The sequence below is a fragment of the Asaia platycodi JCM 25414 genome, assembly GCF_000614545.1.
Classification (GTDB): Bacteria; Pseudomonadota; Alphaproteobacteria; order Acetobacterales; family Acetobacteraceae; genus Asaia; species Asaia platycodi.
Map to the genome: position 1 here is coordinate 1 of NZ_BAKW01000019.1, position 56,634 is coordinate 56,634.

52 protein-coding genes, 1 tRNA gene, 9 pseudogenes and 2 riboswitches (1 of these 64 only partly in view) are annotated in these 56,634 nt (G+C 59.8%); of the genes and pseudogenes, 31 read left to right on the forward strand and 31 right to left on the reverse strand.

What is annotated here, in order from left to right; translation table 11 throughout:
* Positions 1-284: 284 nt before the first annotated feature.
* On the reverse strand, positions 285-914 hold the full coding sequence (locus tag JCM25414_RS12865) for a DUF721 domain-containing protein (protein ID WP_051535880.1): 630 nt from the start codon (positions 912-914) through the stop codon (positions 285-287).
* Between the two features lie 9 nt (positions 915-923).
* Here JCM25414_RS12865 and JCM25414_RS12870 point away from each other — a divergent pair, with 9 nt between their 5' ends.
* Positions 924-1,985 carry an A/G-specific adenine glycosylase gene (locus JCM25414_RS12870; protein WP_025841903.1) on the forward strand — a complete coding sequence of 354 codons (1,062 nt, stop codon included), beginning with the start codon at positions 924-926 and terminating at the stop codon, positions 1,983-1,985.
* 18 nt (positions 1,986-2,003) lie between these two features.
* Complete coding sequence (locus JCM25414_RS21910; RefSeq protein ID WP_025841904.1) at positions 2,004-2,606, forward strand: hypothetical protein; 603 nt, start codon at positions 2,004-2,006, stop codon at positions 2,604-2,606.
* Here JCM25414_RS21910 and JCM25414_RS12880 read toward each other — a convergent pair.
* A complete protein-coding gene (locus JCM25414_RS12880) occupies positions 2,601-4,055 on the reverse strand; it encodes a cryptochrome/photolyase family protein (protein WP_025841905.1) in 1,455 nt (484 codons plus the stop codon). The genes JCM25414_RS21910 and JCM25414_RS12880 overlap by 6 nt on opposite strands.
* A 229-nt stretch (positions 4,056-4,284) precedes the next feature.
* Here JCM25414_RS12880 and JCM25414_RS12890 point away from each other — a divergent pair, with 229 nt between their 5' ends.
* The 9 genes and pseudogenes from JCM25414_RS12890 (at position 4,285) to JCM25414_RS26130 (ending at position 13,491) form a co-directional block, all read left to right on the forward strand.
* Positions 4,285-4,479 (forward strand): entericidin A/B family lipoprotein, encoded by a 195-nt coding sequence (locus JCM25414_RS12890; RefSeq protein WP_025841906.1) that lies wholly within the window; start codon positions 4,285-4,287, stop codon positions 4,477-4,479.
* A 185-nt stretch (positions 4,480-4,664) separates the two neighbouring features.
* Positions 4,665-4,813: riboswitch (FMN riboswitch) on the forward strand.
* Between the two features lie 63 nt (positions 4,814-4,876).
* Positions 4,877-5,976: pseudogene (gene ribD, locus JCM25414_RS27045) on the forward strand (bifunctional diaminohydroxyphosphoribosylaminopyrimidine deaminase/5-amino-6-(5-phosphoribosylamino)uracil reductase RibD).
* Positions 5,976-6,587, forward strand: a complete 612-nt coding sequence (locus tag JCM25414_RS12900) for a riboflavin synthase (RefSeq protein ID WP_025841907.1) — start codon at positions 5,976-5,978, stop codon at positions 6,585-6,587. The pseudogene ribD and the gene JCM25414_RS12900 overlap by 1 nt, the downstream one beginning before the upstream one ends.
* Positions 6,588-6,589: 2 nt before the next feature.
* A complete protein-coding gene (locus JCM25414_RS12905) occupies positions 6,590-7,873 on the forward strand; it encodes a bifunctional 3,4-dihydroxy-2-butanone-4-phosphate synthase/GTP cyclohydrolase II (RefSeq protein WP_025841908.1) in 1,284 nt (427 codons plus the stop codon).
* Between the two features lie 10 nt (positions 7,874-7,883).
* On the forward strand, positions 7,884-8,357 hold the full coding sequence (ribH, locus tag JCM25414_RS12910; RefSeq protein ID WP_025841909.1) for a 6,7-dimethyl-8-ribityllumazine synthase: 474 nt from the start codon (positions 7,884-7,886) through the stop codon (positions 8,355-8,357).
* 115 nt (positions 8,358-8,472) lie between these two features.
* Positions 8,473-11,065 (forward strand): annotated as a pseudogene (locus JCM25414_RS20235) (MMPL family transporter).
* 93 nt (positions 11,066-11,158) lie between these two features.
* Complete coding sequence (locus tag JCM25414_RS20240) at positions 11,159-12,628, forward strand: carbohydrate porin (RefSeq protein ID WP_051535881.1); 1,470 nt, start codon at positions 11,159-11,161, stop codon at positions 12,626-12,628.
* Between the two features lie 114 nt (positions 12,629-12,742).
* A complete protein-coding gene (locus JCM25414_RS20245) occupies positions 12,743-13,231 on the forward strand; it encodes an AIM24 family protein (RefSeq protein ID WP_277911329.1) in 489 nt (162 codons plus the stop codon).
* A gap of 2 nt (positions 13,232-13,233) precedes the next feature.
* Positions 13,234-13,491 carry an AIM24 family protein gene (locus tag JCM25414_RS26130; RefSeq protein ID WP_277911330.1) on the forward strand — a complete coding sequence of 86 codons (258 nt, stop codon included), beginning with the start codon at positions 13,234-13,236 and terminating at the stop codon, positions 13,489-13,491.
* Between the two features lie 135 nt (positions 13,492-13,626).
* Here JCM25414_RS26130 and JCM25414_RS12930 read toward each other — a convergent pair whose 3' ends face one another.
* The 8 genes and pseudogenes from JCM25414_RS12930 to JCM25414_RS12970 all read right to left on the reverse strand — a co-directional run bounded on the left by JCM25414_RS12930 (position 13,627) and on the right by JCM25414_RS12970 (position 19,419).
* The gene (locus tag JCM25414_RS12930; protein ID WP_148301085.1) at positions 13,627-14,502 is read right to left on the reverse strand and encodes a hypothetical protein; all 876 of its coding nucleotides are present in this window, start codon (positions 14,500-14,502) and stop codon (positions 13,627-13,629) included.
* Between the two features lie 92 nt (positions 14,503-14,594).
* The gene (locus JCM25414_RS12935) at positions 14,595-14,852 is read right to left on the reverse strand and encodes a Tox-REase-5 domain-containing protein (RefSeq protein ID WP_025841911.1); all 258 of its coding nucleotides are present in this window, start codon (positions 14,850-14,852) and stop codon (positions 14,595-14,597) included.
* Between the two features lie 187 nt (positions 14,853-15,039).
* A complete protein-coding gene (locus JCM25414_RS12945) occupies positions 15,040-15,513 on the reverse strand; it encodes a hypothetical protein (protein ID WP_025841913.1) in 474 nt (157 codons plus the stop codon).
* A gap of 58 nt (positions 15,514-15,571) precedes the next feature.
* Positions 15,572-15,934 carry a hypothetical protein gene (locus JCM25414_RS12950; RefSeq protein WP_025841914.1) on the reverse strand — a complete coding sequence of 121 codons (363 nt, stop codon included), beginning with the start codon at positions 15,932-15,934 and terminating at the stop codon, positions 15,572-15,574.
* Between the two features lie 149 nt (positions 15,935-16,083).
* Complete coding sequence (locus JCM25414_RS12955; protein WP_025841915.1) at positions 16,084-16,449, reverse strand: hypothetical protein; 366 nt, start codon at positions 16,447-16,449, stop codon at positions 16,084-16,086.
* Between the two features lie 273 nt (positions 16,450-16,722).
* Complete coding sequence (locus tag JCM25414_RS12960; RefSeq protein ID WP_025841916.1) at positions 16,723-16,941, reverse strand: hypothetical protein; 219 nt, start codon at positions 16,939-16,941, stop codon at positions 16,723-16,725.
* Between the two features lie 467 nt (positions 16,942-17,408).
* Positions 17,409-18,208 (reverse strand): annotated as a pseudogene (cysE, locus tag JCM25414_RS20250) (serine O-acetyltransferase).
* The gene (locus JCM25414_RS12970; protein ID WP_025841917.1) at positions 18,205-19,419 is read right to left on the reverse strand and encodes a UbiH/UbiF/VisC/COQ6 family ubiquinone biosynthesis hydroxylase; all 1,215 of its coding nucleotides are present in this window, start codon (positions 19,417-19,419) and stop codon (positions 18,205-18,207) included. The pseudogene cysE and the gene JCM25414_RS12970 overlap by 4 nt, the downstream one beginning before the upstream one ends.
* Before the next feature lie 179 nt (positions 19,420-19,598).
* Here JCM25414_RS12970 and glnK point away from each other — a divergent pair, with 179 nt between their 5' ends.
* From glnK to JCM25414_RS20255, 3 genes are read left to right on the forward strand one after another with little or no spacing between them, the layout of a single operon-like run.
* On the forward strand, positions 19,599-19,937 hold the full coding sequence (glnK, locus tag JCM25414_RS12975; RefSeq protein WP_025841918.1) for a P-II family nitrogen regulator: 339 nt from the start codon (positions 19,599-19,601) through the stop codon (positions 19,935-19,937).
* Positions 19,938-19,942: 5 nt separating this feature from the next.
* Positions 19,943-21,274 (forward strand): ammonium transporter, encoded by a 1,332-nt coding sequence (locus JCM25414_RS12980; protein ID WP_025841919.1) that lies wholly within the window; start codon positions 19,943-19,945, stop codon positions 21,272-21,274.
* A 27-nt stretch (positions 21,275-21,301) separates the two neighbouring features.
* Positions 21,302-21,805, forward strand: a complete 504-nt coding sequence (locus JCM25414_RS20255) for a hypothetical protein (RefSeq protein ID WP_035443465.1) — start codon at positions 21,302-21,304, stop codon at positions 21,803-21,805.
* 80 nt (positions 21,806-21,885) lie between these two features.
* Here the strand turns inward: JCM25414_RS20255 and JCM25414_RS12990 are convergent, their stop codons facing one another.
* Entirely contained in the window at positions 21,886-22,914 is a 1,029-nt protein-coding gene (locus JCM25414_RS12990; RefSeq protein WP_199897639.1) for a sugar-binding transcriptional regulator, read from the reverse strand.
* 89 nt (positions 22,915-23,003) lie between these two features.
* On the opposite strand from JCM25414_RS12990, the gene JCM25414_RS12995 reads away from it, so the two are divergent.
* Positions 23,004-23,693: a transaldolase family protein gene (locus JCM25414_RS12995; protein ID WP_051535882.1), complete on the forward strand. Its 690-nt coding sequence runs from the start codon at positions 23,004-23,006 to the stop codon at positions 23,691-23,693.
* Positions 23,694-23,753: 60 nt separating this feature from the next.
* Positions 23,754-24,698 (forward strand): carbohydrate kinase family protein, encoded by a 945-nt coding sequence (locus tag JCM25414_RS13000; RefSeq protein ID WP_035443453.1) that lies wholly within the window; start codon positions 23,754-23,756, stop codon positions 24,696-24,698.
* Between the two features lie 16 nt (positions 24,699-24,714).
* On the opposite strand, the gene JCM25414_RS23815 is transcribed toward JCM25414_RS13000, so the two are convergent.
* From JCM25414_RS23815 to JCM25414_RS13015, 5 genes are all read right to left on the reverse strand, one after another.
* Complete coding sequence (locus JCM25414_RS23815) at positions 24,715-25,038, reverse strand: DUF4357 domain-containing protein (protein WP_035443455.1); 324 nt, start codon at positions 25,036-25,038, stop codon at positions 24,715-24,717.
* 8 nt (positions 25,039-25,046) lie between these two features.
* Positions 25,047-25,559 carry a GIY-YIG nuclease family protein gene (locus JCM25414_RS23820; protein WP_199897640.1) on the reverse strand — a complete coding sequence of 171 codons (513 nt, stop codon included), beginning with the start codon at positions 25,557-25,559 and terminating at the stop codon, positions 25,047-25,049.
* 300 nt (positions 25,560-25,859) lie between these two features.
* Positions 25,860-26,156, reverse strand: coding sequence for a nucleoside hydrolase (locus tag JCM25414_RS25300; RefSeq protein WP_242403573.1), 297 nt, complete (start codon positions 26,154-26,156; stop codon positions 25,860-25,862).
* A complete protein-coding gene (locus JCM25414_RS20270) occupies positions 26,072-26,986 on the reverse strand; it encodes a nucleoside hydrolase (RefSeq protein ID WP_242403574.1) in 915 nt (304 codons plus the stop codon). Before JCM25414_RS20270 ends, JCM25414_RS25300 begins: the two co-directional genes overlap by 85 nt.
* Positions 26,987-27,350: 364 nt before the next feature.
* Positions 27,351-27,436 (reverse strand) — tRNA-Tyr (locus JCM25414_RS13015).
* A gap of 95 nt (positions 27,437-27,531) precedes the next feature.
* Here JCM25414_RS13015 and rlmB point away from each other — a divergent pair.
* The gene (gene rlmB / locus JCM25414_RS13020) at positions 27,532-28,323 is read left to right on the forward strand and encodes a 23S rRNA (guanosine(2251)-2'-O)-methyltransferase RlmB (protein ID WP_025841923.1); all 792 of its coding nucleotides are present in this window, start codon (positions 27,532-27,534) and stop codon (positions 28,321-28,323) included.
* A 101-nt stretch (positions 28,324-28,424) separates the two neighbouring features.
* A pseudogene (locus tag JCM25414_RS20275) lies at positions 28,425-29,422 on the forward strand (zinc-binding alcohol dehydrogenase family protein).
* A 12-nt stretch (positions 29,423-29,434) separates the two neighbouring features.
* Here the strand turns inward: JCM25414_RS20275 and JCM25414_RS13030 are convergent.
* The gene (locus JCM25414_RS13030; protein WP_025841924.1) at positions 29,435-30,262 is read right to left on the reverse strand and encodes a sulfotransferase family protein; all 828 of its coding nucleotides are present in this window, start codon (positions 30,260-30,262) and stop codon (positions 29,435-29,437) included.
* A gap of 257 nt (positions 30,263-30,519) precedes the next feature.
* On the opposite strand from JCM25414_RS13030, the pseudogene JCM25414_RS20280 reads away from it, so the two are divergent.
* A pseudogene (locus JCM25414_RS20280) lies at positions 30,520-30,914 on the forward strand (DUF3597 domain-containing protein).
* 163 nt (positions 30,915-31,077) lie between these two features.
* Here JCM25414_RS20280 and ptsP read toward each other — a convergent pair.
* From ptsP to JCM25414_RS26745, 6 genes are all read right to left on the reverse strand, one after another.
* A complete protein-coding gene (ptsP, locus tag JCM25414_RS13040; RefSeq protein WP_242403577.1) occupies positions 31,078-32,901 on the reverse strand; it encodes a phosphoenolpyruvate--protein phosphotransferase in 1,824 nt (607 codons plus the stop codon).
* Positions 32,894-33,178, reverse strand: a complete 285-nt coding sequence (locus JCM25414_RS13045; RefSeq protein ID WP_025841926.1) for an HPr family phosphocarrier protein — start codon at positions 33,176-33,178, stop codon at positions 32,894-32,896. Before JCM25414_RS13045 ends, ptsP begins: the two co-directional genes overlap by 8 nt.
* The gene (locus JCM25414_RS13050; protein ID WP_025841927.1) at positions 33,175-33,675 is read right to left on the reverse strand and encodes a PTS sugar transporter subunit IIA; all 501 of its coding nucleotides are present in this window, start codon (positions 33,673-33,675) and stop codon (positions 33,175-33,177) included. Before JCM25414_RS13050 ends, JCM25414_RS13045 begins: the two co-directional genes overlap by 4 nt.
* A 76-nt stretch (positions 33,676-33,751) precedes the next feature.
* Positions 33,752-34,723 (reverse strand): RNase adapter RapZ, encoded by a 972-nt coding sequence (rapZ, locus tag JCM25414_RS13055; protein WP_025841928.1) that lies wholly within the window; start codon positions 34,721-34,723, stop codon positions 33,752-33,754.
* Between the two features lie 44 nt (positions 34,724-34,767).
* Positions 34,768-35,064 (reverse strand): hypothetical protein, encoded by a 297-nt coding sequence (locus tag JCM25414_RS21915; protein WP_051535883.1) that lies wholly within the window; start codon positions 35,062-35,064, stop codon positions 34,768-34,770.
* Positions 34,985-35,305, reverse strand: a complete 321-nt coding sequence (locus JCM25414_RS26745) for an HPr kinase/phosphorylase (protein ID WP_081775935.1) — start codon at positions 35,303-35,305, stop codon at positions 34,985-34,987. Before JCM25414_RS26745 ends, JCM25414_RS21915 begins: the two co-directional genes overlap by 80 nt.
* Between JCM25414_RS26745 and JCM25414_RS13065 the strand changes: the two genes are divergently transcribed.
* On the forward strand, positions 35,304-35,648 hold the full coding sequence (locus JCM25414_RS13065) for a RidA family protein (protein ID WP_025841929.1): 345 nt from the start codon (positions 35,304-35,306) through the stop codon (positions 35,646-35,648). The two genes, JCM25414_RS26745 and JCM25414_RS13065, sit on opposite strands and share 2 nt — an antisense overlap.
* A 456-nt stretch (positions 35,649-36,104) precedes the next feature.
* On the opposite strand, the gene JCM25414_RS13070 is transcribed toward JCM25414_RS13065, so the two are convergent.
* The 4 genes from JCM25414_RS13070 to JCM25414_RS25310 form a co-directional block, all read right to left on the reverse strand.
* Complete coding sequence (locus JCM25414_RS13070; protein ID WP_025841930.1) at positions 36,105-38,066, reverse strand: M61 family metallopeptidase; 1,962 nt, start codon at positions 38,064-38,066, stop codon at positions 36,105-36,107.
* A gap of 128 nt (positions 38,067-38,194) precedes the next feature.
* On the reverse strand, positions 38,195-39,400 hold the full coding sequence (locus tag JCM25414_RS26135; RefSeq protein WP_277911332.1) for an aldehyde dehydrogenase family protein: 1,206 nt from the start codon (positions 39,398-39,400) through the stop codon (positions 38,195-38,197).
* On the reverse strand, positions 39,286-41,805 hold the full coding sequence (locus tag JCM25414_RS26140) for a proline dehydrogenase family protein (protein ID WP_081775937.1): 2,520 nt from the start codon (positions 41,803-41,805) through the stop codon (positions 39,286-39,288). Before JCM25414_RS26140 ends, JCM25414_RS26135 begins: the two co-directional genes overlap by 115 nt.
* A gap of 223 nt (positions 41,806-42,028) precedes the next feature.
* Positions 42,029-42,202, reverse strand: coding sequence for a putative quinol monooxygenase (locus tag JCM25414_RS25310; protein ID WP_242403578.1), 174 nt, complete (start codon positions 42,200-42,202; stop codon positions 42,029-42,031).
* A gap of 188 nt (positions 42,203-42,390) precedes the next feature.
* Positions 42,391-42,481: riboswitch (glycine riboswitch) on the forward strand.
* 118 nt (positions 42,482-42,599) lie between these two features.
* Between JCM25414_RS25310 and gcvT the strand changes: the two genes are divergently transcribed.
* The 3 genes and pseudogenes from gcvT (at position 42,600) to gcvP (ending at position 47,077) form a co-directional block, all read left to right on the forward strand.
* Positions 42,600-43,733, forward strand: coding sequence for a glycine cleavage system aminomethyltransferase GcvT (gcvT, locus tag JCM25414_RS13085; protein WP_025841932.1), 1,134 nt, complete (start codon positions 42,600-42,602; stop codon positions 43,731-43,733).
* Positions 43,734-43,761: 28 nt separating this feature from the next.
* Positions 43,762-44,127: a glycine cleavage system protein GcvH gene (gene gcvH, locus JCM25414_RS13090; protein ID WP_025841933.1), complete on the forward strand. Its 366-nt coding sequence runs from the start codon at positions 43,762-43,764 to the stop codon at positions 44,125-44,127.
* A gap of 84 nt (positions 44,128-44,211) precedes the next feature.
* Positions 44,212-47,077 (forward strand): annotated as a pseudogene (gcvP, locus tag JCM25414_RS20295) (aminomethyl-transferring glycine dehydrogenase).
* Between the two features lie 158 nt (positions 47,078-47,235).
* Here gcvP and JCM25414_RS13100 read toward each other — a convergent pair.
* Positions 47,236-47,703, reverse strand: coding sequence for a YbaK/EbsC family protein (locus JCM25414_RS13100; RefSeq protein WP_025841934.1), 468 nt, complete (start codon positions 47,701-47,703; stop codon positions 47,236-47,238).
* Positions 47,704-47,710: 7 nt separating this feature from the next.
* Positions 47,711-48,757 (reverse strand): energy transducer TonB, encoded by a 1,047-nt coding sequence (locus JCM25414_RS13105; RefSeq protein WP_408734893.1) that lies wholly within the window; start codon positions 48,755-48,757, stop codon positions 47,711-47,713.
* A 291-nt stretch (positions 48,758-49,048) separates the two neighbouring features.
* Here JCM25414_RS13105 and JCM25414_RS13110 point away from each other — a divergent pair, with 291 nt between their 5' ends.
* Positions 49,049-49,690, forward strand: coding sequence for a DNA-3-methyladenine glycosylase family protein (locus tag JCM25414_RS13110; protein ID WP_025841936.1), 642 nt, complete (start codon positions 49,049-49,051; stop codon positions 49,688-49,690).
* Between the two features lie 22 nt (positions 49,691-49,712).
* On the opposite strand, the gene JCM25414_RS20300 is transcribed toward JCM25414_RS13110, so the two are convergent.
* On the reverse strand, positions 49,713-50,858 hold the full coding sequence (locus JCM25414_RS20300; RefSeq protein WP_242403579.1) for a M20/M25/M40 family metallo-hydrolase: 1,146 nt from the start codon (positions 50,856-50,858) through the stop codon (positions 49,713-49,715).
* 274 nt (positions 50,859-51,132) lie between these two features.
* A complete protein-coding gene (locus JCM25414_RS13120; RefSeq protein ID WP_025841937.1) occupies positions 51,133-51,912 on the reverse strand; it encodes an alpha/beta fold hydrolase in 780 nt (259 codons plus the stop codon).
* A gap of 168 nt (positions 51,913-52,080) precedes the next feature.
* On the opposite strand from JCM25414_RS13120, the gene JCM25414_RS13125 reads away from it, so the two are divergent.
* The 7 genes and pseudogenes from JCM25414_RS13125 to JCM25414_RS13155 all read left to right on the forward strand — a co-directional run.
* Positions 52,081-53,829 carry a chloride channel protein gene (locus JCM25414_RS13125; RefSeq protein WP_051535885.1) on the forward strand — a complete coding sequence of 583 codons (1,749 nt, stop codon included), beginning with the start codon at positions 52,081-52,083 and terminating at the stop codon, positions 53,827-53,829.
* Positions 53,830-53,955: 126 nt separating this feature from the next.
* Positions 53,956-54,297: an AtpZ/AtpI family protein gene (locus JCM25414_RS13130; RefSeq protein ID WP_025841939.1), complete on the forward strand. Its 342-nt coding sequence runs from the start codon at positions 53,956-53,958 to the stop codon at positions 54,295-54,297.
* 88 nt (positions 54,298-54,385) lie between these two features.
* Positions 54,386-55,134 (forward strand): annotated as a pseudogene (locus JCM25414_RS20305) (F0F1 ATP synthase subunit A).
* Positions 55,135-55,191: 57 nt separating this feature from the next.
* Positions 55,192-55,415, forward strand: a pseudogene (locus JCM25414_RS20310) (ATP synthase subunit C family protein).
* Between the two features lie 21 nt (positions 55,416-55,436).
* Positions 55,437-56,039, forward strand: coding sequence for a F0F1 ATP synthase subunit B family protein (locus tag JCM25414_RS13145; protein ID WP_025841940.1), 603 nt, complete (start codon positions 55,437-55,439; stop codon positions 56,037-56,039).
* 12 nt (positions 56,040-56,051) lie between these two features.
* Positions 56,052-56,578: pseudogene (locus JCM25414_RS20315) on the forward strand (F0F1 ATP synthase subunit B family protein).
* A gap of 51 nt (positions 56,579-56,629) precedes the next feature.
* On the forward strand, positions 56,630-56,634 hold the beginning of the coding sequence (locus JCM25414_RS13155) for a glycosyltransferase family 2 protein (protein ID WP_025841941.1). 721 nt of this gene lie beyond the right edge of the window; the window shows 5 of its 726 coding nt (coding positions 1-5); the start codon lies at positions 56,630-56,632; its stop codon lies beyond the right edge, outside the window.

The window sequence follows — 56,634 nt, forward strand, 5'->3', positions numbered from 1 at the left end:
CTGGCCCACCGCCGCCGCCATGAAATCCGCCACCGCCGCCTCGTTGTGCATGGGCAGAGAGGGGCATCAGCAGAGGCAGGGCCAGAAGAGCGGCCCTCAATCTGTGTGATCCATGCATGGCTTCAGTCTTCCCTTCCATGGAGAGCGGTCAGATTCCACTCTCCCTATCCAGCATATCGTGTCGCGTGGGGGCGGAATAAAGACGAAAGCGTAACTGCGCGATTTCGTTTCGTGACAAATGGTCGGCGCGCGCAAAATTCAGGGCGGGCAAAGGTTTTCTGGTGTCAGCGCCTCGGTCTGCGCCGTACATGCCCGCCCAGACGCGCCAGAACGGCTTGCAGCTCGCCCTCTTTCATGTCGGGTATGCTAACCGGCTGCGGCATGGGGCGCGCGGCCGGAGTGACGGGACGCATGATCGAAGGGTCCTGCAGGATCCTGAGCCTCTTCACCAGAATGGAGCCGTCATCGAAACGCAGGTCGCGCCCGCTGCGCAGAGGCCCGCAATGGGTGTTGATCCGTTCGATAAGCTGGGGAGCCAGATGTTGAAGCTCCAGCGCAACCGGGCCGGTACAGGCGATCGTCAGTGTGCCTGCGCTGACACGTCGCGGCTCTGTCTGCGATGCAAGGGCCGGGCCCACGATCTCGGCCCAGTCGAGAATCAGCCGGATGGCCGGTGCCGCTCGCTTGCTGAAGGCAGGTTTCGTGATCTGAGGGAGTATCGATCCCAGAGCACGCCCAGTCATGGTGCGCCGCTCTTTGGGGCGTTCAGGGGCAGCCGGGAAGGGCGCCTCTTTTTTTACGCCCGATCTTGCTGCCGTCTTGTCGCCACCCTGACGTGATGCAGCCGCGGAGCGGGGCAATTTGTCGGTGGGGGGGCGTGTCTGGCCCTTGTCCGAAGGCAAATCTCGCTTCATATCGCCGGGGTGACTCCTTCAGCTTCCGCACTTCTCGACTGGTATGCCCATCAAAGGCGTGTTCTGCCCTGGCGCGCTCTGCCCGGCCAAGCCGCCGACCCCTATGCCGTGTGGCTGAGCGAGATCATGTTGCAGCAGACGACCGTGGTGACGGTTATGCCGTATTATGAGCGGTTTCTGAAGCGCTATCCCACCGTACAGAATCTCGCCGATGCGCCATTGCAGGACGTTCTCGCTTTGTGGGCAGGGCTTGGCTATTACAGCCGTGCGCGCAATCTCCATGCCTGCGCGCAGGCGGTGACGGCGCTAGGCGGTTTTCCTTCCGATGTGGCCGGGCTTCAGGCCCTGCCGGGCATCGGCGCCTATACGGCGCGCGCCGTGGCGGCAATCGCGTTTGGCGTGCCGGTCGTGCCGGTCGATGGCAATGTCGAGCGTATCACGTCGCGTCTGCATGCCGAAGACGCGCCTTTGCCCGGTGTGCGCCGCAAGCTGGATCATCTGGCCAGCCTGCTTAATGACGATCCGGCTGCGCGTGCGGCCCCGAGCGATTTTGCGCAGGCGCTGTTCGATCTGGGGGCCGGGCTCTGCACGCCCCGGCGCCCGTCATGCCTCATGTGTCCGTGGCGTAGCGTGTGCCGGGCCTTCGCCTCGGGAGCGCCCGAGCGTTTCCCGGTGCGTGCGCCGCGCAAGACGAAGCCTGAGCGACATGGCGTCGTTTTCCTGCTCAGAGATCGTGAGGGGGCCATCTGGTTGCGTCAGCGTCCTGAAAAAGGCTTGCTCGGCGGCATGACGGAGCTGCCCGGTACCTTGTGGCTGGACGAGACCCAGGATCTGCACACGGCGCTGCAAGAGGCACCCATGGAAGCAGCGTGGAAAGAAGCTGGACAGATACGTCATGTTTTCACACATTTCACGCTTAATCTAAGGGTTATGATAGCGCGGGTGCCTGATTTCGGCCCGCTGCACAACCAGACCGGCTTTGCCTGCCTGCCGGAGGCTCTTTCTCGTCAGGCGCTGCCCAGCGTGATGCAGAAATGCCTTGCAGCTGCAGGCGCGACCGACGCCGACTGAAGAAAGAGAGTTTCAAACATGCTTTATGCTTCCGCCCGTTTCTGGCTTCTCGATTTCTTCGGTCATGTTGTCGATCACGACCCGCTACGCGACTGCCTGTTTTCCATTACCCCGCCGCCGGGGCGCTATCCGGGGCTTTTCTTCTTTGCCGATAACGTTCTGCTTGCTGAATTTACCGTGACATTGCGCAAGGTCGTCTCCCTGCCAATGCCCATACCCCAGTTGTTGGCGACGCGACTGCCGAACGGCGTCGTTAGTTTGCGACGGATGGATGGCACCGGCCGATATCTGCGTAGTGTCGAAAATGAGGGAATCGATTTTCAGGCCATCCAGGCAAAGGACTGGGAGCATTTTTTCATCCTGTCCGAGCCGATGATGCATGCCTACGCCATTCTCAGTCAGGATTCGGTCAGTACGATTACCAATGAGCAGGGCGAAGTTCAGGCTCCACTTCGCCTTGTTCAGGGCCATAATGGCCAGATTGGCGACAGCGTGTTTTCCCTCGCCACCAATCTTTCGGCACTCGAAGATGTCGCCAGTCTGGGGGCTGGTGCTGCCGCGACGCTGGTTCTCAGCACGCGTAGCGGCGACCGGGTGACATTTCAGGTCACCCGGTCATGAGCCTCGCGTCTTGCGATAGGCAGCCATGGCGCGATCGCGCCCCTCGCTGAGAGAAACGATCGGTCTGGGATAGGTCCTGCCGAGTCTGATGCCTGCTTTTTCAAGCACTTCGGGCGGCGCCTCCCAGGGGGCGGCGATGGCGTCATCAGGCAGTTTCGAGAGTTCCGGCACCCAGCGGCGGATATAATCGCCCTTGGGATCGAATTTGTCAGTCTGGCGTAGCGGGTTGAAGATGCGAAAAAAGGGCGAGGCGTCGATTCCTGTTCCGGCGACCCATTGCCAGTTGACCGCATTGGACGCCGGGTCGGCATCGATCAGCGTATCCCAGAACCAGCTTTCCCCTTCGCGCCAATCGATCAGCAGATGCTTGGCCAGAAACGAGGCCACGATCATGCGTGCCCGGTTATGCATCCAGCCTGTTTCCCAGAGCTGACGCATCCCGGCATCCACGACGGGAATGCCCGTCTGCCCCCTTTGCCAGGCGGCGAGGTCTTTCTTGCTGTGTCGCCAGCCGAGCGAATCGAACTGCGATTTGAGATTTCTGTCGGGCAGATGCGGGTTATGAAAGAGTGTGTACCACGAGAAATCGCGCCAGCCGAGTTCCGAGAGGTAGATCTCCCGGTCTTCCTTGGCGCCCTTATCGGCGCAGATATGCCAGACTTGCCGTGGCGAGAGCACACCCAGACGCAGATAGGGTGAAAGCCGTGAGCTTTCTTCCGCAGCCATATCGTTGCGGCCCGTTTCGTAGCGGTCGAGAGCGCCGGAGGCGAAATCATGGGCGATCTCCTGAGCGGCGTCTTCGCCGAACTCCCAGTATTCAGCCATCTTGCTGGCCCAGTCGGGCTTGTGCGGTAGCAGGGCCTTGCCGATATCGGCCGGTGAGATCGTCTTGCTATGCGCTTCCAGAATCTCGTCCCATGTTTTGAAGGCGCCTTTTTTCGGTGCCGGGAGTGGCTCCGGCGGAGCGCCGAGGGCTTTGAAGCCTTTCCACCAGGCGGTGAAAATCTTGTAAGGCGTGCCGGTTTTGGTGGCGACCGTCTCGGGCGCCCGCAGCACCGTGCCGTGCAGACGGATCATCTCGCGCTTTGAGTCGTTCAACGTTCTGGCGATGGCGTCGTCCTGCTCGAGCTCCGCTTTCTGATAGCGTTGGTGGCAATAGAGCTTCCGAGCACCACTCTTCTCCATCAACTGTGGAATAAGTTTGCAGGGGTCTCCTTCCAGAACGAGGCAAGTGCCGCCACGGTCCTCCACGCTCTTCGTGAAAGCGGCGAGTGTCTCGTGCAGAAACCATTTCAGCGCGCCGCCAAACGGGCGCGTCGCCCCTGATGTGTCGATGATGTAGACGCACAGACATGTCCCTCCCGCATCAAGGGCCGCATTCAGGGCTGGGTGATCGGCTAGGCGGAGATCGTCCCTGAACCAGAGAAGGGCAGGCGGTGTACTGGTCATGAGAATCCTGACATGGCGAACGGCGGATGAAGAGGAAGATGCAGGAAAAGCGCAGCAAACCGACCCCGGTTCGCTACGAAAAACACGGTGCGTTACTCTGCGCGGTCAGGCGTGACCGGCTGCCGGCAAGTCAGCGCCTGAAAAAGTGAAGATCTCTTTTGTAACGCAGAGAACCGTCTCTTGATCCGGGCGTTGAATGGCCCCAAACATTTTATTAGGGAAATGTTCCATGACCACGGTTTCCTTCCTCCGCACTGGCGCTCTTGCTGTTATGCTGGCGCTTCCGGCTCTCGGTCTTACCGCCTGCAACACGCTCGATGGCGCCGGTCGCGATGTCAGCTCTGTCGGTCATGACGTGAGCCGTGGCGCCAATGCGACCCAGGGCGCAATCCATAACTCGGTTCCGCAGGCGGCAACGCACTGACCGATCCGGTCCTGTACCGGGTTGCAAGAAAAGGGTGGGGCCAGGCTCCGCCCTTTTTTTATTGTGCTCTCCGGTCGCTCGCCACGCGTTCGGCCGAGGCGCCGCGCGCTCAGGGGCCTGCTCTTGCAAATTGACCGCAAGACAGCACATAGTAAGCCCCCGGTCATGAAGGCCGGTTTTATAATTGACGTTCTCGGGGCGGGGTGAAACTCCCCACCGGCGGTAGGTGCTTGGCACGAGCCCGCGAGCGCTTTCGGCTTCAGGGCTGAAAGGTCTAGCAGATCCGGTCAGAATCCGGAGCCGACGGTCATAGTCCGGATGGAAGAGAACAGAATACGCTCTCACCATGGTTCGCCATGGCGAGACCGAAGGATGTTCGTGCCTGGGGACCGTCCTGATGGGATGGGACCGTATCGCTGTGTCGGGAGTTTTCTCCTTCAGACCTGACCGAGAGAAGGGGGCTTTGACAGAGTCCGTTCTCGACGCCGTCCGTCTGGGTTTCGAAGCGGCTCTTGCAGAAGCCTCGCGCTATCTTGGCGCCACCTCTCCCAATCCTGCGGTTGGATGCACTCTGCTTGACCGCGACGGGGCGATTCTTGTCGCCGAGGCGCATCACCGGACAGGAACACGCCATGCCGAGGCGCTGGCGCTGCACAGGGCGCGCGAGCTGGGTGTCATTGAGCGGGTGTCGACCGCGCTCGTGACGCTTGAACCCTGCAATCATGTCGGTCGTACTCCCCCCTGTAGCGAGGCTCTGCGAGACAGCCCGGTCAGCACGGTCTGGGTCGGCATGCGCGATCCGAATCCCGTCGCTGGTGGTGGCATTGCCAGGCTGCGTCAGATGCCGGAGGGCCGCGAGGTCCATCTCCTTGAGGATCATCCCGCTCTGGTGGAGACGCATCGGGCCTGCCAGGCGCTGATTGCGCCTTTTGCAACGCGCATTCTGAAACAGCGCCCCTGGATTACGGTCAAACAGGCCTGCGATGCGACAGGTCGATGATCCCCCCCGAGGGCAAGACAACCTTCACGAGCCAGAATTCGCTTGAAATCGCTCATCGCCTCAGGCGCGCCAGCGATGCGATCATAACAGGCATCGGCACGGTAATGGCCGATCGCCCGCGTTTTACCATTCGTCATGTGCCCGATCATGAAGACAGGGCGCCGCGTCTGGTGGTCGTCTGCGACCGTCAGAACCGCCTGCCGGATTCGTGGCGCGAGACGATGATCGGCAGCGGATACAAGGTGATTGTCTCCCGCGACCTCGTCGAAATACCGGCTCTGCTTGGCGATCATGGCGTGAACTGGGCCATGGTCGAGGCGGGACCGGCGCTTCTGGGCGAAATCGAGACGCTCGGCCTGTGGGATGACTGGCTGACCATACAGGTCTCGCCTGACGGTCCTGACCGATGTTCGGTGCGCTCCCACGGACCTTCTCCCTTGCGTTTCATACTTGATGAAGGGGCGCAGCCCCTTCCTGCTGACAAGGCTGCATTCTGATGTTTTCAGGCATTATCGAGCATATCGGCCGTATCAAAACTGTAGAGCCACGCGACCAGGCCATTCTGCTTCGGGTTGAAACAGGTCTCGCGGACATGGATCTGGGTGAGAGCATCGCCGTTAACGGGGTCTGTCTGACGGTCGCCGCCTATGATTCCTCCGGGCTTGCCGATTTTTTCGTCAGCGCCGAAACCCTGTCGCGCACGGCGTTGGGGCGGTTGAAAGAGGCGTCACGGGTCAATCTCGAACGGGCCAGTACCCCAGCCACCCGCTTGTCGGGGCATATCGTGCAGGGTCATGTCGATGGTCTGGCCGAATTTGTGGCGGTACGCCCTGTCGGTGAATCGCATCACATCACCTTTCGCCTGCCCGCTTCGCTGCGCGGTTATGTTGTCGAGAAAGGCTCGATCGCGCTCGATGGTGTCAGCCTGACGGTCAATGACGTGAGTGACGTGGCCGATGATGCCTTTACCATTGCGCTGATGATCATCCCCCATACCTGGGACCATACAGGTCTCTCGGAGCTTACGCCGGGGGCGAGCGCCAATCTCGAGGTCGATGTTCTGGCCAAATATGTCGAGAGCCTGCTGAAATACGGGGTGCGCTCATGAACATGACGCCTTCCTATCCGCTTGCACGCGCCATCACGGCGTTTCGCGAGGGGCGCATGGTGATGATGGTCGATGATGAAGGGCGCGAAAACGAGGGTGACCTGGTAATTGCCGCGCAATTCGCAACGCCAGACGCCGTCAATTTCATGGCGACCCATGCGCGCGGACTGATCTGCCTGCCGCTTGAAGCCGAGCAGATCGACCGCCTCGACCTGCCCATGATGCCACGACGCGGTCATGATCCACGTGGAACAGCCTTCACTGTTTCCATTGAGGCCACGACAGGCATCACGACCGGTATTTCTGCAGCAGACCGCGCACGAACGATCCAGCTTGCGGGCCATCCCGAGGCCCGGCCGGAGGATATCAGCACGCCGGGTCATATCTTTCCGCTGCGCGCCCACCCTGAAGGCACGATCGCTCGTGACGGCCATACTGAGGGCGCGATCGACCTTGCCCGTCTTGCCGGGCTGCACCCGGCGGCGGTGATCTGTGAAGTCATGAGCGATGATGGCACCATGGCGCGCCTGCCCGAGTTGCAGGCATTTGCGTCACGCCACGATATACCGGTCATCAGCATCGAAGAGATTGCTGCCTGGTGCCGCGTGCAGGGGCGCGATGCCCTGAGCGAGATCGTGCTGCCCGCGCCTGTGCCGCCTGCGGTCGAGCGCATTGCCGAGGCCGCGCTGCCGAGCGTCTATGGGGGGCATGACCTGCGTATCCAGGCCTTCCGGGCGCCGGATGGCATCGAGCATGTGGCTCTGGTCAAGGGCGATCTGACGAAGGGCGTGCCACTGGTGCGTCTGCATTCCGAATGCGTGACCGGCGATGCACTGGGGTCGCTGCGCTGCGATTGCGGCCCTCAGCTGCGCGAGGCGCTGGAACGTATCGCAGCAGCGCCTTCGGGAGCGCTGGTCTATCTGCGCGGTCATGAGGGCAGGGGCATCGGCCTTGGCAACAAGATCAGGGCTTACGCATTGCAGGACGAGGGCAAGGATACGCTCGAAGCCAATCTCGAACTCGGCCTGCCGGGCGATGCACGCGACTGGGTGACGGGGGCCGCCATTCTGGAGCTGCTCGGGATCCATACCCTGACCCTGCTGACCAACAACCCGAGCAAGGTATCGGGCCTTGAGGCTGCCGGGCTGAAAGTGGTCAGCCAGGAGCGTCTCGAAGCCGGATACAACCCGTTCAACCGCGCCTATCTTCATGCCAAACGCACCCGGATGGGGCATCAGCTCAGCGATGTCTGGCCGGAACTCGTCGAGACCATGGTTCAGAAATAAGGATTATCCCATGAGCAAGTCCATTCCCGTCGCCCCCGATCTCACCCTGGTGCCGACACCCAAGCTCGCTTTGCTGGTCAGCCGCTTCAACACCGATGTCACGCATGGTCTGCGCGACGGTGCGCTTGAGTGGCTTGAGGAACATGGCATTCGCGATGTCGATGTGTTCGACGCGCCCGGCGCCTTCGAACTGCCGCTCATGGCGCAGGCTCTGGCCAAGACTGGCACCTATGAGGGCGTGATCTGCCTCGGCTGCGTCATCAAGGGCGATACGGCGCATTTCGAATTCATCAGCCTCGGCGCGACGATCGGCATCATGCAGGCGCAGCTCGCTACCGAGACACCCATCTCGTTTGGCGTGCTCACGACCTATACCGATGAGCAGGCTCAGGCCCGCTCGCGCAAGGATGCGCACAACAAGGGGCGTGAGGCTTCTGCTGCCTGTGTCGAGACACTCGCCTTTCTGCGCAACACACGCGACTGACCGAAGCGTTACAAGTGTGTGACGCATGAAGTTTCCCAATCGGGAGACAATGCTCTAAACCTGCCCGAACCGTGACGCCTTGGCGTCTCACCGTGGCAGGGTTCATCGCACACCAATGCTTGCAAATTTCATCGGCACGATCGTCTCGTTTTGCACAAGACGCGCCTGGATCGTCATTTTCCTGTTCACGCTTTTGACGGCGGGCAGCCTGTTTCTGACAGTCCAGCGTCTTGGCGTGACGACCGATACGGACGAGATGTTTGCGGCAAGCCTGCCGTGGAAGCAGCGCGGGGCGGAGTTGAGCCGCCTCTTCCCGCAAAATGACGATCTGATGGTTGCTATCATCAAGGCTGACATGCCCGAGCAGGGGCGGGCAACGGCGCGGGAACTGGCGAAGATCCTCCGTGCCGATCACAAGAACTTCCGCACGGTCAGACTGCCGGACGATTCGCCTTTTCTCGAAAATCACGGCCTGCTTTTCCTCGACAAGCCAGTATTGGGGTCCTTGCTCGATTCCATCGTGGCGGCGCAGCTTTTCTGGGCACGCTCTCCGCCGATCCGTCGGCGCGCGGCATTTTTTCCGCGCTCGGGTTGATGGGTGAAGGGCTTTCTGCCGGTGAGGACATACCTGAGAGTTTCACGCCCGAGCTTCAGGGATTTGCCACTGCCTTGCACGACGCGGCCGAAGGCCACCCGAAAGATCTCTCCTGGCAGAATCTTCTGGCGGGTCCGCTGGCCGATATGGCGGGTAATTATCAATATGTACTGACCCAGCCGCATCAGGATTTCGGCTCGCTCCAGCCCGGAGGCGAAGCCAGCGCCGCCATGCGCAAGGCTATCGACTCCCTGCCTTTCGTCAGGAGCGGCAACGCCATTGCGATGATCACAGGCCCGGTGCAGCTCAGCGATGAAGAATTCTCGACCGTGGCCCATGGCATGGGGCTCGGGCTGCTGACCTCGCTCGTTCTAGTGGCATGCTGGCTGGTGCTGGCCGTGCGTTCCGTGCGTGTCATCGTGCCCATTCTGATCACGCTCGTGATCGGCCTGCTTCTGACGACCGGCTTTGCCGCCATTGCGGTCGGCAAGCTCAATCTGATTTCCGTTGCCTTCGCGGTATTGTTCGTTGGCATTGCGGTCGATTTTGCCATCCAGTTTTCCGTACGTTTTCGTGGCCAGCGCCTGGCGTCAGGGGGCCACATGCCGTCCGCGGACGCGCTGGCCGAAACGGGGCGTGAAACAGGGCACCAGATTCTGGTCGCCTCTCTGGCGACTGCGGCCGGTTTTCTGGCTTTCGTGCCGACCAATTTCGTTGGCGTGGCGCAGCTTGGACTGATCGCCGGTATCGGCATGATCATCGCCTTTCTCTGCACCATGACGCTGTTGCCTGCGTTGCTCTGCCTGTTTCGTGCGCGTCTGAGTCGTGGTGAGCCGGGCTTCAGGAAACTCGCAGGCGCCGATCGCTTGCTGCGCCGTTTCCGCAAGCCTGTTCTGGCCTTTTTCGCTCTGCTGGCCCTTCTCGGTCTGGTACTGATCCCGCGTCTCAGCTTCGATGCCGACCCGCTGCATACAAAGAACCCTGATACCGAGGGTATGCGCGCCTTGCATCTTCTGGAGCAGGACCCACGCGCCTCGCCCTATGATGGCGAGGTTATCGTGCCCAATCTCAGAGTTGCTGCTGAGCGGGTGAAGCAGTTCGATGCCCTGCCGAGCGTTTCGTCCGTCATGTGGCTTGGCATGTTCGTTCCTGAAAACCAGACAGAAAAACTGGCGATGATTCAGGATACGGCCTCGATTCTGCTGCCGACCCTTGTCGGTCAGGAGGTGCAGCCTGCCCCTGACGCCAATGCCCTGCGCGCCAGCGCCGCCGCCGCCGCAGGCAAGCTCGGGACCGTGCTCGACAAGACGGCGCCCGGCTCGCCTCTGCGCGATATCCAGAAATCGCTGGCTCTTCTTGCCAAGCGCCGGATGCGCAGATTCTTGCGGCCAATACGGCGCTGACACGCTTCCTGCCGGAGCAACTCGCCCAGCTGGTGGATGTGCTGCAGCCCACCCCTGTGACGCTAGAAGGTATTCCGCAGGATATCGCGCGCGATTATGTGCTGCCCGATGGGCGCGCCCTGCTCAAGATCCTGCCCAAAGGACGTATGTCTGACAGCAAGGTGCTGTATCACTTCCTGAACGACATGCTCTCGGTCGACAAGAATACGGCAGGCACGGCGCTCGAAGTGGTCGAGAGCGCGCATACCATGGTTCATGCCTTCTCGACGGCGGCGATATCGGCGCTGATCATGATCGCGATCATCCTCTTCGTCGCGCTGCGACGTCTGCTGGATATGGTCCTGGTTCTGGCCCCTCTGATGCTGTCGGCTCTGCTGACCGTAATCCTGATCGTCACCGTGCCGGAGACCCTGAACTTCGCCAATATCATCGCCCTGCCTCTGCTGCTGGGCGTGGGCGTGTCGTTCAATATCTATTTCGTGATGAACTGGCGCGCAGGCATCAAAAGCCCTCTGACCTCGCCTACGGCGCGTGCCGTTCTGTTCTCGGCGCTCACCACTGGTACAGCTTTCGGCTCGCTCGCAGCATCGCAGCATCCGGGCACGGCGAGCATGGGGCGTCTGCTGCTCATGTCTCTGGCCTGCACGCTTCTCGCAACGCTGACTTTCATTCCGGCTCTGCTGCCCAAGCGCAAGATCGACGCCGAATAGGCCCGGTCTGCGCGTCGGGCGGGGCTGCTCCGCCCCGAAAGCGGGTGGTCAGGATGGGCCCTCCGGTGGTAGGGACGTAAGACTAACGTTTTCGTGAGCCCTGCCCATCGTGCCGAATCCCTTCTTTCGCTGGAGCCTCGCGGCTGCCTGTCTGGCCGGGCTCTCGGCACCCCTGCCGTCTGGGCAGGTGAGGACGGCGAAGAGGAAACCGGCTCCGAACCCAGCTATCAGATCAATGATCCGTTTCCCGATCGACGCATGCAGCCGACCAGCGTGCCTGCATTCGGTCAGCCCAAGGCGGTTTTCTACAATCCCTATGGCCTGACGGACTGGTTGCGTCGTCACGGCATTGGGGTATTGCTCGACAACATCAATGAGTATGCGGCGGCCGTTACGCAGCCCACGAGGAATGTAGGCGATTATCGTCAGGGGTCGAGCAATGCCGGGCAATATGCTTTGTCGCTCAATGTTGATTGGGAGCGTATCGCCCATATAAAGGGCTTTGCGACCCATATGGTCGTGACGGGGCGTTATGGCACGCCGGCCAATCGCATGTTCGGAGACTGGCTGAATCATTCCTCCGAAATCTATGGCGGCGGCGGCAATGTGGTCGTGCATCTCGTCATGGCCTATGGCGAGGAGACGCTCTATGGCGGCAAGCTGTCGATTGCCGCAGGACGCATGGCCGAACTTTCTGATTTCGCGGCCAGCCCGCTTTACTGCACCTTTCAGATGAACGCGATTTGCGGGCGGCCCCGTGCTGCTGCCGATACGGGCTATGCCTCGACCTTCCCCGCCGGGAACTGGGGGTTGCGCGTGCGTGGCCGCCCTCTGCCGCAGTCCTATATCCAGCTTGGTCTCTATCTCACCGAAGAGGGCATGTTTTCCTACACGATGAATCGCAGCGGGTTCAAATTCAACAGCGCCTATATCAATGGCGTCAGAATGCCGCTCGAACTGGGCTGGGAGCCGAAACTCAGGGGTCATCTGCCCGGTCATTACAAGATCGGTGCGGCGCTCACCACAGCACCGCTTTCGGATATTCATGAAGACCAGTACGGCCAGCCTTATGTCCTGACCGGGGTAACACAGAGGCAGCATCGCGCCAGTTTCAACACCTGGGTGCTGATGGATCAGAAATTCATGACCTATCGCCGTGACAGGGCAGGGCATGACACCGATTCCGGCCTGACAGCGCTCTGGGGATTTCTGTATAACGACAAGCGCGTTTCCCTACGTAACTGGCAGGTCTATGGCGGTCTGATCAGCCGCGGTACCTGGGCGTCACGCCTGAAGATACGATTGCGCTGGCCTTCAGCTACACCGCCATCTCACCGGGCGTGCAACGCACCGAGCGTTGCTGCGCGCCCAGGGCGGCGTGTTGCCCTATCGCGCGACCGGCATCCAGCGCCATGCGATTGTGATGGAAGCCAATTATGGCTGGCACGCTTTTCGCGGCGTGCTGATGCAGCCGATGGTTCAGCCTTCATACGGCCGAACGGGCAGGGCAATCTCAAGGATGCGGTGCTTCTGGGCTTCAAGACCCATGTGGAGTTTCTCTGACAGCGCCTGAGTGCGGGCTCGTTGCAAAAAGAGACGATCGAGTGATTTTCTCGCTGCACTGAAGCTGCCGATCGTGCCAAGCTTTGTGTCTCATTGTTTCAGGGAGCCTCTGGCATGGATGCGCAAATCGACGGGTCGCTTTTTCCGGTGCTTCGCATAGCGCTTCAGCCGGGCGAGCGCCTCGTGGCCGAGACGGGCGAACTCTCTTGGAAGAGCCCGCACGTGACCCTGAGCACGAGCACTGCCGGGGCAGGCAATAGCGGGTTTTTCGGCTCTGTTTCGCGCATGATTGCAGGCGGCGGCCTGTTCATGACCGAATATCGTGCCGAAGGGGCACCCGGCATGGTGGCCTTTGCCGCCAAGATACCGGGCCATATCACCGAGCACGCGCTGGACGGGTCGCGCGCCTATCTCGTGCATCGCCACGGGTTTATTGCCGGGACCGAAGGGGTGCGCCTCGATATGGCATTCCAGCGCAAGCTGGGCGCAGGGCTGTTCGGCGGTGAAGGCTTTGTGCTGCAACGTATCTCTGGCTACGGCCGGTTCTGGGCCGAGCTTGGAGCGAGATCATCGCGCATGATCTGGCGCCCGGTGAGCAGATAGATGTGCATCCCGGTCATGTCGGCATGTTCGAAGAGAGCGTGCAGTTCGATATCACGACGCTGCCCGGCATACGCAACAAGCTGTTCGGCGGTGATGGGCTGTTTCTGGCCAGACTGACAGGACCGGGACGGATCTGGCTTCAGACCCTTACCCTGTCCAATCTGGCAGGTGCACTTGGTCCCTACCTCGGCGCCACGGAAGCAACCGGTGCGGCAGAGGGCACGTTGCTCGGCTCGCTCGTTCGCAAGGCTTTCGACTGATTGGAGGTCGGGCCTGAATCAGTCCTTACCTTCATAGGAGCAAGAGCAGGAAATTCCCTACCCTTTGCGAAGTTGAAAATGCGTAGAAGCTTACTGCATCAAAGAACACGGATGTGTCAGGAGGCATCCGTTTCTCTACAATTTTTCAGCTCCCAATACGCTTTCACTTCCGCAGCCCCACTCGGCACGATCGATCCCCTGATCCAGCGCTTTGAATCCTGCATTTCGCAGCTTTAACCGGATTGCGTGGAGCCGGTCATCGATCTCCACGGTATCGACATTTGTAAAATCGTCAGTCAGCTTTAGTAGCATCCCCTCTCCGAGCGGTGTCATGTCGGGCTCATCCCTGAGCAGCGCGACGATTGCTGGGTTGCCGAAATATTGCAGCGGCCCGATCACTGGGCCTCCGGTTTCGGCAAGGCTCTCGCCCCGCAGATTAGGTCCGCGGATAGAGCTTCTGTACAGTGCCCTTGATGTGGTGCCGGCATCAATACAGAATCGAAAACGTGTAATGAAGAATCTTAAAATTCCCCACGACCTTTCACGGGATGACCATTTTTCGTTAACCTGCTCTTTCTCAAATTTATTGCACCAGAATGCCAGCTTGCTGAAAGGATTAACCGTCTCCAGATAGCCTGGCGAGGTGAGCGTGATATGGCATCGGGCGCTCGATTTCTTCAGATCGTAGCCGTCACTAAAGGACGACGAAAACCCACTGGCGGCGTAGGATCCGGGTAGCAGGCGATTATCACCATTGCTGCCGATATTGCGAAATCCGTTATTCTTGGAGTCTGATTGGGCCAGCGTGCACATGGCTTCGAAATTCGAGAGATCGGCTTCGATGCCCAAATTGCCATGCCGGGGTTTTGTGCCACTCACGGAGAATGGAATCTGCCACGGAGAGTGTGCAACAAAACCAGCCATGAAGTCGTGACACCAGACAATATGCTCTGATGCCGAGAGAGTGGGATCGACTCCGCTCGAATGGATAAAAAGGCTATTATTTGACATTATTGTGGCACTACCTTGATTTGGATCTTGCTCGATTCGGCATCGAATCTTCTATTTTCGAAGATTTCAAGTATCCGCTCTTTCGTGGCCTCTTAAGGAACGAACCATTCAACTACCCTCCCGTTCGCTGCGGGCAACTGTCTATTGATCTGGTCCATCACGGATTTCTCATTGAAGTCTTTTCCTGGAAGCGGCCAGCTTGTCCAGCGTTTGGCATCGAGTAAAGCGCCGGTGTTCGGGTCATATCCGTCAAATTTCACTTCCTTGCCATCAGCGCCTGCCACGACATAAGCGATATCCTTTGGAGCCCCGGCAGTCTTTATCTGATAGTTTTCCTGACCGGCGCTCAATCCTTCATGCCGAATGCCCTTCGTCCCGGGCCCTCCATCAGTTTGACCCAGGTGGAGAAATGGTAGGGCTGCAGGTTCGTCGCCCTGTATGGGGGTATGAATTCGTTGATTTGCTTCGGGTCAAGGCCAGTCAGTTTCTCGATATAAGGAAGCCGCTCCTCAATAGGCAGCCCCTCAATGATCGGCATCACAATTGTTGGATCATCACCCGTGACAAGAATAAACCGTTCGAGGTCCGCCGATGTGTCGCATCCGCCATAGGCCGCGCATGAGCGGGAATAATTCTGTCATGAGCGATATCCGACTCACGGAGATAGATATTAGATGTGAGAGGCCCGATCACGATGCCACCGACATCGGGATGAAACACCCCGTAAAGCTGTAACCGCCAGCGCGTATTGCAGAAAAAAACATGAAAGCGTTGCTCTGGCGTATAGAGGGTCGATGTCCGTAATCGCCGCGTGGCGTCATCCAGAACGACCGAGATTTGCTTGTCGATAGGGCGATCCGACCAGATATCGAATCGCTGGTAATGGAGACGATAGGCGAAAGCGGGCTGGGGATAAACCAGTATGGCGATATACAGGCCGAACGCGCCTGTCAGGCAAAGAGCGGCCCGACAGGAGGACCTCCAGATCTTTCTCCGGCCCCGATGTCCCATTTCTTACGTCCCCTGTGCTTGGACGTTCATCAGGTTGGGGATCAGATTGATCTGATCATCAACCCACATAGCCGATACGCGTTCCATGCCAAAGCTGTGCAAATTTTTCCAGCGTTATGAAAAAGAGATAGTACTCATCATCATCGACTAATGACCCCCGTATTATACGCTTTGGCCAATCGGAAAGGATCCGATCTGCTACCTCCTCGGGGGTATCGCCAGAAAATATAGGTCTATCTTCATTGTAGTCGAACTCTATTATTATATTTTTATTCATACCATATGAGAGAAATTCTTTAAACAATACTTTTTTCTCTTCTGAGTCTACATCGATTTCATCGATCCTGGTCTGGATAAATAGCGTGCGGCAGGATGTGACAGAGAAGTCCTTTAGACATTCATCCCAAACGCTATTGTCCATGAGTTCGATCCACAGTTTTGGGCAGGGAAATGCCTCCTATGAACAGGCCGTCAACCTGCTCATGGCGCCTCGGATACACTGCAACCCCCACCGGGCTAAAACGAAAAAGATAAGGTTATCGATAGGAGATAATGGAATCGTAAATAGAACTACTCTACGTAACCGATCTTTGTCCCATGGAAAAGCTGTGCAAATTTCGTTAGTGTTGAGAGATAAATTCTGAAATCCCCGTCTTCTCCCAGAAAGCCGTCAATTTTCTTGTTAGGCCATGTGGATAGTATTCTATCAGCGACGATATGGGGACTATCGCCGGAAAATATAGGTCTTTCGTTATCATAGTCATACTCTATTATTATATTATTATTCATGCCATAGATAAGAAATTCCCTGAATAAAGATTTTTTCTGTTCTGAATCCAGGTTCAAATCGTCTATTCCGGTATGTACGAACAACGTCCTGCAGGATGCTCCCGAAAAATGCTCAAGGCATTCATCCCATAGTTTTTTATTTATCATATCTGCATCCTGCCAAAATTTTTAGGTTCATAGATCAAGCATTGGCAGGATTTGATAACCCTCGCGGAAGATCAATTGTCAATTTATCAGTGGTCGCCCTTTTCCGACGACGCCGACTTGCTTTTCAGTCGGAATTCACCCTTCGCTGTTTTTACAGTCCAAACCTTCTTCACGCCGGAAAGATATCAATGGTCAAGGGACACAATGCTTCTTGAGGAAGGCTCTGCAGGCTAGCTAGTATCTAAAAGAACAAATAAGTTCCAAGAACGTCGTTCAACCTACATAGCCAAGACGCGTTCCATGCCAAAGCTGGGCAAACTTGTTCAAGGTTATGAAATAAAGAAAAAAATCCTTATCTTTTTCCAGAGAGCCTTCAATCGTTTTCTTTGGCCAGTCTGAAAGAATACGGTCGGCTACAATTTCCGGGCTCTCCCCTGAAAATACTGGTAGATCGCGATTATAGTCAAACTCAATGACTAGGTTTTTTTTCATGCCATATACAAGAAATTATTTAAACATTTCCTTCTTTTCGCAAGACGATATATCTAATTCGTCTATTCCTGTTCCTATAAGTAAAGTCTTACAGGAAGCTCCTGAGAAATCCTTGAGACATTCGTCCCACAGTTTTTTATCAATCATCTCGTAATCCTGTTAAAACCCAAGTTTTCTGAGATCGGGCTTGAGACAGCTCCTACTCTTAGAGGTTCAAGAGCAGAGATTTCGTATCTTTTCCTAATTTGCGAGAGCCTAGAGGTTTTCCTCTTCGATGAGCACATCTGTCTCTCTAGAATTTTTCAACTCCTAGGCGGCGAGATGCTATGGATAAATCGATAGGGTGGTTCTCTACGGTGCAGCCGTCTCAACTACCGCATGAATGATCTTCGTTTTCGATCCTTTTTTGTAAAAAAACCACGTCGCTGCGAGCCGGGGCCAATCCGACTCACAGCGCGCTAGGCCGGTCAGATCACGTAATCCACCGGGGGCAGGCGCTGATCCATCGCCAGGGCGGGCATGCTGGTGTGGCGCGTGCCGATGCGGCGGGCCGGATTGCCGACGACAGTGGTGTAGGGGTGGACGCTTTCCAGCACCACTGAACCTGCGCCGATCTTTGCGCCTTCCCCGAGCTCAATATTGCCGAGAACAATGGCACCGGCACCCACCAGAACACCGCGACGCACCTTGGGGTGACGATTGCCGGTTTCCTTGCCGGTGCGCCCAGTGTCACGCCTTGGAGTAGCGAGACGTCATCTTCGATAATGCAGGTCTCACCGATGATGATTCCTGCGCCATGATCGAACACCAGACGTCGCCCGAGCTGGGCGGCAGGATGAATGTCGAGGCCGAAGCGCTCGCTCACCAGACTCTGGATATGGCGGGCCAGATGCTGGCGGTCATGCTGCCAGAGCCAATGCGCGATACGATAGGCCTGAATGGCGTGATAGCCTTTGAAGAACAGGAAAGGCGTCACGTAATCCGGGCAGGCGGCATCGCGCTCGAAAATCGCGATCATGTCTTCGGCAGCGGCTTCGGCGATCTCGGGGCTTTCGATCAGAGCCGAGGTGACGAGGGCCGAGAGCACAGGCGCCGACAGGGCACGATCGGCCAGTTTGGTGCCGAGCAAGGCCGCAAGCGCGCCCTGAAAATTGCGGTGGTCGCTGATTCCGGTCGCAAACACCCCCTGAATCAGCACATCGCAGCAGACATCGCTTTGTTTGAGCATCTCCTGCCAGATGACGGTGAGATCGGGTGGCGTGCTCATAGCCCCATGGCCTTCTTCACAAAGGCGCGCCGCAGGCCCGGCAGACGGTTCATCGCCTCCAGACCCAGATCGCGCCCGAAACGCAGAACCGGATTATCATTGCCGAAAAGCCGCTCCAGCCCGTCACACGCGGCCATCATGGCCATGTTGCCGGGGCGCACACGGCGCTGATAGCGGGTGAGCAGATCGGCAGCGCCGAGATCGCCCCCTTTGGCGAAATGCTCTTCAAGCAGAGCTGTCAGGGCGATGACGTCCTTGAAGCCGACATTCAGGCCCTGTCCCGCAATCGGGTGCAGCCCATGGGCGGAATCGCCTGCCAGAGCCAGGCGGGGGGCGATATAACGCTGCGCATATTGGGCAGAAAGCGGATAGATCCAGCGGCGACCGACCGGCACGGCATTGCCAACATCGTCACCCAGACGCTGCATGATCGCTTTGGCGAAGCCGGTCTGGTCTAGGGCATAAAAGCGTTCTGCCCGGCTTGTCGATTCGGCCCAGACGATGGCCGAGCGATAGGGATGCTCGTCATTGCCAGGCAGTGGCAAACGCGCAAACGGGCCCTGAGGCAGAAAATGTTCGAGCGCACGGCCTTCATGCGGGCGGTCATGGTGGATGATGCTGATCAGCCCGCACTGATTATAGGGCAGGCGTGTCACCATGATGCCTGCCTGCTGCCGCAGCGGGCTCTGCCTGCCCTCGGCGGCGATGACCAGCGCCGCACGATAGCGTTCGCCCGAACCAAGTGTGATGGCGACGTGATCTGCTTTAAAAACGAAGCTGCCGGTTTCCGGGGCGGCGATTTCCAGGGCGCCCTCATGCGCGGTCAGGGCGTGATTGAGCGCGGCGCGCAGATCTCGTGCCTCGATCATCCAGCCGAACGGGGGTTTCTCGCCATTCTCGACAGGGGCATCTTCAGGCGAAAAGCACAGCCCACGGCGCGAGGCGGCCTGGCCGGGGCGTCCATCGCTGACGGTGATGCTGTGTATGGGCTGGGAGGGGCTCGGCAGATGCTGCCAGATTCCGGCTGCATCGAGCATACGGCGCGAGCCTTCGGTAATGGCATAGGCGCGGCCATCGAGCGACGGGTGCTCCATGCCAGGCAGAGGGGCCCGGTCAATCAGCAGGATTCGCAGACCTGAAGCCGCGAGACGGCAGGCCAGAGTCGCCCCAACCGGACCGGCGCCGTTGATGCAGATATCGACCTGTCGCATGGGGCTTGTTTCTCCACAGCCTGAATAACCGTGGCTTTTTTAATGCAGTCCTGGGAAATGGGAAATGGATCGTTATAGGCCCTTGCCAATCTCGTTATGAAACTGGCACGATTTGCGTTCATGAGAACTGGCAGAACTGTTTGCGAAAACAGTGGTCTGTTGCGGCGCGGAGGGATGTAATGAAGCTCATCACGGCGATTATCAAGCCGTTTAAACTGGACGATGTCCGTGAAGCTCTCACCCCATTAGGGGTCCAAGGGCTAACGGTTACCGAGATCAAGGGTTTCGGTCGTCAGAAGGGACAGACGGAGATTTATCGAGGGGCAGAATATCAGGTCAGTTTCCTGCCCAAGGTCAAGATCGAGATCGCCGTGACCGACGATATCGTCGATGAGGTGGTCGAAGCGATCCTCAATGCTGCCCGCACAGGCAAGATCGGCGACGGCAAGATCTTCGTGTCGCCGCTCGACACTGTCATCCGCATCCGAACCGGTGAAACGGGAGAAACCGCCATATGAGCCGCATGTTCAAGGCGCTTGCTCCTCTTTCCCTCGCCCTCACGCCACTGCCTGCTTTCGCAGCCCCTGCCGCCATCGATACGGGTGATACTGCCTGGATGCTCGTCAGCACGGCGCTCGTCCTGCTGATGACCATCCCCGGTGTAGGCCTGTTCTATGCTGGCATGGTGCGCAAGAAGAACGTGCTGGCCACGCTCATCCAGTCTTTTGCCATCTGTTGTATCGCGAGCCTTGTCTGGCTGGTGGTGGGCTACAGCCTTGCCTTTGGCACTGGCACACCCTGGATCGGCGACATGTCTCGCTTCATGCTGAACGGCGTGGCCGAGCATATCAGCAAGGGTGTCGATCAGGCCTTCACCATGGGTGCCAATTCGGCCAACCCGGTGGCGATGACCATCCCCGAGAGCGTCTGGGTCATGTTCCAGATGACTTTCGCCATCATCACACCGGCCCTGATTGCAGGCAGCTTTGCCGAGCGCATGAAGTTCTCGGCGCTCTGCGTGTTTACCGTTCTGTGGTCGCTGCTGGTCTATGCCCCGATCGCTCACTGGGTCTGGAGCCCGCTCGGCTGGGTTGCTGGTATCGGTGCGGTCGATTTCGCCGGTGGTACGGTCGTTCACATCAATTCCGGTGTGGCCGGTCTCGTAGCGGCCCTGGTTCTGGGCAAGCGTCGCGGTTACGGGCACGAAGATCTGTCGCCGTTCAACCTGACCTACGCCATCATCGGTGCTTCGCTCCTCTGGGTTGGCTGGTTCGGCTTCAACGCGGGGTCTGCCGGTGGTGCCAATGGTCGTGCAGGCATGGCCATGCTGACCACGCAGATTGCAACCGCAGGCGGTGCGATGGCCTGGATGGCCGCAGAATGGATCCATTCGCGCAAGCCGACGGCTCTGGGTATCATTTCGGGCGCGGTGGCCGGTCTGGTCGCCATTACCCCGGCTGCCGGTTTTGTTCTGGCTGGTCCGGCGCTGATCATCGGTCTTGTGGCGGGTGTCGTCTGCTTCTGGGCTTCTGCCATTCTCAAGCCGCGCCTCGGGTATGACGACAGCCTCGACGCTTTCGGCGTCCACGGCACGGGCGGCATCGTCGGCGCGCTGCTCACGGGTGTGTTCGCCTATGGTCCGCTTTCGGCCACCGATGCCAATCCTGCCGGTGTGGTGGGCTCTTTCGCCCAGTTCGTCCGTCAGGCGGAAGCGGTTGGCGTCACAATCGTCTGGTGCGTGATCTTCACCTTCATCATTCTGAAGGCGATTGACCTTACAATCGGCCTGCGTGTCACCCGTGATGAGGAACTCGAAGGTCTGGACATGGTTCTTCATGGCGAACGGATCAACTGATCCGCCTGTCCTCAAAAGGAAATGCCGATGGCACTGAAATTCTCATATGGCCACGCTCTTCTGGCCAGTCTCATGATCGGCGGAGCGGCATTCGCCAGCTCTCCGGCTCTGGCGCTGACCGCCAAGGAATGCCATGCGAAATTTCAGGCCGCCGAAAAGGCGGGCACGCTGAACGGCCAGAAATACAAGGACTTCAAGGCCGCTCAGTGCGGTGAGGTCTCGACTCAGGCAACGCAGCAAAACATGCCCGCCGCCGAGAAAGAGGCCGCTACCGACAAGAAGGTGACAAGCGAGGCCCCGGCCTCACCGGGTGCGGGCATTGCGTCCAAACCCAGCGCGGTCGCTTCCGGCAATGTCGTTTTCCCGACGGCTGTTTCAGCGCAATATGCAAAGCTCTCTGCTGGCAAGGCCCGCATGAAAACCTGTCTCGACCAGTATCATGCAAACCAGCAGAGCGGCGGCAATGGTGCGCTCAAATGGATTCAGAAGGGCGGCGGCTATTACTCGCAGTGCAATGCCAAGCTGAAATAACAGCCAGTTTTCTGCCAGCTTCAAAACGCCGCCCCTTCATGAGAGGGGCGGCATTTTTTTATGGGAGATGGCTGGCCTGGTCAGTGTGTGACGTCCTTGAGCGCCAGCAGGGCGCGCGCGGCGCCTTCGTCTGTTACGAGCGTGTGGCACCCCAGTCGCCTGATGGCTGCAAAAATCGCCCGTGCTCGCGCCACACCGCCCGAGGCGATGACAAGATGTCGCGTGTCAGCCAGTACGGAGAGCGCCACCGACATGATACGGCTGTTGAGGGGGTGATCGATTTCACGGCCCCGCCCGTCCAGAGCATGGCACATCACATCGCAAAGCGCGCCCAGCTCGACAAGGCGCGTATATTCCGCGTCGGAAATGAGGCCACGCGACAGCGCCGTCGCTCCTGCGCCGATATCGCCAACGCCCAGTATGGCCATGTCGAGCGAGGCTGCCATATGATCGAGCCGATCGAGCCCACATTTTTCGCGCAGAACACCTGCCGTTTCTGCTGAGTCCACCAGAAGCGGCGCTGGATAAAGAAAGCATTCTGCCCCCATTCGACTGGCAAGCTGCCATGCGTAATCGGTGCTGTTTTCGTGTCCTGCCTCGATCATGCCGCCCAGAAGAGAGATGACGCGCGTATCAGGCAGTCGCGAAGGGCGAAAACTGTCGAGCGAAGCGGTGAGAGTTCTGCCCCAACCGACACCGAGATTCATGCCTTCTCGCACCGTCTCCGACAGAAAACGCCCCAGCGCGGCACCGATCGATCGTGTCGCCTCATCCTGATTGCGTGCTTCTGGCACGATAATCGCCTCTGCCAGACCGAAGCGGGATTCAAGATCGGCGGCAAGGCTGAGACTTTCTTCCGAGTCGGTTGCTACCCAGATCTGCACCTCGCCGCGACGCAGAACCTCTTCCAGCAGACGGATGACCGTGGTGCGGGCCAGACCCAACGCGTCGGCGATGTCTTTCTGGGTCATCTTGCGATCGTAATACATCCAGGCCACGCGCAGACGCGTCGTCCTGTCTGACGTCACGCCCTTACCCTGCATTCGCTTCACTCGCGTCATGATCGTTTTTTCCGCAAACGCTGTGCGTCGCTCTTTCGAGTGACGCATATGTGTTCGTCAACTCTAACATATGTCCTGACAATAGGACAAAAGTACGTATTCTACCGTTCGCAAGTCGATGAGGTCAGGAGAGTGACATGGTTCAGAGAGCCGCGCCGGGCGCCCTTTCGGGTGTGAGATTATTTCTCGATACAGCTGATCGCGAGGCGCTGGCCCGCTGGCTGCCGACTGGCCTGTTTCACGGTGTCACGACTAACCCGACCATTCTCGATCGCGCCGGGTTGCGTAGCACGCTCGATGACATCGCACCGCTCATGCGCGAAATCCTGGCTCATCCGGTGCAGGAGGTGCAGGCTCAGTGCTGGGGGATAGAAACCGAGGCACTGATTGAAACCGGCCTGGCCCTTGCCGCTCTCGACCCGCGCCTCGTCGTCAAGGTGCCTATCACAGAGAATGGCATCAGAGCTGTGGCTGCCTTGCACGCGCGCGGCGTGCGTACGACGCTCACGGCGGTTTATGTCGCCCATCAGGCGTTGACTGCGGCAGCGGCAGGGTCCGATTACGTTGCGCCTTATTTCGGGCGCATCGGCGATAGCGGGCGTGATGCTCTGGCCGTTATCAGCGAAATGCAGGCCATTTTATCCGCCTCGGGCACGACGACACGCCTGCTCGTGGCCAGTTTGCGCCATGCGGAAGACATGGCGCGCCTTGCCTCGCTAGGCTGCGATACCTTCACGTTCAGCCCGATCGTCGCCGAGCAGCTTTTCTCGGATCCGCAGACGATGGAAGCCGCCGCCGTTTTCGAGGCGACCGCAGCAGGGGCATGATCACTGCGTCCTGTGACGTTTGCCGCACATCACCCGCGCTTTGCGGACGGAAAGACAGCCATGACACATTCTGTTCTCTGCCTCGGCGAGGCGGTGATCGATTTCATCCCTGTGCAGGCCGAGGGAGGGGCAGCCTATCGCCCTTGCCTGGGCGGGTCGTCCTATAATGTGGCGCGTGCTTTGGGCAGGCTCGGCGTGCCGACAGAGTATGGCTGCGCCGTGTCGACCGATCTCTTTGGCGATCAGTTCGTGGCGGGCCTTGACGAAAGCCGGGTCGGGCGGCGTTTTCTGCAAAGGCTGAATGCTCCCTCGACGCTCGGCTTCGTCAGCCTCGATCAGGCTGAACCGGCCTATGCTTTCTATGATGAGGCTGCGGCAGATCGCATTTGTGAAACGATGCCGTCCGATGCTGCGCTTTCCGGCGTCGGGACGCTGCATTTTGGCTCTATTGCGCTTCTGCGCGAGCCGACAGCCTCGGCTTATGAACAGCTCTTTCTGCGTGAGGCGGGAGGTGCCAGGCTGGTGAGCTTCGACCCGAATATTCGTGCCTCACTTGTGCGCGATGAAGGCGCCTATCGGGGGCGCATCGACAGGCTTCTTCAGGCGGCCGACATCATCAAGATCAGCAGTGCCGATCTCGACTGGCTCTTTCCCGGATTGTCGCATGAACGTGCTGCTGCCATTTGGCTGGAACATCGTGCCAGAGTTGTGGTGATCACCCACGGCAAGGACGGTGTGAGTGGCTGGAGCCGCATCTCCCACGCTCAAGCTGCCGCTATTCCTACTGAAGTGGTCGATACGGTCGGCGCCGGAGACAGCTTCATGGCGGGCTTTCTGGCCGGACTATATGAAAACGACCTGCTCACCCCTGAAAGTATGGGTCATCCCAAAGCCGCCGCCCTGCATTATGCGCTCGCCTGCGGCCAGAAAGTCGCGAGTGCCACCTGTGCCAAGCGGGGGGCGGATTCACCGTGGAGGGAGGATGTAAGATTATTGGCGGTGTGAGTTAGTGTTCTCAGCTCTACGCTTTTGAGGCTGCGGTTTTTGCCATGTCGCGCCCCATGATTTCAGAGAGCGTGTTGCCGGTTACGTCTTTCCACTCGGTCCAGCCATTGGTTGAGCGGCCATTGACCATGTCACCAGCGCTGCTAGGTGAACTAAAGCTCATGTCTTTCTCGAAATAGAGGCGCTGACCGATAATCTTAAGATCTCTCGCATCTATGAGGTCCTGTCGCTTTTTCTGGGCGCTAAGCGTGATCGATTGAAGCGAAACCTGCGCCCGACCCCAAGAGCCTTTGAGAACGACAAAGCCTGTCTCTGTATAGATGCCCTGAGCGTTTGCCATTTTGTTGCTCAGCGAGACGCTTTTGGCGGAGCCACCCTCGTGCTCAGAACCGAGTAGCCCATTTTTTTATCTGAGAGGCTCAACGAGGCGTCGGCTTGAACAAGAGGCTCGAATATGGGCTGCCCGAGTGTGGTGAGAAGAATACTGATCGTCTCGAAAATCTCCCGGCACTCTGCTTCCATTGCAGGCAGAGTGTGTGGACGTGTACCTGTAGTGCTATTTTCGATGTGGAGACGACTGGCCTTATCCGCGCGATTAAGCGACAGCCATTCGAGGTACTGGGCGTGGGTTATAGTCAGGCTGTGGGTGAGAGAAAGAGCGACCAACGCCCGGTTCCAGAAATCTTTGCTATCATGATGCTGCTTGAGACGCGCGCCAAGATTCCCTGTCTGACCGATATAGGCCTTGGCATTGCCCGTCTCAGCATCTTCACCGAACAAGAAATATATCCCCACATGACTTGCCTCGGGCATTGAGAGAAATTCGGCCAATCTCAAGCGGGGAATTTCGATGAGCTGCACGATACGCGTGGTGATTGAGGCGATGCGTATGCCTTGCGGGTCGCCATCGGGAAGAAAGATCTGAATCGTCTGTGGATGAGCCATGTATGTTTTTCTTGCTTCTAAACTGGGGGCAGATCAGGGGGGAGCACATGTTCTGATCCTGCATTCTGGCGCGTGTGGGCCCCACCGCAAAGCGCCCAGGCTCTGGCGCCTCGCGCGTAGCACGCCAATCTTGCTTCCTCCTCGTCGATCGAGTCTTTGATCGAGTCTTTTTGTAACGAGATTTTATGATCGGCCATGAGGACGTTGAGGCAACAGTTAGGGCAGAGGTCTGCCGCTCAGCGGTTTTTGCGGGGCTGCGACGAGGCGGTCCATGAGGTCTTCGAAACGGGGAATGTCGATTCTCTGCACCACGATGGTTCTACCTTCGCCCAGCCCGGGCTGATAGCCGGGCGACCAGGAGAGAATGTCGCCGTAAGACGCGCTGAATTGCGTGTTTACATCGACATAGAGATCGGCCTTCTGGATGATCAGGCTGGGGTCGAGCCAGACAGCCGCAGCAATCTCGTCCCACAGAGGAAAGCCTGCCTCTCGCGTCTTGAGCGAGCGAGCCACGGGCGTGTCAGAGCGGCCAAGCGTTTGAGCAGGGCGGGCGTCAGTTCGGTATCTGTCGAAGGATCGACCGGTATCATGGTGATCTTCGCCCAGGGCGCGCGCAAGGCAATACTGGCGCCTTCAGGGTCGAAGCGGATGTTGAATTCGCGTCGCGGCGTGTTCAGAAACTCGCGGGCGAATTGATGGGCTACCTCATCAGGGCGCGTCTGGCGCGGGTTGAGACTGCCCCCCATATAGACCAGCTCTTTGGCCAGAGAGGCGAATTCGGGGTCGAGACGCTGGGCCAAAGCGAGATTGGTGAGCGGACCTGTTGCGATGATCGAGACCTGATGCGGATAGCGATGCACCATGTCGATCATGAAGTCGGCCGCACGTTCAGACTGCGCCTTGATGGTCGGGTTGCCTTGCGGCAGATCGGGCACGACATCCGGGCCGTGATAGGGTGGCAGTTTCTGGAGGGTGGGTTCCACCCAATGCTTCATCCACACCCCTTTCCAGACCATCTTGCCGTAAAGTGTCTCCCAGCGTTCGGTCTGTGCTTCGGTATTGACGAGCGGAAAACTGGCCCCCGTAAAAACCGGCAGATCCGCGCGTCCGGCAATTTCAACGCCGCGCAGGGCATAGGCCGTGGCTTCTTTCGCCCAGGCATCACCCGTCACTGTCGTGACACCCAGAACCTGCACATTCGGGGCCTTGATGATCATCCACTGGGCGAGGGCAAACCCGTCATCATCGAGAATGACCTTGCGCGGTTCGGCGTGGGCAACGTTCAGGCCGAACCACGCCATACCCAGCCATGAAAGACCCAGGCGTACCGTTTTCGAGCGCATCGAACCGCTCCGTTTCAGGCGCTTCACTGCTAAAGGGCGTTTCGGCGGGATCGTATCAGAACACATCAGCATTTCACTCCCTGAAGGCATCGTCATAAGGCGCGCAGCCCGACTATGGGGAGCGGCTCATACGCAGCCAGAATAGAAAGGAGATTGTGTACCGTGTCGTCGATTGCATGCAATGCAGCAGCAAGGTGGCGGAGAGATAAAAAGGGAGCGTCGGAAAAGCCGCAGCCAGTCTTGGCCAGGCCTTGCTCGTGAGGGGGCGCAGGGACAGAATGCCTGATGCAAGGCGCACGAGAGGAGTCTGGTGACAGCGCCGCTAAAGAGCGGATTTCAGGACGGATTATCTAAGAAGGAGACCTGGTGGAGAGAGTTGGATTCGAACCAACGTAGGCGTACACCAGCGGATTTACAGTCCGCCCCCTTTAGCCACTCGGGCATCTCTCCAGGTCGGGACGGGAAATATGGCGGATCAGGATTGGTGTCAACGGGCATTCTTCATTTTTGTTGCAAGATGAGAGGGTTTCTCTAGAAGTGCCCTCATGTCGAAACGCCCCTCACGCCCGCCCTCTCCCCGTTCTCCGTCCGGTCGTTCGGGCCGCTCTGCCGAGGGACGTGCCGCAGCCAGCGGCTACTGGATGTATGGTCTGCATGCGGTCGAGGCAGCTCTGCGTAATGCGGATCGCCATCTGCACGAATTGCTCGTGACGAAAGAGGGGCTCTCGGCCCTTGAATCCAAACAGGCGCCAATCCGCATTTCACCCAATGTGGTGGAGCGCCAGCGCCTCGATCTGCTCTGCGAGCGTGATGCCGTGCATCAGGGCGTGTGTCTGCGTGTCGAGCCCTTAACCCCGCCCTTTCTCGATGAAGTGCTCGAAAGCCGTGAAGGCCCGCTGCTGATTCTCGATCAGGTGACCGACCCGCGCAATATCGGAGCGATCCTGCGTTCTGCTGCGGCTTTCGGTGCCGCTGCTCTGGTGGTTCAGGATCGCAATACCCCGCAGGAAGGTGGCGCACTGGCCAAGGCTGCCTCTGGCGCACTGGATGTCGTGCCTGTTCTGCGTGAGGTCAATCTGTCACGCATCATCGCCCAGCTGCAGAATGCGGGTCTTTGGACGGTTGGGCTCGATGCGGGGGGCTCGGTGCTGAACGGCCCGAGCTATGCCGGCCGTCGCGTGGCGCTGGTGCTGGGTGCCGAGGGTGCGGGGCTGCGCCGCCTGACACGCGAAAGCTGCGACGAGATTGCCAGCGTCTTCATGCCCGGCGATATGGAGAGCCTGAACGTTTCTAACGCAGCTGCTGTCGCTCTTTACGAACTCGTTCGTCCAGTCTGAATGGATGATGGCTGCCCGGAGATGCGTGAAGCCGCTGCTTCGGGCATGATGACTGTGCTAGGATCGCTTTTTCATCGTGTTGCCACGAAGGAGAAGTCCAGATGAAAGCGGTCGGCTATAAGGCGCCCGGAGCGCCTGACATCCTGCAGGATATAGAACTTCCCGATCCGGCGCCGCCAACGGGGCGCGATCTGCTGGTTCGGGTCCGGGCCGTCTCCATCAATCCGGTCGATACCAAGATCCGCCAGCGTGCGGGTGCGCTGGAGGGCGAAGCCTGTCGCGTTCTGGGCTGGGATGCTGCCGGCATTGTCGAGGCCATCGGTCCCGATGTGCGTTTTTTCCGCCCCGGCGATCGTGTTTTCTATGCGGGAGCCTGATGCGTCAGGGTAGCAATGCGGAACAGCAACTTGTCGAGGAAACGCTGGTTGGCCACATGCCCGAAGGGCTGGATTGGGGGCAGGCTGCCTCACTGCCCCTGACGGCCGTGACGGCGTGGGAAATGCTTTTTGACCGTCTGGCCGTCGATCATCTGACGTCTGGAGCGCTTCTTGTCGTGGGCGGCGCTGGCGGTGTCGGGTCGATCCTTGTCCAGATCGCCCGCAAGCTGACCGGTCTGACCGTTATCGCCACAGCGTCGCGTCCCGAAACGCGTGACTGGGTGCAGAAAATGGGCGCGCACCATGTTGTCGATCATCGCTGTGACATCGTCGCGCAGATCAGGGCGCTGGGTTTCGAGCACGTCACCCATATCGCTTCCCTGACTGCCAGCGACCGTCATCAGGCCTGTTATGAAGAGGTGCTCGCGCCACAAGGTCGTCTCAGTCTGATCGATGATCCTGCGCAGTTCGATATCATGGGCTTCAAGCGTAAGAGTGCCGTGATCTCATGGGAGTTCATGTTCACCCGCTCACTCTTCGCGACGCCAGACCGCGCCCGCCAGCATGATATTCTCGAACAGATCTCATCTCTGGTGCAGGCGGGTGACCTCGTGCCGACAGAATATCGGCGCGTCACGGGGCTAGATGCCGAAACCCTGACGGCGCTGCATCGTGAAAGCGAAAGCGGCACGAGCATTGGCAAGACCGTTCTGGTTTTCTGATCTCCGCTCGCTTCAGGCTAGAATGCGGACACCGTTTTGCGCTGCTTCTGGCCTGCGCCAGAACATGCCACCCGCCAGATTTTCCTGCACTGACGGGGGAAGAATGCAGCGTCGTTCCTCAAAGCTGACTTTCGGGCGAAGCTTGTGCAGGCCGGGTGTAGAGAGAGCCTGATCGAACGCGGTGTGATCGTGGCTCTCGACTTGCTCGAAATCGTATTCATACGCGGGCAGGCCCAGCTCGCGGGTCAGGTTATCAAGCGTGGCCTTTGGATAACGGGCAAGATAATCGTAATCGAGCATGATGAGCCGGTTGGCGAAGGGGCCATGAAATGCCTCGATCAGCACGCGCCATGCATAGCCGAAGACGCCATCGGTCGAGAGCAGATGGTCGAGCCTGTCATGCTGAGTGGCGCGTTTCCCGATTGGCACGAGATGCGAGGACAGGATGGGGTCACGCACAATGAGGCGTTCCAGCGAGTCCATGATCCAGATCGGATCGCGTACGCAGCAGATGACTTTGGCCCTGGGAAAGATCGTGTCGATTAGCCCCAGCCGCGCGCACCAGTCGCGATGGGTGTCGATAATCATGCGTCGCTCGGCGCCAGAGGCATAATAGCTATCAAGGATCTGCCTCAGCACCCTGTCACGCTTGCCTGAGTGGAAATCGGCAGCATATTCGCCCTCTGCCATGAGAGACGAGACACGCAGGATCATGGGCGCGACGGGCGACGAGCGCCCCGATGTCACGAGAGCCGGATTTTGCGAGAGCAGGGCGGAAAGCAGCGTGGAGCCGGAGCGCGGAAGGCCGGAAATGAAATGGACGTTTGGGCTGGGTGGCATCGCACAGGCTGATCCTCTGAAATGGTGGAAAACTCCGCCTATCGGGCTGTCAGCGTCCCCGCAATGGGGTGTCGATGTCGCAAATATGTATCAAAAAAAGCACAGGCAAGAAAAAACCTTCGCGTTTCTGATGCGATAAGACTTTTCCAATCCAAATGATGCGCGAAGATCGCATGTCACTTTTCGTTACGACATGAAACATGTAGATACCCGGCCTGGTGGCCGGAGTCGTGCGTCGATCACCAGGGAGAGCCAGAATGGGCATTTTCAGCACCATCATGACAAAGATCTTCGGTCACGCCGAGCTGCGCCCGCAAGTGGCTCGGCAGGCAGCACCGCTGCCTCTGCGGTCGAGACCAATGCGTCTTCTGCCACGCCGTCCGCGCCGGCTACGCCGGTCGACGTCGATGCGGTGCTGACACATCTTGCTTCCGAGAAGGGCCAGGCCCTGAACTGGCGCACGTCGATTGTCGATCTCCTGAAGCTGCTCGACATGGATAGCTCGCTCGATGCGCGCAAGCATCTGGCGCAGGAACTGCATTATACCGAGAGCACGGAAGACAGCGCCGCCATGAATGTATGGCTGATCCGTCAGGTCATGCAGAAGCTTGCCGAAAACGGCGGCAAGGTTCCTGAAGATCTCCGTCACTGACACTGGATGGTTCGTCTTGCGGGCGATAAATCGGGAGACGATAGAGCCTGATCGTGCATTGCTGAGCGCGATCAGGGCTCAGCCTGTTTTGCGCCAGTCATGCGCTCCAGCCTGGCAGTTCCGTCTGATAGGGTTGGACAGAAAGAGGGGCGTCGACGCTTTCCTAGTTCGCGAACTCGCGTACAAGCTGGGTGAGCTGGATCGGGTCTTCCACCAGCATGGCCCGGCGGTAGAGGTCGTCGCAGGCTTCGATACTGAGCGAGCGGACCATGCGCTTTACGGCTGGCAGCGACGCCGCAGACATCGAAAACGACCGCAGTCCCATGCCGATCAGGAGGGCCACGCTGCGCGGGTCTGCCGCCATCTCGCCGCAGACGCAGATCGGGCGATGCGCCCGCAGCGCCTCATCAACAGAAAAACGCACCAATCTCAGTAGGCTGGGGTGCAGCGCAGTATACAGCTCTGAGCCCATGGCCGCAGAGCGATCGACGGCGAGGGTGTACATCGTCAGATCATTGGTGCCCAGAGCCAGAAATTCCGCCTGTCGCACCAGAGCTCCGGCCGTCAGAGCAGCGGCGGGCGTCTCGATCATCACGCCGAGCGGCGGTAGCTCGGCGGGTAGCTTCACGCCACGGCGACGCAGCCTTCTGGCGCAGCGCTCGTAAATCTGGCGTGTCGCGATGACTTCATTGACCGAACTGACCATCGGCAGAAGGATGCGGCACTTGCCTTCGAGGCTGGCACGCAGGATGGCGCAGAGCTGGTCTTCCAGAATTTCCGGGTGGCGAAGCAGCAGCCGCAAACCTCTCACGCCCAGAGCCGGGTTTTCCTCTTCCCGCTCGTCGTTGATGCCGAGCTGCCTCAGTCGGGCCAGGCCTTTTTCGCCGCCCCAGTCGAGCACCCTGATGGTTGTGGACATGCCCTGCATATCGGCAAGAAGCGCGGCATAGACAGCATATTGCCCATCTTCATCGGGCAGGGGCGCGCTCTCATCGAAGAGGAATTCGGTGCGCAGCAGCCCTATTCCCGACGCACCGTTGCGATGCAGCAGGGGTAGTTCGTTGGCGATCTCGATATTGGCGAGAAGCTCAACATCCTCACCGCTGATCAGGCGGCTCGGAAGACGACGCAGGCGTCCGATGCCTTTGCGTTCGCGTGCTTCTTCGGCCATCGCTGCACGGGCCTGCGCCAGTGTCGAGCTATCGGGATTGATGGTGACCCGCCCGCTCGCTCCGTCGACGATCAGCAGGCTGCCATCCTCAATCAGAGACGTCAGATGCGGCACGGCCAGCACAGCGGGTACGTTCAGTGCACGCAGCATGATCGCCGTATGATCGGTCGCGCCGCCTGCTTCCGACAGCACGGCGGCGATACGGTTCGGGTCGATCACGGCTGCATCGGCGGGCCTGATCTGTTCCGCTACCAGAATCGATCCGCTCGGAACGTCGGAGAAGGCACGGAACGACACGCCGGTCAGATTTCGCAGCAGCCTGCGGGCGACCTCGCGGAACTCGCCTTCGCGACGTTTTGCGCCTTCGATTTCCTCTTCCGGCATGCCGGGCTGCGGCCCGGCCTGGGCCGCGAGGATGTCGCTTTCGAGTTGTACTGCTGCTTCTGCTGTCAGTCCGTCTGCGACGAGGCGACGATGGGCAGCGCGCACGAGCCGTGACTGACTGAGCATTCGCTCATAGACGATAAGCATTGCATCGATTTCAATGCGACCCTCATCGGGCAGGCTGGTCAGTTTGCCTCGCAGCTTCTTGAGCTGTTTGAGAGTGAGCGCGATTGCCTGATCGAGGCGCGTACGCTCTGCCTCTGCGGTCAATTGTGATGGCAAGGCCTTGATGGTTGGCAGCGGACGCTCATGGGTCAGGCTCGCGCGCGCAATCACGATGCCCGCTGAAATCCCTGTGCCTTGCAGGGTCTTCATCGGTCGGTCATCCGGCAGGGCGATATCGCTCGACGGGCGGCGCAGTCTCTTAATCACGTTCGCCAAAGCCGTCGGAGACGAGCACGATCAGGGCATCGATGGCGGCGCTGGCCTGAGGGCCGCTCGCCAGAATCCTGACCATCTCTCCGCGCCCGGCACCCAGCATCATCAGTCCCATGATCGACAGCGCCGAAACACGCTGGTCGTGACGGCTTACCTCGATCGTGGCGTCGAAGCTCTCGGCAAGCGTGACGAATTTCGCTGCGGCGCGGGCGTGCAGGCCAAGCCGGTTGACGATGGTCACATCGCGTTCCAGCGCCGGGCCTGCGCTCATCGTGCGACCTGACGCAGAGGCGTCAAAAGCGGGGAGATGGGGGGAACGTAGCTCATGGTAGTATTGACTACCATTTCACAGCTTTTGCCGCCTTGCAAACAGGACTCAGGCAGCTGATAGGCGGCGGCAATATATTTGCGGCCTGCCATTGTCGCCAGTTCGGCACATTCGGCCAGACTGCGCTTGCAGCGTGTCTTGGCCAGCTTGACCAGCATCGGCACATTGACGCCGGCCAGAACTTCGATACGGCCTTCTTCACGCAGGGAGAGGGCGAGGTTTGAAGGGGTGCTGCCGAAAATATCGGTCAGGAGAAGCACGCCGTCACCGGCTTCGACGGCACTGATGGCAGCGTTGAGCTGGGTTCGGGCAAGAGCGACGTCATCATCGGGCATGACGCCCATCACGGCGATCTGGGCCTGCGGGCCCACCACGTGGGTGACGATTTCGAGAAGGGACTGAGCGAGAGAACCGTGGGTGACAAGAACGATCCCGATCATCGGGGCCTTCCTTCAAGGGGTCTGTAACGCCAGAAATCTGGCGACCCCATGAGATATCGGTCATCAATCGCGGTTATCAAGACGGCTCTGTCCGTATCTGTTCATCCGGCGTGACACGGTGTTGTGGAGGCCGCACCCATCGCCATGAGCTGCGTCCCTGCCGTGCCAGTTCCCGATGCATGACGGCGATTGGCCCGTCTGACAAGAGCGTAATGTCTTCGGAGTTCCCTAACGCGGCCGCAATCTCTTCAACAAGTGTTACAGAGCGGTGCTGACCGCCCGAACAGCCTATGGCGATCGTTGCATGTTTTTTTCCTTCGGCTACGAAACGAGGCAATACAAGTCTCAGCAAGCCAAGGATTTGCGAAAGGAATAATGCGTAATCGGGGTCGCGTCGCACGTATTCGCGTACGTCTTCGTCAAGCCCGGTCATGGCCTTCAGGGCCGCATCATAATGCGGATTACGCAGAAAACGCGCATCGAACACCAGATCGGCCTCACGGGGCAGACCGGCGGGGTAGGCGAAAGAAAGCAGGGTCGTTGTCATGGAGTCGCCATCGTTCTGATGGCCGAATCGCGACTCGATGAGCCGACGCAGATCGGGCGGTGGCAGATCTGACGTATCGATCACCAGATCGGCCGCACCGCGCAGCGGCATGAGAAGGCCGATTTCCTGTTCGATACTGCCCATGAGACCGGGGCCGCTGCCTGTGTTGGCATCGAGCGGGTGGCGGCGGCGCGTGGCGGTAAAGCGGCGCAGCAGCACATCGGTCTCGGCAGTAGCGTAGATCAGCTCGACATGCTGCGGCCCAGGCTGGGCGCGCAGTTTGGCCAGCGCTTCGAGCACGATGCTGGCTTCAAAGCCGCGGGTGCGGGCATCGATGCCAATGGCGAGCGGATGTTCCGTGCGGGCGACCAGCGCGTCGAGCAGGTTCAGGGGCGGATTATCGGTTACCTCGTAACCGAGATCTTCAAGAATGCGCAGGATGGAAGACTTGCCTGCCCCGGACAGCCCGGTGACAAGCAGAACGCGTCGCGCGGGAATCACAGACCGCCCCTCCTGTCATCAAAGCCGGGATACATGACGTGACATTAGCTTTCTTCGCGCTTTTTGGGGAAGGGGTTTGCAGCAGCCATTTCCCCATTCACTCCACAAACCAGCGTGAAATCGCCGCGAAAGCAGCGCAGGGCGGTGCGTATGACTGCCACGGCATCGGCGTGAAAGGCATCGAGCGTCAGGCACCAGGCGCCGGTCTGCGGGTCGATGGTCTTTCCCGGCAGGCGCACGATGGGAGCGTTTCGCGTCAGATCAACTCGCAGCACGATCGACGTCTCGGGCAGAGAGGACATCTGCACGATACCCAGACCGCGCACTTCGATCAGCTGCAAGTGCGGGGGCGGGGCGCGCCGTGGAACATTGCAACAGGATCTGATCATCACCCACTAGGGCGAAACCTGCGTCGATAAGGCGTAGCAGCAGGCTCGATTTGCCACAGCCAGACGCCCCGGTGAGCAGCACCCCAAGCCCTTCCCAACAGGCGCAGGAGGCGTGAAGAAGCTGGCCTGAGCAGGAGGGAACTGCGCATAAGCGATGGGCAGCTTCAGGAATGTGCGATATGCTTCGGCTCATGCACGATCATTCCTCCTCTTCTTCCCGTCCTGTCCTGCAGGACAGTGTGACCGTCTATGGTGTGACAGGACTCGGTGCCGATGGACAGGTGCCTGACAGCTTGATCGAGGAATGCCAGAACGCTCTGGCGCGCATAAGGGAAATTCTGGCCACCAGCGGGCTGTTACCCGAAGATATCACGCATCTGGCTTACATGATTCCCGATAGCAGCATCTTCGTCTCGTGCCAGCGCATCATCGCTGAAGCCCTCGGCCCGGCTCGGCCGGCCATGACCCTGCGCCTCAAACCCCATTTCGACGTACCGGGGCAGAGGCTGGAGTTCAATTTCATTGCGGCACCGTAAGTTCGATCCGGCCGTAAAGACTTCATACACGTAAGAAGGAAGGCCCAAGCAGCGTGCCTTTCTTGTGTATTCAGGCGATGATCGAAGTTTATTCGATATCAAGATCTATGTAAATTTTTGTAGAAATAAATAACTTCTACTCAGGAATACGCGCGAAATAAATCGCGCCGGTTCGTATGTTGAAATATTATCTGTTTTTTATAAAGTCAGACCGAAAGACGCTTTGTGTTTTTGAGGGCGTGGAAGAAAAAGAAAATCCTTAGCCCTGCGCGCTTTAAAAAGCGGTCGGATTTCTTTTTTTCTTTGCTCCACCACCGTAAAGTATTCTCTCTTCACAGTGATGGTAAGATCAGCGCAATCAAATAGTATCTTAGTGGTGACTGCGAGAGCCGGGCACGCTGTAGATAAAAGCGGGTTGTAAGAACGCCTGTGCAGGCGCTCTTACTCTTTCATTTATCAGTGGCGCGCTGAATACAGCGTCGTCAGGCGATCCGGGGTGTCGGCGATGCGCTCCAGATGGGGGAAGCGCAGGCCGTCGTGATAAGGGATCGAAACCGTGCGGTAATGCGAGCCGGTCTTGACCAGCAGGGTGATCGGCGCCTTATCGGTCTTCGCTGCCTTGATGGCATCGACCAGTGCTTCTGGCGTAAAGGCATCCCCATTGACGGCGACGATCACGTCATGAATGGCGAGACCTGCCTTATAGGCGGGGCTGTTCCAGGCAACCGTGCTGAGTGAAGCATTCTTGCCGCTCACTATGACGCCCAGCGAGAAGCGCAGCAGCAGGCGGTGGTAATTCTTGCCTGCCTGAGCTTCGAACGCATTTTCCTTGTCAGTATAGACCAGCTTGTAGCCACCGGCTTCGAGGCCGTTCAGAGGCGCGCGCTTCTGCACGGTGCTGATGCGCTCATGCAGGAACCTGGCCCAGTCATAGGGCACTACCTTGTTCAGGGTCAGAACCACGTCATCGAACGTATAGGTGCTGACAATGATGCTGCCGTCATTGGTCCCGAAAAATGCCTTGGCGAAATCATCGAGCGATTTCGTGTCATGCGAGAGCTTGCGGATCATCATGTCGGCATCGAGCCAGACCAGCTGACCCTCGACATAATAATCTTCCGAACGCTGAAAATCGCGCCATGACAGGGGCGAGCGTTGCGCGATGATCGGGTCGTTGGTCGTGTCGGCCACAGGGCGCCATGTGCGTCCTGCCTGGGCATCATAGGTCGCTGCCATGAGCGCCAGAGAGTCGAAACCCTGCTCCTTGCTAACGAGGCCGGAGCGTGCAGCAAGAATATTGCCCCAGAACTCTGTCTGGCCTTCATAAACCCAGAGCAGCGAGCCGCGCTGCGGGGCATTGAAGGTGGCACCGTAAAGATCGGCCGGGCGGCGATACTTACCGTTCCAGGAATGGGTGTATTCATGCGCCAGCAGATCGCGCTGCGGGAATGAATGCTTCCAGTCCGTGAAATAGTCTTCGCTCACGCTGTCTTCGCTCGACTGGTGATGCTCAAGACCGATGCGTCCCAGCTCATCGGTCAGCGCCATCAGGAAGTCGTAATGCGCATAATGCTGCGAGCCGAAAGTCAGGAGCGCCTGCGTGACCAGATTGCGATGGATCTGCAGCTCGGCATCGTCATAGGCCAGATCGCCGGGCTTGTCGGCCACCATGTTGAGCGTGACCGGCACGCCGCCCGGCGCGTTGAGCGAGACCTTCTTGAAATAGGCGCCCGCAAAAATCGGAGAATCGACCAGCGTGTTGAATGGAACGCTACCGAAAGTCAGCGTGTCGCCTACGGCAGGGCCTGTCGGGCGAAGCGCTGTCGCGGCCTGCCAGCCATGGGGCAGCTTGACGCTCGCCTGCACGGGGATATCACGCGAATAATAACCGGCCGGATAGAGCGCGACCTCATTCCACTGCACGTTTACGATGTGCGGCGTCATGACGACGCGGCCTTCATTGTCGCTCACGGGCGAGAGCAGCTTGAAATCGAGATCGATCTGCGTCTGCGCCTTCGTGACCGGAACATGGAAGGCGAAGACATCCACCGGGTCGCGCAGCCAGGAGAGGGGCTTGCCAGCAGAGCTGATTGTCAGACCACCAAGCTGGGTGATCGTGCCTTCAGGCGCGTGGCCGCCCGGAATCCATTTCGGATAAAGCAGTACCAGCTCGCCCGCTTCGCGTGCCGATTGTGGCACGGGCAGCGTCTCATGCATGGTCATGACGTGATGGTCGAGATCGGTCGCATCGACGCTCAGTTTGAGCATGCCGGGAAAAGCGACGTCCTTGGCCTGGGGCAGCGGCGAGGGAAGCGGCGCAGCTTCAGGCTGGGGCTGGGCGGCGAGTGCAGGCAGAACGCGCGTGCCAAGCAGCATGACGGTCAGAAATGTGCCGGCGCGGAAAAGACGGATGGTCAAGCAGGAATACTCCGAAAAGGGGCTCTGACTGAAACGGTTCCTTACCAGAATGTAAACGGCCTCCCGTGACAACCCATATTCAGGGTTTTATCGCGAGAGCGCGTCGGCTTTTCTGACCGCGAGAGGGCTCACAGCCGGGTTACAAGGTCGATATCGGCACCAATCGCCGCGTGGTTGATGGTAACAACCGTCTCGCTCAGCAGCCATTCGGGGCGAACCGTATCGAGGTCATAGACCGGCACGACCATGCCCTCACGGGCCGTGATGGTGAGCGCCGCCTGTTCCGCGCTCTCCGCACCGCGCTGGATCAGCATGACGTCGCATTCGGGCAGGGCACCGGGATTGACGCGGGTGATCAGATTGGCGAGCTGACGCGAGACCTGACGCAGCCATTCCACCGCTGGGTCCGGCGCCAGAACCAGAACCGCATTGCCGGTGCCCAGCGCCAGACCGACTGCATGAAGCAAAGCGGGCCAGCTTTCGCAGGCGCAAAGCACCACGCCTTTAGGGCGGAGGCTGTAGCGGTTTGTCTCGCCCGAAGGCGCGGGCAGATCGAGGCTGAGGCCGCAAAGCCCATGAGCGATAACGGCGCGCACCTTGCGGGCCGAGGGCGGGTCACGTGGTTCGAGAAAAGCCAGAAACGCCCGCGCTGCCGACGGCACGGGAACCTCGGTTTCAGGGACGAGCGGGCAGGGCGCACCATGCATCAGCCTGGGCATGAAAAGCGGACCGCCCAGCTTTGGCCCCGAGCCCGAAAGGCCGCGCCCCCCGAAAGGCTGCATGCCCACGCTCGCCCCGATAATCGAGCGATTGACGTAGATATTCCCCGCCCGGCTGCGCGCAGTGGCGCGGTCGAGCGTCTCGCCCAGACGGCTCTGCACACCAAAAGTCAGCGCGTAGCCGGTGGCATTCAGCGCATCGATTACCCCGTCGAGTTCGTGGCGGGCATAGCGTCTGATATGCAGCACAGGGCCGAACACCTCGGGGCCGATATCGGCCACGCGCCCGATTTCGATCAGCGTGGGCGCCACGAAATGACCGTTCAGCGTTTCAGCCTGCAGATCGGGCTGCCAGATTCGATAGCCTGCGCGTCTCATGCGGTCGATATGCGCTTCGATGCGGGTGCGGGCGCCCGCCGAGATAACCGGCCCCATATCGCAGCGGAACTGGTCTGGCGCGCCGATATAGCGTGCGCCAATGGCTGCCCGAAGCGCCTCTATCAGCGCATCGGCGCCTTCTTCCTGCACCAGAAGCACGCGAAGCGAGGCGCTGCGTTGACCTGCGCTGTCGAAAGCCGAGACCAGGATATCGGGAATGACCTGCTGGGGCGACACGGTGCTGTCGACCAGCATGGCATTCTGCCCGCTCGTATCGGCCAGAAGCGGCACAGGCTGGCCGGTGCGTCCCGTGCGTCCGAGCAATTCGCGGCTGATCGTCTTGGCCACAGCGTCGAACCGGTGAAGAGCACACCGTCTATGCGGGAATCGGCAACGAGAGACGCGCCGACATTGCCTTCGCCCGGCAGTAGCTGAAGCGCACGCGCCGGCAAACCCGTTTGCAGAAACAGGGCGACAACATGCGCGGCGATCAGCGGTGTTTCCTCCGCCGGTTTGGCAATTACCACATTGCCTGCGGCCAGAGCGGCGGCAATCTGCCCGGTGAAACTCGCGAGAGGGAAATTCCACGGGCTGATGCACAGGATCGTGCCGAGAGGGGCACCGACAAGGGTTTGACTTGAAAGGCTGCGAAGCTGGGCGGCGTAATAGCGCAGATAATCCACCGCCTCGCGCAGTTCGTCAGCGGCATTGGCAATTGTTTTGCCCGCTTCGCGAACGAGAAGGCTCAGAAGAATCGTCTGATCCTGCTCCAGCGCCTCGGCCATGCGGTCGAGACAGGCAGCACGCTCTTCCGGCTCGGTGCGGCGCCAGATCTGATCTGTCTCGGCGGCGTTCAGCGCCGCGTCGATATCGCGTGGCCGTGCATAAAGCGCGACACCGACGCGATCGGAATGAGCTGCCGGATTGATGATCGCATGGGGCCGCCCCTCGGCCCTTGGCATGGTCGGGCCCATGGGCACGGCCTGACAGGGGCGTGTTGCCTGGGGCAAAGTCACGGCGAGTTGGGTCAGGGTAAGATCGTCTGCGAAATCGGGCGCGATGGCGCCTTGTCGATCCGGCAGGGTCAGGTCGCAGGGCAGGGGGATATCGACGTTCGGCATGCCGCGCGGCAGAACGATGCGCGCCTGAGCGACCGGATCGGCAATCAGGGCGTCGAGCGTGACGAGCCTGTCATGGGCCTGATTGAGAAAAGAGGAGGCAGCCCCCGCCTCGATCAACCGGCGCACGAGAAATGATGCCAGACGGCTATCGGGGCCGATAGGGGTCAGGATTCGACAGGCAATGCCCGCCTGACGGGGTTGCACCAGCGGCGCGAGAAGCGTCTCGCCCATGCCATGTCGACACCCGAATTCGTACAGACCCGGTGTCCAGGGCCCAGCTATGACCTGAATGGTGGCAATGCTGCGCGCATTATGGGTGGCGAATTGCGGATAAAGTGCCTCAGGCGCCTCGAGTGCCCGTCTGGCGCAGGCGATATAGCTGACATCGCTATGACATTTGCGAGTGAAAACCGGATAGTCGCGCGCCATCTGCGCCTGATTTTGCCTGATCTCGTGGTCCCAATAGGCCCCTTTCACCAGTCTCAACGCCACGCGTCGCCCGGTTTCGGTGCCGAGTGTGATGAGATGCTCGATGATCGGCAACGCACGCTTGTCATAGGCCTGCACTGTGAAGCCGAGCCCGTTCCAGCTCTCCAGATCGGGCAGGCGACAGAGTGCGTCGAACAGATCGAGGCTGAGATCGAGCGTCTCGCTGGTTTCTGCGTCAAAAATCAGGAGAATATTGGCGATTTTTGCCCGGGATGCGAGCGTGGCAAGAAAAGGCAGCAACCCGTCCATGACCTGCGCGGTCTGGGCACGTTCGAAACGCGGATGCAGCGAGGAGAGTCTGAGCGAAAGCGACGGACGTTCATGCAGGGTCTGTCCGCGCCCGTGCCGGGCCAGCGTTTCGACCATGGTCAGCGCTTCCTGACGTGCCTGATCGGCCTCTTCTGCCGTGCGCGCCGTTTCACGCAAGGGCGCATAGGCCAGAGAAAATCCATCCTGCTCGGCTTTACGGCAGCGCCTCAGCCCCTGGGCGAGCGTATCGGCCAGCACGAACTGGCTACCCATCATGGTGATGGCACGCTCGACCCCACGGCGAATGAAGGGCGCGCCGCTTTTCATGGCAAGGCTGCGTACCCCCCCTGTCAGGGCATGAAAGCGTGACGAGGTGGACATGGCCCAGCTCGCGGCATTGAGGAAAAACGGGTGATCGTGCCCGCCCTGTTGCAGCCAGGCGCCCTGACCGATCTGGTCGCGAATCAGCGCATCGCGTGTCGCGGAATCGGGAATGCGCAGCAGGCTGCCCGCCAGGGTGAGCAGGGCCTTCCCCTCCGGCGAGGTCAGCGGAAAAGCCTGCACCATGGTTTCGACCCCCTTCGTCCCGGCGGTTTCGCGCAGACGGGTGGCCAGAAAACGGGCCTGCTGGTCGATCTGCTCCAGAAACGGCTCACCGAGCGTCGCGCTGACCAGCGAGGCGGCAAGCGCCTCGGCTTCGGGCAGGCGGGAAGACCGGAGAATGGCCTCACGCGAGGGGGACAGCGCTGCCATGGCTGGCAGGAAGTTGGAAAACGGTGTCATGCTGTCTCAGTCACGCAGAAACCCAAAAAGACAGACTAGGCCAGCGTTCGGGATGCTGAAACCCTCCCCCGGCCTGCGGGTCTTAAAGTCTGTTTCATACGAGGCAGAGCAAGGCTTGATCAGAGTGGCTCAGCCTGGGGCAGAAACGAAAAAAGGGGCCTTGCAGCCCCTTTTTCCTGAGTTGATCATGTCTGCCTGTTCAGACAGTCAGACTCTTCGTCTCTCAGGGATGCTGGCGCGTGAAGAAGCGTACATTGCGCTCTTCGATCTTGAGGTCGCGCAGGGCAGCAGCAAATTTTTCGAAATGGGGCGTCTTGAGATGGGCGTCGAAGGCCGGGCGACCCGTATAGACTTCATGCAGGACGATGATATCCGAAGCATCCTGTTGGGTCAGCACGTCGAAGGCCAGACAGCTTCTTCATCGGCCAGCGAGCGATCGCTGTCGTAACGGCAGATTTCCAGGAAGCGTCGAAGCTCTCGGCGGGAGCAGCAAACTCTGCGATGACCGTGAAATGCTGTGACATGACTTGAAATCCCTTTCGTTTACAGAATTGACTTTTCAGCCCTATTCCTGCGAAGAGTAAACACCGATTCACGGGAGAGACCGGACACTTTTTCCGGCGCCGAAGGAGCAACCGCCCCGGAAACTCTCAGGCAAAAGGACCGCGATCGGCTGGAACTTCTGGAGAGAGGCACCCCTGTGGGGTGTCCGCCGACGGGATAGCGATCTCAGGCAAAGGCGACAGAAGGGGCGACGATTTTTCTCGTTTCCTGCTTCCGGGGGATTCTGCCCTATGTCCGACGCGCTTCTTTTCACGCCGCTGAATGCCCTTCATCTCGAACTGGGCGCCCGTATGGTGCCGTTCGCGGGCTATTCCATGCCCCTGCAATATCCTGCCGGGCTGATGGCCGAGCATCTGCATACGCGCGGCAAGGCCGGGCTGTTCGACGTGTCCCATATGGGTCAGCTGCGCGTCACATCGCGCACAGCCACGCTCGAAGACGCCGCTCTGGCGCTGGAATCCCTCATCCCTGTCGATCTGGCCGGGCTCGGCACCAACCGTCAGCGTTACGGCTTCCTGACAAATGAAAAAGGCGGCATTCGCGACGATCTGATGGTCGCCAATATGGGCGACTGGCTGTTCGTGGTCGTCAATGCCTCCTGCAAGGCAGCCGATACGGCCCTTATGCAGGAAGCGCTCGGTGACCGCATCGTGATCGAGACTCTGGCCGACCGCGCGCTTCTCGCCCTGCAAGGCCCGGAGGCTGTGCATGTTCTGGCCGATCTCTGTCCCGAAGCCGCGTCGATGCGTTTCATGGATGCGATCGAAGCTGATGTGGATGGCGTACGCTGCACGCTTACGCGCTCGGGCTATACCGGCGAAGACGGTTTCGAGATCGGTATCCCTTCCGAGCATGCCGAGCAGATTGCCCGCGCCCTTCTGGCCGATGAGCGCGTATTGCCTGTCGGGCTCGGCGCGCGTGACAGCCTGCGCCTCGAGTCGGGTCTCTGCCTCTATGGCAATGATCTCGACGATACCACGACGCCGGTCGAGGCCGCGCTCACCTGGGCTATGCAGAAGAGCCGTCGCGAGGGCGGTGCCCGTGCGGGCGGTTATCCGGGTGCGGAGATCATCATGGCGCAGGCTCGCGATGGCGTCTCGCGCCTGCGCGTCGGTCTGGCGGCTGAAGGCCGCGCGCCCGTGCGCGGTGGTACCGAGCTTTTTGCCGATGCCGAGGGCACCCAGAAGGTCGGCGTGGTCACGTCTGGCGCTTTTGGCCCGAGCGTGAACGCCCCTGTTGCCATGGGCTATGTGACCACCGCCCATTCTGCGATTGGCACGGTTCTTTATGGCGCGCTGCGCGGCAAGTTCGTGCCCGTTCAGGTGCGCGCCCTGCCTTTCGTTCCTCCCGGTTTCAAACGCTGAAAACCATCTCACAGAGAAAGAATTCGTCATGAGCACCACCTATTACACCCCGTCCCATGAATGGATCCGTCTCGAAGGCAAGATCGCGACTGTCGGCATCACCGGCCACGCTGCCGAAGAGCTGGGCGAGCTGGTTTTTGTCGAGGCCAAGGACGAAGGCACCGAAGTCGCTCAGGGCGATGCCGCTGCCGTAGTCGAGTCCGTCAAGGCGGCTTCGGACATCTATGCGCCGGTGAGCGGTGTTCTGGCCGGGTTCAACACCCGCCTGAGCGACGAGCCGACGCTGGTCGGTGCTGACCCGGAAGGCGAAGGTTGGATCTTCAAGCTGCGTGTGACCGATTCCGCCCAGCTCGAGGCCCTGCTCGATGCCGACGCCTATAAGGCCTCTCTCTGACCTGACCGACAAAGGCGGCGCATTGTGCCGCCTTCGTTTTTTTATCCGTGACCGCCCCCGTTCCCGACGAGGATTTGCCGAGACGTGACCCGTAACGCCCCCCTTTGGCCAAACCAGGCTGCCGATCAATTCGTTTCCCGCCATAACGGGCCGCGCCCCGGTGAAGTCGTCGCCATGCTCGAAACGCTCGGCGTTTCCAGCATCGACGCGCTGATCGAACAGACGGTGCCTGCCGCCATTCTCGACCGCAAGGCGTCTGGCGTCGGTCCGGCCCTGACCGAGAGCGAGGCTCTGGCCCGTCTGAAGCAGATCGCCAGCCGCAATGTCGTCATGCAGTCCATGATCGGGCAGGGCTATCACGGCACGGTTCTGCCGCCGGTGATCCAGCGCAACATCCTCGAAAACCCAGCCTGGTACACGGCCTATACGCCGTATCAGCCCGAGATCAGTCAGGGCCGTCTTGAGGCGCTGCTGAACTTCCAGACACTGGTCTGCGATCTGACAGGGCTTGATATTGCCAATGCTTCATTGCTCGACGAAGCCACGGCCTGCGCCGAGGCGATGGCGCTTGCCCAGCGCAATGCCAAGACCAAGAGCACGGTTTTCTTTGTCGATGCTGACACGCACCCGCAGACGCTTGCCGTGCTGCGCACCCGCGCCGAACCGCTGGGCTGGACCATCGTGGTGGGCAACCCAGAAACCGATCTGGAAGAAGAAGACGTGTTCGGCGCGCTGCTTTCCTATCCCGGCAGTTCGGGCGAAGTACGTGACTTCCGCAGCGTGATCGACGCGCTGCATGCGAAGGGTGCCGTCGCGGCCATGACCTGCGACCCGCTGGCGCTTGTCATGCTTGAAGCACCGGGCAAGCTCGGCGCCGATATCGCCATCGGTTCGATGCAGCGTTTCGGCGTGCCGATGGGCTTCGGTGGGCCCCATGCCGGGTTCATGGCCGTTCGCGATGCCTATAAGCGCACCATGCCGGGCCGTCTTGTCGGCGTGTCGCGCGACAGCCGTGGCGCTCCGGCCTATCGTCTGGCGCTTCAGACCCGCGAGCAGCATATCCGTCGCGAAAAAGCGACGTCTAATATCTGCACGGCACAGGTGCTGCTGGCGGTCATCGCCTCAATGTATGCGGTCTATCACGGTCCTGAAGGGCTGCGCGCCATCGCGCATCGCGTGAACCGTCTCGCCTCCATTCTGGCCGCAGGCCTGCGCGAGCTGGCGGTGAAGGTCGAGACGAGCGTTTTCTTCGACACGATTACCATCGAAGCCGGTGAATCCGCTGCGCTCGTGCTCGAACGCGCCCGCAAGGCCGGGATCAATCTGCGCGATGCAGGCAATGGCCGACTGGGCATATCCTGTGACGAAACCACGCAGCCCGAGCATATTAAGGCGCTGTGGCGCTGCGTCTGCCCGGATGATGCGCGTCTGGCCGCGCTGGAAGCAAAGCTCGACGGCGCGAGCACCCTTCCGGCCTCCTTGCAGCGCAGCGGGGCTTTCCTGACGGCAGCCGTGTTCCATGCCCATCGTTCCGAGACCGATCTGCTGCGCTATATGCGTCGCCTGTCGGATATGGATTTGGCGCTGGATCGCACCATGATTCCGCTCGGCTCCTGCACCATGAAGCTGAACGCGACCGCCGAGATGATCCCCATCACCTGGCCGGAATTCGGCGCGCTGCATCCTTTTGCGCCAGCCGATCAGACGGAAGGCTATCACGAGCTTTTTGGCATTCTCGAACACGCGCTTTGCGCCGTCAGCGGCTATGATGCTGTCTCGCTTCAGCCCAATTCTGGCGCGCAGGGCGAATATGCCGGTCTGCTCGCCATTCGCGCCTATCATCAGCCAATGGCCAGAGCGAACGCGATGTCTGCCTGATCCCGGCCTCGGCCCATGGAACCAATCCGGCCTCGGCCAGATGGTCGGCATGCGCGTGGTCGTGACGGCCTGCGACGCTGCGGGCAATGTCGATCTCGACGATCTGCGCAAGAAGATCGCGCAGCATGAGGGCCGTATCGCGGCCCTCATGCTGACCTATCCCTCCACGCATGGCGTGTTCGAGGAAGCGGTGATGGAGATCTGCGATCTCGTTCACGGGGCGGGCGGTCAGGTCTATCTCGACGGGGCGAACATGAACGCCCAGGTCGGGCTTGCTCGCCCGGGGCTGTATGGCGCCGATGTCTCGCATTTCAACCTGCACAAGACCTTCTGCATTCCGCATGGCGGCGGCGGTCCCGGCATGGGCCCGATTGGTGTCAAGGCGCATCTGGCGCCGCATCTGCCGGGTCGTCCCGAAAAGGGAGACGCACGCGCCGTGTCAGCCGCGCCTTTCGGTTCGGCTTCTATTCTGCCGATCTCCGTCGCCTATGTGCTGATGATGGGCGATGACGGGTTGCGTGAAGCCACCGAGATGGCGATCCTCAACGCCAACTACATCGCTGCCCGCCTCGAAGCGCATTATCCGGTGCTTTATCGTGGCAGCAATGGCCGCACCGCGCATGAGTGCATCATCGATCTGCGTCCCCTCAAGGATGCTGTCGGCGTGACGGTCGACGACATCGCCAAGCGCTTGATCGATCATGGCTTCCATGCTCCGACGGTCAGCTTCCCGGTGGCTGGCACCTTCATGATCGAGCCGACGGAATCCGAAGGCAAGGCAGAGCTGGACCGTTTCTGCGATGCGATGATCGCCATTCGTCAGGAAATTGCGGCCATCGAAGCTGGTAGCATTGCCATGGAAGCCAGCCCGCTGCGTCATGCGCCTCACAGCACCGCCGATCTCGTCGGTGAGTGGGATCGCGCTTATGACCGCATGCAGGGTTGCTTCCCGAACGGTCTCGACCGCGTGAAATATTTCGCACCGGTCAACCGTATCGATAATGCCTGGGGTGACCGTAATCTCGTCTGTTCCTGCCCCGATATCTCTGCTTACGCTGAAGCAGCGGAGTAAAAGGGCTTGCCCCCGCCTTCATGTGAGGCGGGGGATCTTCTTTTTCTGAAGAAAAAGAAGCAAAAAGACTTTTATTATTCTAAATATTACTGTGCGAAGTGTTTCGCGGGTGGCTAAAAAACGAAAGTTTTTTGGTTCTTTTTTTAAAAAGAGAAGCCTTACTCCACGCCCTGCCGCACATGCACCCAAACGCCCTTGGTCAATTCGGCCAGCTTTTGCGGCGTCATGCGCACTGAGGCCGTAATCGAGCCCGCTGCGGGAATGATCTCTTCGAATTGTAGCAGGGATTCATCGCAATAGACGGGCAGGGGGGCAGGCAGCCCAAAAGGGCAGACGCCGCCTACAGGGTGGCTGGTCACTTCCAGTACGGCTTCGGGCCCGAGAAAGCGGGGCTTGCCGCCCAGGGCGTCGCGGGCGCGCCTGTTATCGAGGCGCGCCGTGCCTGCCATCACCACCAGCACGATACGGCCACCGACATCGACGCAGAGTGTCTTGGCGATCTGGTCGGGCGCGACCTTATGCACTTCGGCTGCCTCCAGAACCGTGGCCGTGCTCAGCCCGTCATCGATGATGGCCAGTTCGGGGGCCAGGCGGGCGAGTTCGTCGCGAACGGAATCGAGGCTCATTTCAGGCTTACCGTCTGATCAGGATGTAATTGATCGTCAGATCAATATCGAAATGGTCGCCTTTCATGTCGGGCGGCACGGGGGGCAGACGCGCACCCTGGAACATGCCAGTGGTTGCAGCATCGAGCGAATAAGAACCCGATTGACCCGTCAGGCGCACCGATTTGACGCGCCCTGTGCGGTCGAGCACGACGTGCACCGATGAGGGGCCATCTTCGCCGTTCTTGATGGCGTCCTCGGGATAATAAAGATGCGCCCGGATCCAGCGATCGATCTCGCTGCCGTAATCGTCGCTCACACCCCTGATCGAATTGCGCGTCATGAAGGGCGCATTGATCTGGCCGTTGGTCGAGAGCGGCCCGAGTGACATGTCGATTGGTGCCCCGGAGCCACCACGACGTCCGCGCTGGCGACGAGGGGTGGAGGGCGCTTCGCCGAAATCGAGCGTCGTCATGTTGGCGAACGGATTATCCGACTGCTTGGGCGTCGGGCGTCGGCTTGAACGGTGACTATGGGCGCGCGTCTGGCTTTGCCTGCCCGATTTTGCAATGCCGGGGCTGACAGGGCGGTCAGTCTGCGTCTTGGGGATCTCGGTTGACGGGCCTTCGGGCACGGGGGGCGCGGCTGGTGGGGTTGGCGTCGGCGTTGCAGGAGTCGGCGTCGATTCCTGCTCGTCGGGCTGCTGCTCCTGCTGGGTTTCCTGGCTGCTGGCCGAAGGCGAATCATGACTGGTCGAGGGCTTCTCCTCGCCGCCCGGCTTGTCTTCATGCGGGCCCGCCATGCCGCTCTGGCTTGGCGGCGCAAACATCATCTCGACCTGTGGCTGTTCCATGCCATTGGGCAGCCCATGCGCATGATGGGCGCTTTCATAGATCAGCATCGCAATCAGCAGCGCATGGGCGATTGCCGAGGCGATCAACACCGTCGTGACACCAGAATCTTCGAGAATCTGGGGGCGTATCAGGGAGGCGCCAGCCGGTTTGACGGCGGGTTCGGCGTCTGTTTTTGGTTCGTAATGGCTGAGTTTGGCGCGCGTGCCCGCCATAGGGGGCACGGCGCGCGTCTGCTGTGCCGATGGTGCGAAAAGCAGCGGCTCGTTTCGCGTCCGTTTCTTACCCGGACGCGGGGCAGGGGGCGCACCTGAAGAAGGTGGAGCCGGATCGACGGGCTGGGTGCGTGTCAGAAGAACACCTGTAGAGAATCAGAACACACGCCACCACGTGATCGGGCAGGCAACGAACTCTGCATGACGACACGATCTGGCACTTGCCGCTATCATGACATCGGACCCCGCCTCTTGCCAAGCGGGCGAGAGGGCTGCGCTGTAATGGAAGAGGAGAATTTCGTGTCCGAAGACCCCGCACTTTATGCCTGTCTCGGGCAGGACCCTGCTCTGGATGCTGCTATCAGGCGCATTGGTCCGTGTCGTCTCAGGGGTTCTGATGGCAAGACCCCGTATCAGGCGTTGCTTCGTGCGATCATCGGGCAACAGCTGCATGGCCGTGCGGCGGAGGCGATTCTGGGGCGTGTCTGCGCGTTGACGGGGGGCGCCATGCCGGAGCCAGAGGCGCTTTTGGCGCAGACAGACGAGACGTTGCGCGCCTGCGGCTTGTCGGCCTCCAAGCTTCTGGCGCTGCGCGGTCTGGCAGAGGCGCGTCTGACGGGGGTCGTGCCGGATCTTCAGGAAGCTGCGCTCCTGACCGACGACGCATTGATTGCACGCCTTGTCACGCTGCGTGGCATTGGTCGCTGGACTGTGGAGATGTTGCTGATCTTTACATTAAATCGAGGTGATGTTCTGCCTGTAGACGATTTCGCCGTGCGGGCAGGGTGGCAGAAACTCTACGGGCTCGCGCTCCCTCCAAAGCCTGCGGCCCTGAGGAAGGAGGGCGAGCGTTTCAGCCCCTATCGCTCCGCGCTCGCCTGGTATCTCTGGCGCCTTTCCGAAGAGGGAAAAACGATCAAGAACGTCCTGACCGGCGATTGAAAAGCCTATCCTCGCTTCTGGCTCAGTTCTGCGAAAGGGCAGGGATGAGAGAAAGCAGGAAATGCATGCCGGGCGTGATGGCCGAGAGCGGTACGCGCTCATTCAGACCGTGGCTGAAATCGTCGGACGCTTTCATGAAGATGGGGCTGGCCCCATAAGCCGGGACACCCTTCTCCCTGAACCACATGCTGTCGCTCGCGCCGGAGCTCATGCTCGGGAAGACCGGAACATTTGGAAACGCCTCATGGGCGGCACGTGTCACGGCTGTAGGCAGCGCGCCGTTCATCGGCGAAGGCTGAGTCTCTACCGAGCCCTGGCTATGATCTTCGATATGCACCGACGGGTCGTCGATAATGGCCGACAGATCGTGAATGATATCCCCGCGTGAATGGCCAGGGAAAATACGGCAATTGATATTGGCATCGGCATGTTGGGGCAGGGCGTTGAGAGCATGGCCCCCCTTGATCATGGTCACGACGCAGGTTGTGCCGATGGCTCCGACGAGAGACGGATCGGCGCGCAAGGTCGCAACGGCCTGCGCATTATCCGGGCTTGCAGCGAATATGCGCATGGCTGAGGCAAGGTGGGGCGAGGTAAAACGCGCGGCGTTCAGAAAGTAGCTGCGCGTCAGGGCATTCAGTTCCGGCCTGAAGGGATGCGACTGAATTTTAACGACAGCCTGAGCTAACACGGAGATGGCGTTGCGCGCCCGAGGTTCCGAAGAATGACCACCCGGATCGGCTACCATCAGCCCGATATCGGCATAGGTTTTCTCCGCACCGGACCAGCTATAGAAGAGCGGCTGGCCCGTTTCCTCATCCAGCGTGCCGCCGCCGACATCGAGATTCAGCACCTCTTCGGCTTTGGGAAGCTGGTTTGCCAGAATCTGGCCCGTTTTCATCGCTGTTTCTTCATCGCCGGAGAGCGCGAGAATGATGTCGCGCCGAGGCTTGTAGCCTTGATGGCGAAGATGCAGCAGCGCTGTGATCGCCAGAGCATTGCTCATTTTCATGTCCGAGGCGCCTCGCCCGTAGAGATAGCCATTCTCCACGACCGGGGTGAAGGGATCGCGTGTCCAGTCGGAAGCGTCGGCAGCCACCACATCCATATGACCGGAAATGACAAGCGGCTTGAGGGCGCTTTCCTCTCCGGCCCACCGGAACACCATATAGCGGTGTCATTCAGCCGGGTGATGGTGATCGCATCGGCGGGAAACCCGCCATCGATAAGCGTCTTTCGATAAAGCTCCGCGACGTTGATTGTCTGGTTATGTACTCCCGCGACCGAACGAAAGGCGATGGAGTCTTTCGCCAGGGTAAGCGCCTTCAGCCCGTCCCGTGTAAGTGGGTAGCGGGTCGGCCTGCGCGGAACCGATGGAAAGCAGCAGCATCAGCGCGGCACGTTTGATCATGAGGCGTTACCTTGAAGAAAGGGCTGGTCGATCAGATGGTCTCGATGAACCCAAGCATCTTTTCAGAAAAAAGCTTCGGATTATCGGCATGAAGCCAGTGGCCTGCGTCAGGAATGGTCTCAAGCCGGTAATTGGGGAAAAGCCTGCGCATGACTGGTTCGTGATCCTTGCCGATATAGGGAGAATGTTCACCTCTCAGGAAGAGTGTCGGTCCTTCATAGACGTAACCTTCCGGAACATAGGGCCAGTTCTCGATATTGGTCATCGAATTGGTGATGTCTTGCAGTCCGATCTGCCAGCCCGGTTCGTTGCCGAGGCGAACATTCTGCAGCATCAGGTCACGAACGCTTCGGTTGGGGATATCTTTTGCCAGAAGCTGGTCGGCCTGTTGCCGGTCGAGTTGATCGGGAAAATGGATATGCAGCATGGCCTCTGCCAGAGCGGCCTGGCCGAAGCCGGTGCGGGCAGGGGCCATGTCACCGATCAGGATGCCGGCAACGAGCTCGGGATATTGAAGCGCCATGATCATGGCGACCTTACCGCCCATCGAATGGCCGACCAGAATGGCGGGGAGTGCTTCGTTGGCGCGCAGGGTCTCCACCACGTCATCCACCATGGCGGGGAAATCCATCGGGCCATGAGGGCTGTCTCCATGGTTGCGCAGATCGAGCGCAAGGGTGCGATGCGTGCGCGACACCTGACGCTGGAGAAAGCCCATATTGCGCGCTCGTCCGAACAGGCCGTGCAGAAAAACGACCGGCGGATGTCCGCCCGGCTGGGCCGGAAGGCGTTCGATGACGTTCAGCAGCACGATAGAGGGCTCCTTTCAGGGAGGCAGAATGAGCGAAGTCTGGGGTTTTCTGTTGCCTGCGGCAAGTCCGGGCGACAATAAGGGCATCGCTCTCCGTCTGTCTTCAAAGCCATGTGAGGATCTTTCTTGGCCTCAGGGTTTCGCAGAACGTTCGACTGGCTCCGGCATGTGGTGCATGTGCCGTACTATGTGCGTGCGCTCGTTCGATCCAATGAAATCTGGTTGACCGTTCTCGCTGCGGGGATTGGTATCCTAGCCGGACTGAGCGTCTGGGTCATGACGCGCAGCACGCTTTACGCCCATCGCGTGCTTTATGCCCTTCATAATGACGGGCGGCTCTCCGGTCTCGCCAGCCTCAGCCCATGGCGCACCGTGCTTATGCCGTGTCTCGGCGGGCTTGTGCTCGGGGCTTTCGGGGTGATGCTCGCCCGTCGTTTCAGCCATCGTCCCGTCGACCCTATCGAGGCGAATGCCCTGCGTGGTGGCCGCATGTCCGTGCGTGACAGCGCCATCGTCGCGTTTCAGACCTTTCTCTCCAACGGGAGCGGCGCGTCTCTCGGACTGGAGGCCGGGTTTACCCAGATTGCTGCGGCGCTGGGGAGCCGATGCGGGCGCCTGTTTAGGGTGCGTCGCTCGGATCTGCGCATCCTTGTCGGCTGCGGCGCAGGGGGCGCGATCGGTGCGGCATTCAATGCGCCGATCGCCGGTGCCTTCTATGCCTTCGAGCTGGTGATCGGCACGTATTCGCTTGTCAATCTCGCGCCTGTTGCGGTGGCTGCCGTGGCTGCGGTCGGCACGGCGCATTTTCTGGGTGGGGTCAGCACTACGCTGACGCTTTTGCCTCATGCCCCGCTGACTTTGCATGAAACCTTGCCGGTGCTCGTGCTTGGCGTGTTCTGCGGGCTGGTCGGCATCGCGACAATGCGCGGCGTGACGCTGGCGGAGGCTCTGTTCCGACGGATTCCGCTACCGGTCTGGCTGCGTCCGGCGCTAGGCGGCATCGTGGTGGGGCTGCTTGCACTTTATTCCCCGTCCATCCTGTCGGCGGGCCATGCTGCTGTCATCAAGGTGCTTGAAGAGGGGCTGACACCTCTTCCTTTGGTGTTGCTCCTTATTCTGAAAGTGGTGGCCTCTTCCGTTTCCATTGGAAGCGGGTTTCGCGGGGGGCTGTTCTTTGCTTCGCTCTATCTCGGCGTGTTGGCAGGCTCGCTCTACGGGTTCGGTATCGCAGCACTGGGAGTCGGCGGCCTGTCTGTTGCGAGCTGTGCGGTTCTGGGCATGAGTGCCACGGCGGTTGCAATTATCGGCGTGCCGATGACCATGACCTGTCTCATTCTCGAGATGACCGCCGATCTGACGCTTGCCAGCGGTGTGTTGCTGGCAAGCGTGTTGTCGATGCTCACCGTGCGTCGGTTGTTCGGCTACTCATTTGCCACCTGGCGCTTTCATCAGCGTGGCGAATCGATTCGTTCGGCCATTGATGTGAGCTGGTTGAGGGCGCTTACGGTCGAGCGCCTGATGCAGCGCGAATTTCCCTGCCGAACGGCTGACATGACTGTGGGCGAGGCGCGGCAGTGCTGCCCTCTCGGCATGGCGCCCCATGTCGTGCTGATAGACGAGGAGAGGCGCTATCGCGGGATCGTGTTGGTCTCCGAGATCCATGCGCCCGATCACCCACCCGAGCGGCTTCTGGGAGCAATAGCCCAGCATGACAGGATCATGCTGTTGCCCGGTATGGCATGCGAGGAGGCCGTATACTTCTTCGAGCGCGCCGAAGCCGACGCGCTCATTGTGGTTGAGGATGAGGCCACGCGCAGGGTGGTCGGGCTTCTGAGCGAGAAATACGTGCTGCGCCGTTATGCCGAGGCACTGGATCGCACGAGGCGCGAACTGGTCGGTGAGGTGCGGCGTGTCTGAAGCGCCCGTATGACGTCAAGAAATCATTGTCCAGCTGTTACGAGGCGTTGACAGGACACGTCTTGATGGGTAGCAACCGCGCACCAAGGACTCCCCAGATCGGGGAGAAAAGCGAGGTATGGAATCGTGGGCGCACGGGACGACCTGAACGTTTCCTCGCAAGCGGGAAAAGGCGCTGACAGCTTCGAAAGAAGGCTGGCCGATGCCGAGGCCCGTATGCGCGGTAAGAGCGGCAAGGCGGACAGAGGCACCACAGAGCAGGAAGTCAGTGCCGATTACTCGGCATTCGGCCTTGCGATGAGGATCGGCACCGAAATGGTTGCTGCTCTCGTCGTTGGCGTTGTTCTCGGCTATGGGCTTGACCGCCTGTGCGGGACGAAGCCCTTGTTCCTGATCCTTTTCTCGCTCGTCGGCGGTGCAGCAGGGATGCTGAATGTCTGGCGCGCGGTTAAAAACGCCAACGTCTGACAGCGCGGTGCGGTTTGTGCACCATTGTTATGGGTTCATGGGTCTTCCGGGCATCCGGAAGGTCTGAATGAGAAGCGGGAGAGGCAGCTTGGCCGCCGGATCAACGATTGACGCGCTCGGCCAGTTCGAGCTTCATCCTGTTCTCGGACAGATTGGCGAGGCTCTGCGCTTCAGCCAGTCGCCGCTCTTCATGCTGATAGCCATCGTGGCCGTTCTGGCGTTCCTGTATCTCGGTATGCGACCTGCTGCCGTGGTGCCGGGCCGCCTGCAGGCGGCAGCCGAGCTTGGCTATGACTTCATCCATAACATGGCCACCGAGACGATCGGCAAGGAAGGGACAGCGTTTTTCCCCTTCGTGTTCGCAATCTTCTTTTTCATCCTCGCGGGTAACTATCTGGGTTGATCCCTTACTGCTTCACCTTCACGAGCCATATCGCTGTTACAGCTTCTCTGGCACTTCTCGTGTTTCTGGTGTCGATCCTGGCTTCGTTCAAGTATCAGGGCGTCAAGTTCTTCACGCATTTCATGCCTGAGGGTGCGCCGGTTTTTCTCGCGCCGCTTCTGATCCCGATCGAGATCCTCTCCTTTCTTTCGCGACCTGTCAGCCTGTCGATCCGACTTTTCGCCAACATGATGGCTGGTCACGTTCTGCTCGAAGTCTTTGCCGGTTTCACTCTGATGCTGGCAGGTCTTGGAGCATTCGGTTCAGTGCTGGCTGTGGCGCCCGTCGTCATCAATGTCGCGCTGACGGCTCTGGAATTGCTGGTGGGCGTTCTGCAGGCTTATGTGTTCGCCATCCTCACCTGCATTTATCTGCGTGAGGCTGTGGCGCACTGAGTGCACATCGCTCTTCACGTTTACCTGTTCTTCTGTCGTAACCAAGGAAACTGACTCATGGACGTTACTGCTGCTCGCGAAATCGGTGCCGGTATTGCTGTTATCGCTCTTGCCGGTGTCGGCATCGGCCTCGGCAATATCTTCTCGACGCTGGTGAGCTCGATCGCTCGCAACCCGGCTGCCGCCCGCACGTGTTCGGCCTCGGCATGCTCGGCTTCGCGCTGACGGAAGCCGTTGCGCTGTTCGCTCTTCTGATCGCCTTTCTGATCCTGTTCGTCTGATTAGAGAGGCAGGGTAAAGTCATGCGCCTTCCGTCTCGTAATCTCGCTGCCCCGCTGGCCATTGCGCTTGCGCTCGGCGCTGTGCCGGGACGGGCCTGGGCAGCTGGCATGCCGCAGCTAGACTTCGCCAACCCTCTGCTCATCGGGCAGGTGGTCTGGGGTGCAGTCATCTTTGCGGTTTTCTACGTCATTCTGAGCCGCTCGGCCCTACCGCGTATCGAAGGGGTTCTGACCCATCGACGCAACCGGATCGAGGGCGATCTCGATATTGCCCGTCGTGCCCGTGACGACGCCGATCGCGCTGTCGATGAGCTGCGACGCGCCCGTCACGACGCGGCCGCTCAGGCGCAAGCCAATATCGACCGGGTTGTTCACGAAGCCCGTATGGCCGCCGAAGCTCAGACCCACGAAATGAATCACCGGCTTCTGGCCGATATCGTCGAGGCAGAAAAGCGCATCGCGTCTGCCCGCAAGGAAGCGCTCGCCAGCTTGCCTGGCGTCGCGGCAGACACGGCCCAGAGCCTGATCGACAAGCTGCTTCGTCCGGCTGGTATCGAGACTGCAGTGTCACGCGCTCAGGTGCAGGACGCCGTTCAGGCAGGCCTTGCGGCCAGCAGAGGCTAAGGAGATCACGCGATGTTCCACGATCAGCGCTTTTATGTCGCCATTTCCTTTGTTCTCTTTTTCGTTCTTTTCGGCGGCAAACTCTGGAAGGCTATAGCAGCCATTCTCGATGCGCGCGCCGATCAGGTGCGGAGCAATCTTGACGAGGCAAGCCGCCTTCGTCGTGAAGCAGAGAAAATGCTCGAGGATGCGACGCGTGAGCGTGAGCAGCTCTGGCCGAATCCCGTGCGCTGATCGAGCGGTCACGCGAAGAAGCCGCATCGATTGCCGAGACCGCCCGCCGTGAGGCCGAAGCTGTCGCTGCCCGCCGTGAGCAGATGGCCCGCGATCGTATTTCGGCTTCCGAACGCGCTGCTGTTCGTGAAGTGCGTGACCTGGCTGCCGACGCGGCCATTCAGGCTACGCGCAAACTGCTTGGTCAGCATCTGAGCACGGAGCAGGCCGGGGCATCTGCTCTGCTCGATTCCGCCATCAGTGATCTGCCTCAGGCTCTCAAGGCTTCCAACGAGGCCGGATCGCACAGCCAGAACGCGGCCTGATCATCTGTCCGGGTGGCTTTGCCCCCGGACAAGCCATAGGCGGTTCCTGCCATGAG

Bases quoted from the DNA above. Each gene is read 5' to 3' on its own strand.
- JCM25414_RS12865 (WP_051535880.1), bottom strand. From the start codon at position 914: ATGAAGCGAGATTTGCCTTCGGACAAGGGCCAGACACGCCCCCCCACC.
- JCM25414_RS21910 (WP_025841904.1), top strand. From the start codon at position 2,004: ATGCTTTATGCTTCCGCCCGTTTCTGGCTTCTCGATTTCTTCGGTCAT.
- JCM25414_RS12880 (WP_025841905.1), bottom strand. From the start codon at position 4,055: ATGACCAGTACACCGCCTGCCCTTCTCTGGTTCAGGGACGATCTCCGC.
- JCM25414_RS12890 (WP_025841906.1), top strand. From the start codon at position 4,285: ATGACCACGGTTTCCTTCCTCCGCACTGGCGCTCTTGCTGTTATGCTG.
- JCM25414_RS12900 (WP_025841907.1), top strand. From the start codon at position 5,976: ATGTTTTCAGGCATTATCGAGCATATCGGCCGTATCAAAACTGTAGAG.
- JCM25414_RS12905 (WP_025841908.1), top strand. From the start codon at position 6,590: ATGACGCCTTCCTATCCGCTTGCACGCGCCATCACGGCGTTTCGCGAG.
- ribH (WP_025841909.1), top strand. From the start codon at position 7,884: ATGAGCAAGTCCATTCCCGTCGCCCCCGATCTCACCCTGGTGCCGACA.
- JCM25414_RS20245 (WP_277911329.1), top strand. From the start codon at position 12,743: ATGGATGCGCAAATCGACGGGTCGCTTTTTCCGGTGCTTCGCATAGCG.
- JCM25414_RS12930 (WP_148301085.1), bottom strand. From the start codon at position 14,502: ATGTCAAATAATAGCCTTTTTATCCATTCGAGCGGAGTCGATCCCACT.
- JCM25414_RS12945 (WP_025841913.1), bottom strand. From the start codon at position 15,513: ATGGGACATCGGGGCCGGAGAAAGATCTGGAGGTCCTCCTGTCGGGCC.
- JCM25414_RS12950 (WP_025841914.1), bottom strand. From the start codon at position 15,934: ATGGACAATAGCGTTTGGGATGAATGTCTAAAGGACTTCTCTGTCACA.
- JCM25414_RS12955 (WP_025841915.1), bottom strand. From the start codon at position 16,449: ATGATAAATAAAAAACTATGGGATGAATGCCTTGAGCATTTTTCGGGA.
- JCM25414_RS12960 (WP_025841916.1), bottom strand. From the start codon at position 16,941: ATGAAAAAAAACCTAGTCATTGAGTTTGACTATAATCGCGATCTACCA.
- JCM25414_RS12970 (WP_025841917.1), bottom strand. From the start codon at position 19,419: ATGCGACAGGTCGATATCTGCATCAACGGCGCCGGTCCGGTTGGGGCG.
- glnK (WP_025841918.1), top strand. From the start codon at position 19,599: ATGAAGCTCATCACGGCGATTATCAAGCCGTTTAAACTGGACGATGTC.
- JCM25414_RS12980 (WP_025841919.1), top strand. From the start codon at position 19,943: ATGTTCAAGGCGCTTGCTCCTCTTTCCCTCGCCCTCACGCCACTGCCT.
- JCM25414_RS20255 (WP_035443465.1), top strand. From the start codon at position 21,302: ATGGCACTGAAATTCTCATATGGCCACGCTCTTCTGGCCAGTCTCATG.
- JCM25414_RS12990 (WP_199897639.1), bottom strand. From the start codon at position 22,914: ATGCGTCACTCGAAAGAGCGACGCACAGCGTTTGCGGAAAAAACGATC.
- JCM25414_RS12995 (WP_051535882.1), top strand. From the start codon at position 23,004: ATGGTTCAGAGAGCCGCGCCGGGCGCCCTTTCGGGTGTGAGATTATTT.
- JCM25414_RS13000 (WP_035443453.1), top strand. From the start codon at position 23,754: ATGACACATTCTGTTCTCTGCCTCGGCGAGGCGGTGATCGATTTCATC.
- JCM25414_RS23815 (WP_035443455.1), bottom strand. From the start codon at position 25,038: ATGGCAAACGCTCAGGGCATCTATACAGAGACAGGCTTTGTCGTTCTC.
- JCM25414_RS20270 (WP_242403574.1), bottom strand. From the start codon at position 26,986: ATGCGCTCGAAAACGGTACGCCTGGGTCTTTCATGGCTGGGTATGGCG.
- rlmB (WP_025841923.1), top strand. From the start codon at position 27,532: ATGTCGAAACGCCCCTCACGCCCGCCCTCTCCCCGTTCTCCGTCCGGT.
- JCM25414_RS13030 (WP_025841924.1), bottom strand. From the start codon at position 30,262: ATGCCACCCAGCCCAAACGTCCATTTCATTTCCGGCCTTCCGCGCTCC.
- JCM25414_RS13045 (WP_025841926.1), bottom strand. From the start codon at position 33,178: ATGAGCGCAGGCCCGGCGCTGGAACGCGATGTGACCATCGTCAACCGG.
- JCM25414_RS13050 (WP_025841927.1), bottom strand. From the start codon at position 33,675: ATGATCGGGATCGTTCTTGTCACCCACGGTTCTCTCGCTCAGTCCCTT.
- JCM25414_RS13065 (WP_025841929.1), top strand. From the start codon at position 35,304: ATGCACGATCATTCCTCCTCTTCTTCCCGTCCTGTCCTGCAGGACAGT.
- JCM25414_RS26745 (WP_081775935.1), bottom strand. From the start codon at position 35,305: ATGAGCCGAAGCATATCGCACATTCCTGAAGCTGCCCATCGCTTATGC.
- JCM25414_RS26140 (WP_081775937.1), bottom strand. From the start codon at position 41,805: ATGACACCGTTTTCCAACTTCCTGCCAGCCATGGCAGCGCTGTCCCCC.
- gcvT (WP_025841932.1), top strand. From the start codon at position 42,600: ATGTCCGACGCGCTTCTTTTCACGCCGCTGAATGCCCTTCATCTCGAA.
- gcvH (WP_025841933.1), top strand. From the start codon at position 43,762: ATGAGCACCACCTATTACACCCCGTCCCATGAATGGATCCGTCTCGAA.
- JCM25414_RS13100 (WP_025841934.1), bottom strand. From the start codon at position 47,703: ATGAGCCTCGATTCCGTTCGCGACGAACTCGCCCGCCTGGCCCCCGAA.
- JCM25414_RS20300 (WP_242403579.1), bottom strand. From the start codon at position 50,858: ATGGTGTTCCGGTGGGCCGGAGAGGAAAGCGCCCTCAAGCCGCTTGTC.
- JCM25414_RS13145 (WP_025841940.1), top strand. From the start codon at position 55,437: ATGCGCCTTCCGTCTCGTAATCTCGCTGCCCCGCTGGCCATTGCGCTT.